Origin of the sequence: Mariniphaga anaerophila, from assembly GCF_900129025.1 — a bacterium.
Lineage (GTDB): Bacteria > Bacteroidota > Bacteroidia > Bacteroidales > Prolixibacteraceae > Mariniphaga > Mariniphaga anaerophila.
This window is the reverse complement of sequence record NZ_FQUM01000015.1, coordinates 1-57,671: the sequence shown is the minus strand read 5'-3', so window position 1 is coordinate 57,671 and position 57,671 is coordinate 1. Positions and strand designations below refer to the sequence as shown.

The 57,671-nt window shown below is 43.3% G+C and carries 46 protein-coding genes (1 of these 46 running past the window's edge); 13 read left to right on the top strand and 33 right to left on the bottom strand.

The features are described from left to right. The 6 genes from BUB08_RS18775 to BUB08_RS18750 form a co-directional block, all read right to left on the bottom strand. A protein-coding gene (locus tag BUB08_RS18775) for a Gfo/Idh/MocA family protein (RefSeq protein ID WP_073003456.1) crosses the window boundary here: on the bottom strand, window positions 1-899 show its 5' portion. It extends 475 nt beyond the left edge of the window; only the first 899 of its 1,374 coding nucleotides appear in the window; the start codon lies at window positions 897-899; its stop codon lies off the left edge, out of view. Between the two features lie 148 nt (window positions 900-1,047). Next, window positions 1,048-2,694 (bottom strand): M56 family metallopeptidase, encoded by a 1,647-nt coding sequence (locus tag BUB08_RS18770; protein ID WP_073003455.1) that lies wholly within the window; start codon window positions 2,692-2,694, stop codon window positions 1,048-1,050. A 3-nt stretch (window positions 2,695-2,697) separates the two neighbouring features. Beyond that, a complete protein-coding gene (locus BUB08_RS18765; protein ID WP_073003454.1) occupies window positions 2,698-3,078 on the bottom strand; it encodes a BlaI/MecI/CopY family transcriptional regulator in 381 nt (126 codons plus the stop codon). A gap of 225 nt (window positions 3,079-3,303) precedes the next feature. Further along, entirely contained in the window at window positions 3,304-4,311 is a 1,008-nt protein-coding gene (gene yiaK, locus BUB08_RS18760; protein ID WP_175550047.1) for a 3-dehydro-L-gulonate 2-dehydrogenase, read from the bottom strand. A gap of 1 nt (window position 4,312) precedes the next feature. After that, window positions 4,313-4,636 carry a MazG nucleotide pyrophosphohydrolase domain-containing protein gene (locus BUB08_RS18755; protein ID WP_073003480.1) on the bottom strand — a complete coding sequence of 108 codons (324 nt, stop codon included), beginning with the start codon at window positions 4,634-4,636 and terminating at the stop codon, window positions 4,313-4,315. Between the two features lie 7 nt (window positions 4,637-4,643). Continuing rightward, on the bottom strand, window positions 4,644-5,561 hold the full coding sequence (locus BUB08_RS18750; protein WP_073003453.1) for a sugar phosphate isomerase/epimerase family protein: 918 nt from the start codon (window positions 5,559-5,561) through the stop codon (window positions 4,644-4,646). A 149-nt stretch (window positions 5,562-5,710) separates the two neighbouring features. Here BUB08_RS18750 and BUB08_RS18745 point away from each other — a divergent pair, with 149 nt between their 5' ends. Further along, window positions 5,711-8,464 (top strand): cation-translocating P-type ATPase, encoded by a 2,754-nt coding sequence (locus BUB08_RS18745; RefSeq protein WP_073003479.1) that lies wholly within the window; start codon window positions 5,711-5,713, stop codon window positions 8,462-8,464. On the opposite strand, the gene BUB08_RS18740 is transcribed toward BUB08_RS18745, so the two are convergent. The 4 genes from BUB08_RS18740 to BUB08_RS18725 form a co-directional block, all read right to left on the bottom strand. Next, on the bottom strand, window positions 8,461-9,471 hold the full coding sequence (locus tag BUB08_RS18740; RefSeq protein WP_073003452.1) for a cytochrome d ubiquinol oxidase subunit II: 1,011 nt from the start codon (window positions 9,469-9,471) through the stop codon (window positions 8,461-8,463). The two genes, BUB08_RS18745 and BUB08_RS18740, sit on opposite strands and share 4 nt — an antisense overlap. Continuing rightward, window positions 9,468-10,775: a cytochrome ubiquinol oxidase subunit I gene (locus tag BUB08_RS18735; protein ID WP_073003451.1), complete on the bottom strand. Its 1,308-nt coding sequence runs from the start codon at window positions 10,773-10,775 to the stop codon at window positions 9,468-9,470. Before BUB08_RS18735 ends, BUB08_RS18740 begins: the two co-directional genes overlap by 4 nt. A 426-nt stretch (window positions 10,776-11,201) precedes the next feature. Next, window positions 11,202-12,686: a Gfo/Idh/MocA family protein gene (locus BUB08_RS18730; protein ID WP_073003450.1), complete on the bottom strand. Its 1,485-nt coding sequence runs from the start codon at window positions 12,684-12,686 to the stop codon at window positions 11,202-11,204. 180 nt (window positions 12,687-12,866) lie between these two features. After that, complete coding sequence (locus BUB08_RS18725) at window positions 12,867-14,378, bottom strand: Gfo/Idh/MocA family oxidoreductase (RefSeq protein ID WP_073003449.1); 1,512 nt, start codon at window positions 14,376-14,378, stop codon at window positions 12,867-12,869. A gap of 326 nt (window positions 14,379-14,704) precedes the next feature. On the opposite strand from BUB08_RS18725, the gene BUB08_RS18720 reads away from it, so the two are divergent. Further along, window positions 14,705-15,241: a peroxiredoxin gene (locus BUB08_RS18720; protein WP_073003448.1), complete on the top strand. Its 537-nt coding sequence runs from the start codon at window positions 14,705-14,707 to the stop codon at window positions 15,239-15,241. A 136-nt stretch (window positions 15,242-15,377) separates the two neighbouring features. Here the strand turns inward: BUB08_RS18720 and BUB08_RS18715 are convergent, their stop codons facing one another. The 6 genes from BUB08_RS18715 to BUB08_RS18690 form a co-directional block, all read right to left on the bottom strand. Continuing rightward, window positions 15,378-16,841: an aminoacyl-histidine dipeptidase gene (locus tag BUB08_RS18715; RefSeq protein WP_073003478.1), complete on the bottom strand. Its 1,464-nt coding sequence runs from the start codon at window positions 16,839-16,841 to the stop codon at window positions 15,378-15,380. Between the two features lie 69 nt (window positions 16,842-16,910). Continuing rightward, entirely contained in the window at window positions 16,911-18,596 is a 1,686-nt protein-coding gene (locus BUB08_RS18710) for an MFS transporter (protein ID WP_073003447.1), read from the bottom strand. Window positions 18,597-18,715: 119 nt separating this feature from the next. Next, entirely contained in the window at window positions 18,716-19,819 is a 1,104-nt protein-coding gene (locus BUB08_RS18705; protein WP_073003446.1) for a DUF4831 family protein, read from the bottom strand. Window positions 19,820-20,090: 271 nt separating this feature from the next. Continuing rightward, window positions 20,091-21,599 carry a bifunctional ADP-dependent NAD(P)H-hydrate dehydratase/NAD(P)H-hydrate epimerase gene (locus tag BUB08_RS18700; RefSeq protein WP_073003445.1) on the bottom strand — a complete coding sequence of 503 codons (1,509 nt, stop codon included), beginning with the start codon at window positions 21,597-21,599 and terminating at the stop codon, window positions 20,091-20,093. 223 nt (window positions 21,600-21,822) lie between these two features. Continuing rightward, window positions 21,823-23,598, bottom strand: a complete 1,776-nt coding sequence (locus BUB08_RS18695) for a hypothetical protein (RefSeq protein WP_073003444.1) — start codon at window positions 23,596-23,598, stop codon at window positions 21,823-21,825. 15 nt (window positions 23,599-23,613) lie between these two features. Next, window positions 23,614-25,155, bottom strand: coding sequence for a hypothetical protein (locus BUB08_RS18690; protein ID WP_073003443.1), 1,542 nt, complete (start codon window positions 25,153-25,155; stop codon window positions 23,614-23,616). Between the two features lie 207 nt (window positions 25,156-25,362). On the opposite strand from BUB08_RS18690, the gene BUB08_RS18685 reads away from it, so the two are divergent. Continuing rightward, window positions 25,363-27,147, top strand: coding sequence for a peptide MFS transporter (locus BUB08_RS18685; protein ID WP_073003442.1), 1,785 nt, complete (start codon window positions 25,363-25,365; stop codon window positions 27,145-27,147). A gap of 117 nt (window positions 27,148-27,264) precedes the next feature. Here BUB08_RS18685 and BUB08_RS18680 read toward each other — a convergent pair whose 3' ends face one another. After that, window positions 27,265-28,038 (bottom strand): glycerophosphodiester phosphodiesterase family protein, encoded by a 774-nt coding sequence (locus tag BUB08_RS18680; RefSeq protein WP_083570870.1) that lies wholly within the window; start codon window positions 28,036-28,038, stop codon window positions 27,265-27,267. Between the two features lie 96 nt (window positions 28,039-28,134). On the opposite strand from BUB08_RS18680, the gene BUB08_RS18675 reads away from it, so the two are divergent. The 4 genes from BUB08_RS18675 to ppk2 are packed head-to-tail and all read left to right on the top strand — an operon-like array spanning window position 28,135 to window position 32,099. Then, window positions 28,135-29,028, top strand: a complete 894-nt coding sequence (locus BUB08_RS18675) for a lysophospholipid acyltransferase family protein (RefSeq protein ID WP_073003441.1) — start codon at window positions 28,135-28,137, stop codon at window positions 29,026-29,028. A gap of 24 nt (window positions 29,029-29,052) precedes the next feature. Continuing rightward, window positions 29,053-29,997, top strand: a complete 945-nt coding sequence (locus BUB08_RS18670; protein ID WP_073003440.1) for a lysophospholipid acyltransferase family protein — start codon at window positions 29,053-29,055, stop codon at window positions 29,995-29,997. Between the two features lie 11 nt (window positions 29,998-30,008). Continuing rightward, window positions 30,009-31,241: an ATP-grasp domain-containing protein gene (locus tag BUB08_RS18665; RefSeq protein WP_139249797.1), complete on the top strand. Its 1,233-nt coding sequence runs from the start codon at window positions 30,009-30,011 to the stop codon at window positions 31,239-31,241. Window positions 31,242-31,286: 45 nt separating this feature from the next. Next, window positions 31,287-32,099, top strand: a complete 813-nt coding sequence (gene ppk2 / locus BUB08_RS18660; RefSeq protein WP_073003438.1) for a polyphosphate kinase 2 — start codon at window positions 31,287-31,289, stop codon at window positions 32,097-32,099. Between the two features lie 3 nt (window positions 32,100-32,102). Here the strand turns inward: ppk2 and BUB08_RS18655 are convergent, their stop codons facing one another. After that, complete coding sequence (locus tag BUB08_RS18655; RefSeq protein WP_073003437.1) at window positions 32,103-33,026, bottom strand: 2-oxoadipate dioxygenase/decarboxylase family protein; 924 nt, start codon at window positions 33,024-33,026, stop codon at window positions 32,103-32,105. 176 nt (window positions 33,027-33,202) lie between these two features. Then, window positions 33,203-34,108 carry a carbohydrate kinase family protein gene (locus tag BUB08_RS18650; protein ID WP_073003436.1) on the bottom strand — a complete coding sequence of 302 codons (906 nt, stop codon included), beginning with the start codon at window positions 34,106-34,108 and terminating at the stop codon, window positions 33,203-33,205. 273 nt (window positions 34,109-34,381) lie between these two features. On the opposite strand from BUB08_RS18650, the gene BUB08_RS18645 reads away from it, so the two are divergent. Then, window positions 34,382-34,990 (top strand): acyl carrier protein phosphodiesterase, encoded by a 609-nt coding sequence (locus BUB08_RS18645; protein ID WP_073003435.1) that lies wholly within the window; start codon window positions 34,382-34,384, stop codon window positions 34,988-34,990. Window positions 34,991-34,994: 4 nt separating this feature from the next. On the opposite strand, the gene BUB08_RS18640 is transcribed toward BUB08_RS18645, so the two are convergent. The 7 genes from BUB08_RS18640 to purH all read right to left on the bottom strand — a co-directional run bounded on the left by BUB08_RS18640 (window position 34,995) and on the right by purH (window position 43,710). After that, window positions 34,995-36,242, bottom strand: a complete 1,248-nt coding sequence (locus BUB08_RS18640; protein ID WP_245820225.1) for a KamA family radical SAM protein — start codon at window positions 36,240-36,242, stop codon at window positions 34,995-34,997. A gap of 228 nt (window positions 36,243-36,470) precedes the next feature. Continuing rightward, window positions 36,471-37,898 (bottom strand): rod shape-determining protein RodA, encoded by a 1,428-nt coding sequence (gene rodA, locus BUB08_RS18635; protein WP_073003433.1) that lies wholly within the window; start codon window positions 37,896-37,898, stop codon window positions 36,471-36,473. 1 nt (window position 37,899) lies between these two features. Next, window positions 37,900-39,717 (bottom strand): penicillin-binding protein 2, encoded by a 1,818-nt coding sequence (gene mrdA / locus BUB08_RS18630; RefSeq protein ID WP_073003432.1) that lies wholly within the window; start codon window positions 39,715-39,717, stop codon window positions 37,900-37,902. A gap of 6 nt (window positions 39,718-39,723) precedes the next feature. Continuing rightward, the gene (mreD, locus tag BUB08_RS18625) at window positions 39,724-40,227 is read right to left on the bottom strand and encodes a rod shape-determining protein MreD (protein WP_083570869.1); all 504 of its coding nucleotides are present in this window, start codon (window positions 40,225-40,227) and stop codon (window positions 39,724-39,726) included. Next, on the bottom strand, window positions 40,208-41,053 hold the full coding sequence (mreC, locus tag BUB08_RS18620) for a rod shape-determining protein MreC (protein ID WP_073003431.1): 846 nt from the start codon (window positions 41,051-41,053) through the stop codon (window positions 40,208-40,210). The genes mreD and mreC overlap by 20 nt, the downstream gene beginning before the upstream one ends. 21 nt (window positions 41,054-41,074) lie before the next feature. Then, on the bottom strand, window positions 41,075-42,097 hold the full coding sequence (locus tag BUB08_RS18615; RefSeq protein ID WP_073003430.1) for a rod shape-determining protein: 1,023 nt from the start codon (window positions 42,095-42,097) through the stop codon (window positions 41,075-41,077). Between the two features lie 17 nt (window positions 42,098-42,114). After that, complete coding sequence (gene purH, locus BUB08_RS18610) at window positions 42,115-43,710, bottom strand: bifunctional phosphoribosylaminoimidazolecarboxamide formyltransferase/IMP cyclohydrolase (protein WP_073003429.1); 1,596 nt, start codon at window positions 43,708-43,710, stop codon at window positions 42,115-42,117. 245 nt (window positions 43,711-43,955) lie between these two features. Here purH and BUB08_RS18605 point away from each other — a divergent pair, with 245 nt between their 5' ends. Then, window positions 43,956-45,209 (top strand): ABC transporter permease, encoded by a 1,254-nt coding sequence (locus tag BUB08_RS18605; protein WP_073003428.1) that lies wholly within the window; start codon window positions 43,956-43,958, stop codon window positions 45,207-45,209. Window positions 45,210-45,675: 466 nt separating this feature from the next. Then, complete coding sequence (locus tag BUB08_RS18600; protein ID WP_073003427.1) at window positions 45,676-46,467, top strand: endonuclease/exonuclease/phosphatase family protein; 792 nt, start codon at window positions 45,676-45,678, stop codon at window positions 46,465-46,467. A gap of 4 nt (window positions 46,468-46,471) precedes the next feature. Here the strand turns inward: BUB08_RS18600 and BUB08_RS18595 are convergent, their stop codons facing one another. The 5 genes from BUB08_RS18595 to rsmA are packed head-to-tail and all read right to left on the bottom strand — an operon-like array spanning window position 46,472 to window position 50,923. After that, entirely contained in the window at window positions 46,472-47,440 is a 969-nt protein-coding gene (locus BUB08_RS18595) for a succinylglutamate desuccinylase/aspartoacylase family protein (protein ID WP_139249796.1), read from the bottom strand. A 5-nt stretch (window positions 47,441-47,445) separates the two neighbouring features. Next, window positions 47,446-48,318, bottom strand: a complete 873-nt coding sequence (gene rimK / locus BUB08_RS18590; RefSeq protein WP_073003426.1) for a 30S ribosomal protein S6--L-glutamate ligase — start codon at window positions 48,316-48,318, stop codon at window positions 47,446-47,448. Continuing rightward, the gene (locus BUB08_RS18585; RefSeq protein ID WP_073003425.1) at window positions 48,315-48,785 is read right to left on the bottom strand and encodes an ATP-dependent zinc protease family protein; all 471 of its coding nucleotides are present in this window, start codon (window positions 48,783-48,785) and stop codon (window positions 48,315-48,317) included. The genes rimK and BUB08_RS18585 overlap by 4 nt, the downstream gene beginning before the upstream one ends. Window positions 48,786-48,795: 10 nt before the next feature. Continuing rightward, window positions 48,796-50,154: a magnesium transporter gene (mgtE, locus tag BUB08_RS18580; protein WP_073003474.1), complete on the bottom strand. Its 1,359-nt coding sequence runs from the start codon at window positions 50,152-50,154 to the stop codon at window positions 48,796-48,798. A gap of 13 nt (window positions 50,155-50,167) precedes the next feature. Then, window positions 50,168-50,923 carry a 16S rRNA (adenine(1518)-N(6)/adenine(1519)-N(6))-dimethyltransferase RsmA gene (gene rsmA, locus BUB08_RS18575; protein WP_073003424.1) on the bottom strand — a complete coding sequence of 252 codons (756 nt, stop codon included), beginning with the start codon at window positions 50,921-50,923 and terminating at the stop codon, window positions 50,168-50,170. 184 nt (window positions 50,924-51,107) lie between these two features. Here rsmA and BUB08_RS18570 point away from each other — a divergent pair, with 184 nt between their 5' ends. The 3 genes from BUB08_RS18570 to BUB08_RS18560 are packed head-to-tail and all read left to right on the top strand — an operon-like array spanning window position 51,108 to window position 54,038. Continuing rightward, on the top strand, window positions 51,108-52,130 hold the full coding sequence (locus BUB08_RS18570; protein WP_073003473.1) for a lysylphosphatidylglycerol synthase transmembrane domain-containing protein: 1,023 nt from the start codon (window positions 51,108-51,110) through the stop codon (window positions 52,128-52,130). Between the two features lie 19 nt (window positions 52,131-52,149). Continuing rightward, on the top strand, window positions 52,150-53,403 hold the full coding sequence (locus BUB08_RS18565) for an ABC transporter permease (RefSeq protein WP_073003423.1): 1,254 nt from the start codon (window positions 52,150-52,152) through the stop codon (window positions 53,401-53,403). 11 nt (window positions 53,404-53,414) lie between these two features. After that, window positions 53,415-54,038 carry an NUDIX hydrolase gene (locus tag BUB08_RS18560; protein ID WP_083570867.1) on the top strand — a complete coding sequence of 208 codons (624 nt, stop codon included), beginning with the start codon at window positions 53,415-53,417 and terminating at the stop codon, window positions 54,036-54,038. Here the strand turns inward: BUB08_RS18560 and BUB08_RS18555 are convergent. Together BUB08_RS18555 and BUB08_RS18550 are read right to left on the bottom strand one after the other, a co-directional pair. After that, window positions 54,025-55,359, bottom strand: coding sequence for an MltF family protein (locus BUB08_RS18555; RefSeq protein WP_245820224.1), 1,335 nt, complete (start codon window positions 55,357-55,359; stop codon window positions 54,025-54,027). The two genes, BUB08_RS18560 and BUB08_RS18555, sit on opposite strands and share 14 nt — an antisense overlap. 95 nt (window positions 55,360-55,454) lie before the next feature. Next, on the bottom strand, window positions 55,455-57,407 hold the full coding sequence (locus BUB08_RS18550) for a putative porin (RefSeq protein ID WP_175550046.1): 1,953 nt from the start codon (window positions 57,405-57,407) through the stop codon (window positions 55,455-55,457). Between the last annotated feature and the right edge of the window lie 264 nt (window positions 57,408-57,671).

Below are 57,671 nucleotides of genomic sequence, written 5' to 3'. Positions count from 1 at the left end.
AATAAAGAGGTCTGAGTATTTGGTGTTTCCTGGGAACACTCTTTTGGGCTAATTCCATAAATTCCTCCCGTTGAAAAAATCGAAACCGGATGTTCGTCTTTATTCAGTCCCCACCGGGCAATGTCGAATTGGTGTGGCCCCTGGTTTCCGGTATCTCCATTTCCGGTATTCCAATGCCAGTGCCAGTTGTAATGTCCTCTTTTTTCGTTGTACGGACGCCATTGCACAGGACCAAGCCACATGTCGTAATGCAAATTTTCAGGAGGCATACTGTCGGGCGCCATGCCGAATGAATCGCGTGGTTTATAGCAAAGCCCCTTGGCCATATACACATCTCCAATTCCGCCGTCATGCAAAAATTTCATGGCTTCCATCACATTGGCAATCGAACGATTTTGGAAACCCACCTGCACCCGAACATTGTATTTACGGGCAGCCTCAATCATTTTTCGTCCTTCGAAAACATTATGACTGGCAGGCTTTTCAACATACACATGTTTTCCGGCCTGGCATGCCCAGATGGTACCCAATGCGTGCCAGTGATTAGGCGTTGCAAACGAAACCGCGTCAATATCTTTATCATCAAAAACCCTACGCATATCCCACTCGGTAACCGGCCTGGTTCCAATGGCATCCTGCACTTTCTTTGCTCGTTCGCCGTAAAGATCTTCGTCCACATCGCAAATAGTTTTCAAAAAAACATTCCGGTTTTCTTTCAATGAACACCATTTTCCTATATGCCCGTTCCCCTGCCCGCGAATTCCAACAACAGCCATTGTAATTCTTTCGTTAGCTCCCATTATGGAGGCGTAAGATTTAGCACTAAACCCCAGTCCGCCTATGGCAATTCCTGCGGTTCCGGCAAGGCTCTTTTTAATAAAGTCCCTTCTCAGTGTCATATTCAATTAATTTAATTGGTTTATTAAGGGTTCAATTTAACAAATTGATTTTTAACAGAAAAGAGATTGCAGAATGAATCTCCGGGAAGTGATATAAAGAAATCACCCGGAAACGCCGGGTTCCGGGTGAGGGGTGTGTTCTATTTTGCTATTCAAATTTTAACGGGAGCAGGTACTTCACCGGAACCGGTTTCCCGCGTTGCTTTCCCGGAGTCCAGTCGGGCATTCCGGTAACAATTTCGATTGCCCCTTCTGCCGCTTTTTCGTTATCTTTTTCTGGTACTTTAACATCTGTTACTTTACCTTTTTCGTCTACCGTGAATGCCACTTTGGCTTTCCCTTTTATTCCTTTTGACTGTGCAATTTTGTGTTGCATTTCAATAAAATATTTCTGAAGGGCGGCATAACCTCCAGGAAACTGAGGCATATCTTCCACAACAAAGAATATTGTTTTTTCCTCGTTGGGTGAAGGCAATGGAGGAGGTGGTGGCGGAGTATTTTCTACTTCTTTTTTAGTAGCAGGAACTGGCGGTGGCGGTGGTGGTGGCGGCGACAATTGCTGTTTCCCGTCGTACGTGTTGTTCTGAATTTCAATAACCACGTCTTCCATTACGTACTCGCAATTGTAAGTATTTCCCTTTTTCGAACCGGATGTAATTTCCGCATAACCGGCCTCAACCTTTTTTTTCCCTACATACGATAATACAATTGTAGACTCTTCGGGAATGCTCAATTCAAATTTTCCCGCCCTGTCGGCAACAGTCCCAACGGATGTTCCTTTTATAATTACCGAAGTTCCGGGAAGTGGCTTGCCTGCCTCATCTTTTATCACGCCGGCCATCTTAACGGATTCCAGTGAAACAAGAGCAACCTCTGCCGGAGTGCTTCCGCTTTCATTTTCCTGCCCGCCAACCCGGTAATCGGGTTCGGCAAATGCAAAAAGCAGCAGCGCCACAGCGGGCAAAACCCACGCAAATTTCATCTGCCTAATGACAGATGCTTTCGTTTTCGTCATCATTTTTAATCGATTTGTGTTAAGGGCAAAATTCAGATTGTTGGTTACGCCAATTACCTGCACGCCCATTAACTGGTTAATTAATAAAGCTTGGTACCGGCCCAAATTGTGCCCCTGCGCAAGGACTCCTTTGTCGGCCAGGTACTCATGATTCTGTTTAATTGATCGTTCAAAGAACCAAATAAACGGATTGAACCAAAAGATGACTGTTAACAGTTCTATAATAAGCAGGTCGAACCAGTGATTCTCACGAATGTGCACTTGTTCGTGAGCCAGAATTTCCGGCAGGTCTTCCTGCTTGTGTAATTTCGGATTAATAAAAACCACATTAAAAAAAGAAAAAGGAACGTTGTATTTCTCGTTTTCAACGATGTAAATTCCGTTTGTTGATTTTGCCCGTTTTTTCACGATTAAATGAATAAGCGTGAACGATTGAACTAACAACCGCGATACAAAAATGATAATGCCGGCAAAATAAATGGTTATTACTGCCAGTTGCCAGCTGAATCCCGAGGCAGCCTGCTCCCGACCTGAAATCACCGGAATATGTTTAAAAGTATCGGGAATTGCCGTAAATACATTGGCGCTACTCACCTGCTCCGCTACTACCAGGTAATGAATCGGGAACAGCGGAAGCACAACCGACGAAATGAGGGCTATAAGCAGAAACCACCGGTTGGCATTATGAAAAGTTTCTTTCCGAAGAAACAGCAAATAAACCAGGTAGAAAAGAATAATCCCGGCAGATGCTTTTATCAGAAAAACAAATATCGATTCCATGGCCTATTCTTTTGGCGGGTTACTTTCCAATTCTTTCTCTGTAATTTTGAGCATCTCTTCCAGCTCGGTTATATCCAGGTTGTTTTCGCGGGCAAAAAAGGTAGCAAGTTTAGGAAATGAACCGTTAAAGTAGTCTTTCAGCAAGGATCCAAACTGAAAACGGGCGTATTCATTTTTTGTTACCGAAGGAAAAAACAGGTTGGTGTTCCCTATTTTCCGGCACGAAACAAAACCTTTGTTTTCCAACACTTTCAACACTGTGGCAACAGTTGTGTAAGCAGGTCGTGGCTCCTCAAATTCTTCTACCACATCTTTAACCACACCTTCTTTAAGGTCCCACAGGATGTGCATAATCTGTTCTTCCGCTTTTGTAAGTGTTTTCATCTTTAATTGAATTTCCAATTTGTCTACTACAAATATAGTACTAATAAATTAGAAATAAAACTATCTTTGTAATAAAATTACTATAAAAATAGTAGTATTCAACAAACCACTTGTTATAAATAGATTAGCACAAACAAAAAGGAGATTCTTCAGGCTAAATTTTGGGGTTCGGGATCTTCACGAGTAAAAAACTTCTGAAACTGAGAAGAAATTTTTCCAGACAGGTTACAAATTCCTAATTTCTTTCCACACCTTTTCATTTACCGGAATTCCATTTTTCAGGTTTTCTGCTTTGGTTTTCAAAACCCGTTCTCCCGGGAAACGAATCTCGCCTCCCGGTTTTTCCGGTTCTGATACTTTCAAATCTGAAATAATTCCAGTTATTGTTTTATTAATTGCAGCGAAATTGTTGATTTGGTCAAGACTAAAAGCAATAAAAACCTGAGAAACACTAAACTCAGCTTCCTGTTTACTCAGTTTACAGGTGGGCAAACCCGCAGACAAAACAGTTGCCAGAATGTCAAGAAGTAACGACAACCCGGCACCTTTCCAGTACCCGATTGGCAGCGCACGCCGCGATTCCAGAATTTCACCGGGCTGATTGGTCAAATTCCCGTTCATGTTGAATCCGCCCGGATAGGACAGACTATTTCCCTCGAGCTGAGTCGCTTCCATTTTTCCGTAAGAATACTGAGTCATGGCAAAATCGAGCACAATTGCCTCTTTTCCATAGGGCACAGCAAAAACAAGAGGGTTGTTGCCCAGCTTGCTTTCTTTAGCTCCCCACGCCGGCATGTTTGCTTCGGTGTTGGTCCAGCCGATAAAAGCAAATCCTTTTTTTGCAGCCAGCCAACCGTAAGTTCCACCGCGCATCCAGTGGTTGGTATTTGCGATGGCCACGCATCCCAAGCCGTTTTCACGGGCCAGCTCAATGGCGCGTTCGGCACAAAAAACTGCATTTAGCGGCCCCGGCCCCAACTGACCATCCCACTGCTCCAACGCTCCAACAGACTGAACCAACCGGGGCTCAGCGTCCACCTGAACAAACCCCCGTTTTATGTAATCCACAAATCGTGGAAATCGATACACACCGTGTGAATATATTCCATCCAGACTATTCTCTGCAAAAATACGGGCGCAGGCCTCCGCTTTTTCATCAGAAAAACCAGTCTTTAACAAAATTCTTTGGAACTCAGATTTCATCTCCGCAAACGGAACTTTGATATTTTGCATGCTAAATCGCTTTCCAGGTTCGTTTCTTATTCTTCTCCTCTTTTGCCCGAAATGCAGCCTCCAAATCAATATTTTTCCGATTGGCAATGGCGCAAACGTAAATAAAAATATCAGCCAGCTCATCGCCTATTTCAGAAAAATCAGACGCAGCATCCACCAAAAGCCCTTCCGATTTTCTTACAGCCTTAAACAATTCGCCCATTTCTTCTCCCATCAAAAGGCACTTATCAATTATTGTTTGCGGAGCAAATCCGCGTTCAATCTCCAACTCTTTTACATACTCCTGAAAATCTTTCAAATCAGGGTTTATTTTTAATTCGGGCATACTAAAATTAACTATTTTGAAGTGCATTTTTTACATTATCCAACAGGCGAGGAATCTTCTCAAAAGGGTCTCCGGCTCCCAGCGTTTCCAAAGGCAAATATCCCCGGTATCCGGCTCTCTTTATTGTTCGAAAAAGTTTTACAAAATCTGTTGGGATTTCTTTTCCGTCAATCCACACATTCTCCTTTATTTGCCAGGTTACTGCATACTGAATATTCTTTGCTATTTCCTGATAGGGATCGGTTTGCCGGTAACTGCCAATATCGAGATTCAATCCCAGCCATTCAGAATCTACCATCTCAAAAATACGCTCTACATCGGCAGAGGTTTTCAAAAAATCATTGTGGTTTTGCAAAGCCACAACCACGCCAAACTGTTTCCCGTAATCGCAACATTCCCTGATATCTTTTGCCATCCATTCGAAAACCTGCTCCCGCGAATATCCCTCGTGAGGGTTTGTACCAGAGAAAATGCGAAGATTGGGAGACCCCAGTCTGGCGGCAGCCTCAATCCACTTTTTTATCATCTCCACGTCGGCTTTTCTCGCAGCAGAATCCGGATTTGCAAAATCATTCCGCACTCCGGTTCCGCTAATATCCAACCCCAGCAAAAAGGCTTTCCGTTTAAACCTGTTTAGATAGTCGTCTGTGGGAACCTGTGGATATCCAGGGAAATAATAACCTGTAGGATCAATTGCATCGAAATTATGTTCGGCACAAAAATCCAACACATCAAACAGATCTATTTTTCCGGCTCGCAACAAGCTGTTAAATGAATATACATTCAAACTGAGTTTGAACTTGTGCGAAAACCCGACCTGCTTATTTTCAACCTCCGCAAAGGATTGAAAAAAGCCGGCTGCAGGCAAGACAGGCGCTACAAAAAGTGCTTTCAGAAGGTTTCTTCGGGATTCGGAATAGTTCATATTAAACAATTTAATCAGCCTAATTTAATGGTTCTTTTTCAAAAGCTGCGAAAAAATCTTTTCGAATCTGAAATGAATGTTTCGTTCATCCGGAAACGAAAAGACAATCGTTGAGATTTTTCTACCTTTGCACCATTAAAATGGCAGAAATGGGGAATAAAAATAGTGCTCTCTGGCACGCAGAACCTTACAATGAGGTTATCAAGTCGATTGAAAGTTCAGAGGAAGGTTTAACAACAAATGAAGCAAAAAAAAGGCTCCAAAAATTCGGTCCCAACCAAATCAAAAAGAAAAGCAACGACGGCCCGTTAATCGTACTGTGGAGACAAATTAACAACCCCCTCATCTGGGTTTTAATCGGGTCGAGCACACTTGCGGTTCTTCTTGGTAAAATAACCGACGGTGCTGTGGTTATGGCGGTTGTGGTTATCAACACCATCATCGGATTCATTCAGGAATTTAAGGCCGGAAAAGCCATTGATGCGTTAAGCGAAATGGTTCCGGAAAACGCAACCGTCCACCGCGACGGGCAAAAAGCATCGATTCCGGTAGCGGAAATTGTGCCGGGAGATATTGTAGAACTCGAAGCCGGAGAACGGATTCCGGCCGATATGCGACTGATTCAGCAAAAAAATCTGAGCGTGGAAGAAGCTGCTCTCACCGGAGAATCGGTTCCTTCACAAAAATCGATAAATGCTGTTGATGCGGACGTTATTCTGGGAGACAGAAAATGTATGGTTTACAGCGGCACACTCGTTGCCACCGGAACGGGAAAGGCCGTTGTTGTATCTACCGGCATGAATACCGAGTTGGGCAAAATATCGAATATGCTAAACGAAACCACCGACCTGGAAACGCCGCTCACGCAAAAACTGGGAGAAATAGGGAAATACCTCACCATTGGCATCGTGGCCATAACCGCAGTTATAATGGTTGTGGGAATTATTCGTGCTACCGGGCAGGGAATTGCGTTAAACATGGTTTTAAAAGACAGCCTTGTTTTTGCCATTGCACTTGCCGTGGGCGCTATTCCTGAAGGGCTGCCGGCAGTGGTTACAATTGCCCTCGCAATTGGAGTACAACGGATGGCCCGGAGAAAAGCGATTATTCGCAAGCTCCCGGCTGTAGAAACGCTGGGCAGTACTACCGTTATTTGCTCAGACAAAACCGGAACACTCACCCGCAACGAGATGACCGTAAATCAACTGTGGACAAAAAACCAAAGCATTCAGGTAACCGGAGCCGGATACAATACTGACGGAATTTTTCAACAAAACGGAAATGAAATAAAAGATTTACCTAAAGAAATAAAGGTGCTGCTTGAAGATGCCGCACTATGCAGCGACGCCAGTTTCAAAGCTGAAACCAATGGTGTTGGCGTAACCGGCGATCCCACCGAAATTGCATTGGTAGTGGCAGCAGCAAAAGCTCATTTGGATGTGGATTTGTTACGGAATAATCATCCCAGAAAAGATGTGATTCCGTTCGATTCTGAATCGAAATTTATGGCCACACTAAACGAGAACACAACCCAGCGAATACTAATAAAAGGCGCCCCTGAAGTTATTTTAAAACGTTGCGCCACACATTTAAGCGGAGAAACATTGGAACAAGATACTGTTTTGGCTGAGATGGAACGACTGGGATCCAAAGGGATGCGTGTTTTGGCTGTTGCTCAAAAAACACGAAACCACTCTGAAAACCGGGAACTTTCTCCGAATGAAACCGAAGGCGGTTTTCAGTTTGTGGGACTTTTGGGGATGATTGATCCTCCGCGCACAGAAGCAATTGAAGCGATAAAGGCATGTCACAATGCCGGGATTGTTGTAAAAATGATTACCGGCGACCACCAGACAACTGCCCGGTCAATCGGAATGGATTTAGGGCTTTCTGAAGGAAAAACAATAACCGGCATGGAACTGGTAAAAATGTCTAACGAAACGCTGGCCGAAGTTGTTAAACACACCAACATTTTCGCGCGCGTTGCACCGGAACACAAACTCAGGCTGGTAAAAGCGCTGCAGGCCAACAACCAGATTGTTGCAATGACCGGAGACGGAGTAAATGATGCACCGTCGCTTAAGCAATCGAACATCGGCGTAGCCATGGGAATTACCGGAACTTCTGTTTCCAAAGAATCGTCTGACATTGTGCTGGCCGACGATAATTTTGCCAGCATTAGTGCAGCCGTAGAAGAAGGCCGCCGGGTGTACGACAACCTGCTAAAATCGCTTGCATTTCTGCTGCCAACCAATTTAGGACTTGCATTTATTCTGATTTACGGAATCATGTTTTTCCCCTTCAACCTGGCAACCGGAGAACTTTTATTACCGATGCTCCCAACTCAGTTGCTGTGGATTAACCTTGTTGCAGCCGTGGCACTGGCGCTTCCGCTGGCGTTCGAAGTAAAAGAACCGAATGTAATGAAACGCCCGCCCCGAAAACCCGACGCGCCGCTGTTCAACAAATTTGTGACATTCCGAGTAGTTTTTGTTTCGCTGTTTATGACTGCAGGCACCATTATCGTATTTAATTTGCATTATGCCCACAGCCTGACAGACGGACTCGACCCGGCATTTGCCCAGGCAAAAGCACAAACCATGGCAGTAACATTCGTTATCCTGTTCCAGATTTTTTACATGCTTAACTGCCGTTCGTTACGCGATTCGCTGCTAAAAATCGGATTCTTCAGCAATCCGCTGGTTTTTCTGGGAATTGGAATCGTACTTGCGCTACAGGTTGTTTTCATTTACGCCCCGTTTATGCACAGCATTTTCAAAACAGTTCCGCTCAGTGCAAAAGAAGTACTGATTGCTACATTATTTGGATTTGCAATTTTCCCGGTAATCTGGTTCGAAAAATGGATCCATTTTCTGATAAACCGAAAGAAAAAAATCAGCTAGCTCCCGGTCGAAACTTCATCATTAAATTTGAATGTCCGGTACAGGTAACCCATTGCAGGAAAAACAATAATCACCCCAACAACAAGCGCTATCAGCAGGTAAAGCTGCGTTTCGTCGGGAGCACTTGAATTCTGAACGGTAAGATCAGCTCCGTCTTTGATTTTAACCACAACGGGAAATTGAATGGCAAACCAGCCGGTAATAATCATGGTAGTTTGAAAAGCACCAATAATACGCACACGGGTTTTGTTGTTCCGGTTCAGATTTATCCACAAAAACGGCAGCGCTATTGAGGCAAGCACAACGCTGGCAATACTTGCCGGAGAATGGTAGAATTCATAAAAAAGTGAATGCCCGTTTACTTCGGCCGCAGCAAAAACCAGTGCTCCGCTTAACACCAGCACAAATATTAACGTTTTTGCGAGCTTTGTAAACCGGGTAATGTGCGGTTCTTCTTTAATTTCTCCAACCGTATAGATATTAGCAAGAAAAGCAAACAGCACGACCATAAAAAATCCCAGGCTGAAAGAAAACAGGTTTAACCACGGATGAATATAAACCGCAAAAAAACCTTTGCTGTAATCCACTGATATTTCGCCCAAAATAATTCCTCCTAAAGTTACCCCCAGAAAGAAAGTGGTAAAGAGACTGGAGTACCTGAAAATGTTGGAATAAACAGCTTTTGGAGTGGCCTCATCAATATCGTAGTGGCGGAAAGTAAATGCCGAACCACGCAGAATAATTCCAATTAGCACCAGCAAAACCGGAATGTGCAACGCGGTAAGCACTGTGGTATAAACCGTAGGGAAACCAACAAACAAAATAACAACCACTAAAATAAGCCACATGTGATTCGCCTCCCACACCGGGGCAATTGCCCGGGTAACAATTCCGGATGCTTTTCCACGGGTAAGCAGTTCGAGAATTCCGCCGCCAAAATCGGCACCACCCAACAATACATATAACAGAAGACAAATGGCGAGTATCGCAAAAATCATTTCAGTCATTTGGACAAATATTTTGATTGTAACACTTTAATCTGTCGGCTCAGCAACCAGATAATAATAAAACTCAAAAGCAGGTAAACCGTTGTTATGGTGTAAAAAGTGTATTGAATTCCGGGCATCGGAGTAAGCGAATCTACGGTTTTCATAATACCGTAAATAATCCAGGGTTGCCTGCCCACTTCGGTAACAATCCAGCCGGCCTGCACCGCAATAAAACCAAGCGGTGTGGCAACCACAAGCATTCTTAGCCACCATTTTTTCTCCAGCCAGTGCTGCTTTTTCCAACGGCCAACAATAAAAATTACCCCCAGCAATGCCAGAAACATTCCAATGGCAACCATCAACTGAAACGAATAGTGCACAATCGGCACAGGAGGCCACTCTTCCCTGGGAAACTCTTCCAGCCCTTTCACCTCTGCATTAAAGTCGCCATGCGCCAGGAAGCTCAGAAAACCGGGTAGTTTAATCGCGTATCTTACGTCCTTATTTTCCACATCGGGAATGCCGCCAATAATGAGTGGAGCTTTGGTTGTTGTTTCAAAATGCGACTCAAAAGCAGCCAGTTTGGCCGGTTGCAATTCAGCTACACTTTTTGCTGAAAGGTCGCCGCTTACCGGCTGCAAAAGTGCGGCCACTGCTGCAAACGACAGTGCAATTGTAATGGCCTTTGCATGAATCTCCAGTCTGTTTTTGAGGTAAAGAATAGCGTGCACTCCGGCAACGGCAAACCCTGTAGCCGAAAATGCTGCAATGGTCATGTGGTGAGCCTGGGCAAACCATGCTTTGTTAAACATCGCTTTTACGGGGTCAATATTTTCAGCCTGACCATTTACCCAGTCGAATCCTGCGGGAGCATTCATCCAGGCGTTGGCAGCAACCACAAAAATTCCGGAAAGCACTCCGGCAATTCCCACAACCAGCCCCGTGTATAGATGCACCCATTTGTTTAGCCGTTTCCAACCGTAGAGGAAAAGGCCAAGAGCAATTGCTTCAAGGAAGAAGGCCGTTCCTTCCCAGGAAAACGGCATCCCAAAAATGGGTCCGGCGTGTTCCATGAAAGTAGGCCAGAGCATTCCCAACTCAAACGAAAGAACCGTTCCGGAAACTGCTCCTACCGCAAAGAAAATAGCAACTCCTTTAGACCAGGCCTTGGCCAAATCGAGATAAACAGGGTTTTTCGTGCGCAACCACTTCCATTCGGCAACAAACATAAACCACGGCATCACCATGCCGATGCAGGCAAAAATAATGTGAAATCCAAGCGACACGCCCATCTGCATGCGGGCAGCTAAAAACTCGTCCATATTCCTATTCTTTGAAGTAAAAACTTACCAAACTCAACGTTTAAAACCCGTTTCGGTTTGATAACTTCTGACGATTAGCTGCACTAAAAGCTGCTGTTTTACTGTAATAATCTGACAGGCGAATGGTTAGCAGCAGAAATTACTACTGTCAATTTTATACTTTCTTTGAACTTTGGAAATGACCATTGCGCTTTTTCTACACTTTCCCTTTGTTACCGAGTTTTTTTTGAAGAAAAAGTAACTACACGCAAGGCATAAGGAAACGAGCCTTCGCGTTAAATAAGACGGATGGCGGGTACAATAATTCACGAAATAGCCAACGAAGCAGACTATCGAAAAAGCAGATTGCCCAGTCGGGAAAAATTCTGTAAAAAGGGAATCAAACGAAAAAAAGACCTGCACCCAAATTCAGCGCGCCAATTTTATTTATATCTGCTCCCACCCTTGCCTGTAACTGTGTCGTATCCATTCTTCAACCGTCTGGATAGCCGAGAGAGTAGCATACTCACTGTTTGTTCTGGGCTTACCATGAGAAATTTCGAAATTGCTTTCGGAAAGAATTCGAATAACATCGGAAGAACCAATATTGGCAAATCGCATATTGGGGCCATCCCAAATCAACTTTCGGTTCAGGCCTTGCATCCGCACTGCCAGCACACCCAACATAATCAACTCATTTAACGGGCCGGCATATCCAAAATGCGACGAAGCCTTCAACCGGGTTTCTTTGGGTTCTTTACACGCCCGCACCCAATCCTGTTCATGGCCGCCCTCAAACGGATTAAATATCCGACGGATTGATTTTGCCGGCTCCTGAAAATGATCCATTTCACCGGTTGGGAGCAGTGTCGGATCTTTTGCAAAAGCACCACACATAATTTTTCCACGGGTTCCGTAAAAAATGCAACCGCCATGGTCATCGCCCATCATTTCTCCATCTGCCAACTCCTCGGGCCGGGGTGGCATCCAACCACCATCGTACCAATTCACCGAAACTTCGGGCATGGCAACTTTGGGCAGATTGTCGCGCCGCGGAAAATGGAAGCGTACAAATTCTGAATCAGGAAGCGATTCGGTATTAAATTGAGAAGAGCTTGCCTCAACCGATTCAGGATACTGAAGCAACAACGCTTTAAAAACAGGATCGAGAATATGAGCTCCCATGTCGCCGAGTGCACCTGAGCCAAAATTCCAGAAACTTCTCCACATAAACGGATGGTAAGCCGGGTTGTATTCTCTCCATGATGCCGGACCGACAAATAAATCCCAATCCAAATCACGCGGAACTCGTTTACCCCGGTTGGGCAGCGTATTGTTTTGCGGCCAGTTAGGCCGGGTGGTCCAGGCGTCAACATGCGTAATTTCGCCAATTGTACCCGCCCAAATCCATTCGCAAATTTTCCGTATTCCTTCTCCCGAATTCCCCTGGTTACCCATTTGCGTGGCAACTCCGTATCGTTCGGCTGTTTCAGCCAAAATTCGCGATTCATAAACAGAATGAGCAAGCGGCTGCTGGACAAAAACATGCTTCCCCTCACGAATAGCCGATACCGCAGCCAATGCATGAGTATGATCGGGAGTCGCAATAACTACAGCATCAATATCTTTTTGTTCTTCCAGCATTACCCTGAAATCTTTGTATTGCTTTGCCATAGGCCACCGTTTAAACGTGTTGCCTGCGTAACTCCAATCCACATCGCACAACGCCACAATGTTTTCAGTCTCCATATTACGAAGATTTACGTAGCCATAACCACCAACGCCAATCCCGGCAATATTCAATTTATCGCTGGGTGATTGGTGTCCCAGTCCTGCTACAACGTGAGACGGCAGAATGGTCATTCCGGCTGCAACGGAAACAGTGCTTCCAATAAATGCCCGTCGGGAAACTGTATTCTTTTTTTTGTCCATTTTTCTAAAACATTACTTTCGGAATCGGTCCGATGCAAAATAGATAAAAATTATTGTTCCTTTTTCCTCTTTTTGTTAACAATTACAAAATAACAGATTTTGAAAGGAGAACCGGTAAAATCCGGCAAAAAAAAATGGGCACTCCAAAAGAGCACCCATTCCTTTATATCTGTATTTTGATTATGCAGGCATATCAGGCAAACTCCATGGTTTGCGGTAAGTATGCTTAATCAATTCAGCGGCAAAATCTTTAGCAGGAACCGGGTCAGTCCAAGTCTTTTTGAAAGTTGGGTGACCATCGTGGATTTCAAAACCGTCTTTAATAACGGTGCGAATGCTTTCATCATCAGTTAAGTTGGTGAATGCCATTTTTTCGCCATCCCAATCCAGCGGTTTGTTCAGCGACTGCAAACGAACAGCCAAAACGCCCATAACAACCATTTCGTTGAATGGTCCGGCTTCCTGAAAATCAGAAGCGGTTGGAACACGGTTTTCTGCAGTTTCTTTACATGCGCGTACCCAGTCCATTTCGTGGCTGGTTTCGATTCTACGACGGAATTTCGGAGCTTCAGGAACACGACCAGAAAGCAACCATGGGTTTACACCGTAGCAACCGCAAACAAGGCTGTCTTTTGTTCCGTGGAAAATAACGCCACCGCCTCTGTCGTTCGGATTCTTTCCTTCCGGCCATCCTTCGGGCAGATTCCATTTAATACCACCGTCGTACCAGTGAACATCAACCTGAGGAAGCTGAGCTTTTCTCTTCATTCCTTTCCACGCACGTTTCGGAGTACGGGCAGGGAATGTAAGTTTCACTGATTCTGAAACAGGAGCACAGTCCTGAAGTAATAATGAAGAACTTCCCTGTGCCTGAATCGGATATTGCAATTCAAGACCAACAAAAACCGGATGAAGGATATGACAAGCCATATCGCCGAGCGCGCCAGTTCCGTAATCCCACCAGCCACGCCAGTTCCATGGGTGGTAAATATGATTAAACGGACGCATTTTAGCAGGCCCGATAAACAGATCCCAATCCAAAGTTTCAGGAACCCAGTCGCCTCTTTCCGGTGTATTTAAACCCTGGGGCCAAATTGGGCGGTCAGTAAATGCTTCTACTTTGGTTACTTCGCCAATTTCTCCGTTGGCAAGCCATTCTGTAGTCAAATTTACACCTTCGCCTGAAGAACCCTGATTACCCATTGAAGTTGCTACATTATATTTTGCAGCTAATTTGGTTAATAGACGAGATTCGTAAACCGAGTGTGTCAATGGTTTTTGTACGTAAACGTGTTTTCCCATTGTAATGGCGTGAGATGCAATTACGGCGTGGGTATGGTCAGCGGTTGCGACGACCACTGCATCAAAATCTTTACCCATTTCGTCGTACATTTTTCTCCAGTCTTTGTACCTTTTAGCTTTTGGGAAACGATCGAAAACGCCGTTTTTATCAACGTATTTCCAATCCACATCACAAAGACCGATGATATTTTCTGATTCGAGGTTTTTCAGGTTAGCATAACCCATACCTCCAACACCAACGCCTACAATGTTGAGTTTGTCACTTGGAGCTTTGTGCCCCAATCCAGCCACTACATGGCTCGGAACAATAGTCAAACCTGCTGCTGCGGCAGCTGTTGTACCAAGGAAAGCTCTCCTTGTTACAGCACTTTTGTTCGATTCTTTTTTCATAACAAATAAAAGTTTTAATTGGATAGGTAATATTTATTCCTATTTGCTTTTTATAAAAACCGTTAAATATAACCATATTCGAGGTTCTCTCAAACTCCGCTGATCAAATTCATTTAACAAACGAAAAAAAGATATTTGCAAGAAACCGGATAATACGACAATGTAAATACCACAATAACCTGTTTCTGACAAGATTATCGCACACCATCATAGGTTGAATCTATTTACATTAAAAAGAATCAATTTCTCCGAATGAATTATGCATTCTACTTTTAAGGCAAATTTTAATTCAGTCTAAATAAAATAATTTAAAAAACTCAAAAGTTATGTTGACAGTTGGAGATAAATTCCCGGATTTTGAAAAGAAAGCAGTAGTATCACTTGAACCGGGCAAAGAGTTTATTACATTGACTCAGGACAATCTGAAAAACGGAAAATGGTCTGTATTCTTCTGGTGGCCGATGGATTTTACATTTGTTTGCCCAACAGAGATTACTTCTTTTAACGAAAATTACGAAGAGTTCAAAAAACGCGATGCCAATTTGATTGGAGCTTCAATCGACTCAGAATTTGTGCACCTGGCCTGGAGAAACGACCATCCGGGACTGAGAAGCCTTAAATTTCCGATGGTTGCCGACACATCAAAATCGTTGTCTGAAGACCTTGGAATTCTCGAAAAAACAAATAAAGTTGCTTACCGCGCTACTTACATCATCGACCCTGAAGGAACAATTCAACATGTTTCTGTTAACGGGCTGGATGTTGGCCGCAACGTAAAAGAAATCCTGCGCCTTTTGGACGCTTTCCAGACTGGTGAATTGACACCTTGTAACTGGGAACCGGGGCAGGCAACCCTGAACTAAGAAGCAGCTTTATTAAAGCGACTTTTAGTCTGACGTAAGTGTTTGTTTAGAATAATTTAAAAAGCAGTCTCAGAGTTTATTTTGAGACTGCTTTTTTATTGATAATAATTATCGAGAAACAGGAATAACCTGTTTCCTATTTTTCCGGAATATTTTCCAGCGTTGCCACCAAAAAATCCCAGAACTTCTGAACGGTTTCAATGTTCACTTTCTCGTCGGGAGAATGCGGAAAACGAATGGTCGGACCAAAAGAAATCATATCCCAATGAGGATACTGCCCTCCCAGAATACCACATTCCAACCCGGCATGAATCGCTTTAATTTCGGGTATTTTACCAAATTTCTTATCGTAAATACCCTGCATGGTTTTCAATATGGGCGACGCCATATTGGGTTTCCACCCCGGATAAGAGCCGGCAAAAGCAACCTCAGCTCCGGCCAGCGTAAATACCGCTTTCATTCGAGAAGCAAGATATTCTTTGGCCGAATCAACCGAACTGCGCATTAACGCAGCACAGAAAATCGTTTTTTGCTCAGCGTCAGATTTTACAATAGCAAGGTTAGTAGATGTTTCCACCAGCCCTTTCATGCTGTCACTCATTCGAATTACTCCGTTGGGGCAAGCCAGCACAGCAGCAGTAACGTTCACCTGCGTTTTTTCATCGATCAAAGCAGCAGGAAGTTCTGCAGGTTCCACAACTACCTTCAAACCGGGCTCAGTTGCTGCCAGTTCTTTTTTAATGGTTTCAGCAATTTCATCGGCCAACGCAGCAAAATCGCCAACAGATGCTTCGCTTATGGCTAAAACTCCGAAAGCCTCGCGCGGAATAGCATTCCGCAAACTGCCTCCTTCAATAGAAGCGAGCCGAGCTCCCAGCTTTTCGTAGGCTGCATCCAGTATTCTGAAAAACACTTTATTGGCATTTCCCCGTCCCAAAATAATATCCATTCCCGAATGGCCGCCTTTCATTCCCGTAACATCCAAAGTTATTCCGGTAAATCCGGCAGGAACTTCTTCTTCTGAATAAGAGAACAATGCAGTTGCGTCTTCACCTCCGGCACACCCCACATACAATTCGCCTTCGTCTTCAGAATCCAAATTGATTAGAATGTCGCCATTTAAAACACCGGCTTTCAAACCGTTTGCTCCATCCATTCCGGTTTCTTCGGTTGCAGTAAGCAAAACCTCCACCGGACCGTGTTTCAACGTTTTAGATGCAACAACTGCCAATGCAGACGAAACGCCAATTCCGTTGTCAGCTCCAAGAGTAGTACCGTTTGCAGTAACCCAGTCTCCATCCACAAATGCTTCGATGGGGTCGGTTGTAAAATCGTGTACCTTGTCGCTGTTCTTTTGCGGAACCATGTCGAGGTGCCCCTGCAGAATAACTCCTTTCCGGTTTTCCATTCCCGGAGTAGCCGGTTTTTTGATAATCACATTTCCGGCTTCGTCTTTTATGGTTTCCAAACCAAGGTTCTTTCCAAAATTCACAGCCCAGTCCCGAATCTTTTCTTCGTGTTTTGAAGGCCTGGGAATTGCAAGCATCTGGTCAAAAACCTGCCACACTTCTGTGGGTTTAATATCTTTTATCTTTGTCATTTTGTTAGTTAACTTTGAATTTACTGAATACTTTAATGTACAATATTTTAAATAGCCTACTCCCATAATTTACTCGGGTTTCTGTCCTGAAGGCAATTCCAGTCCGTAACCTTGTTCCTTATCGGCCTGTTTCAATTTAAAAGCCAGGAAAATGGAAATTACCCCACAGGCAACCAGCATCAGGATTGGCCATGTATAATCGTAATAAGGAAGAGAACCTTCCAACTGCAGCAATTTAATTTTATCTGCTACTTCGCCACTGGTCAGACCCTGCGCCAAAAGAGATTCCCTCATCTCGGATATGGCCTGAACAACCTGTGGATTCACTTTATAAAGCAATGCACCGATACCCCAGAAGAAAGCACCCAGGCCCCAGTTCTGCACGGTAAACATTGAAGCGTAAGCTGTTCCCAAACGGTTTTCAGCAACAATTTTTGCCACTGAAGGCCACATGGCGGCAGGAACCAGAGAGAAAGCAATTCCGAGGCTCAGCAATCCCATATATGCGAGAAAAGGCGACTGGAAAACAGAAAGTGACAAGTGAGCAAAAATGAGCAGCAGCGCACCCAAAATCATTAACGAAGCAGCTTTACCTTTCTTGTCTACGTAGCTTCCGAAAATCGGGGTAAAAATGATGGTACCCAGAGGAATTAACGACGCTGTTTTAGGTCCGTTTACAAGCCAAACACCCAGGGTGTCGCGAACGAGATAAACAACTACTGCAAATACGCCAACAATAATTAAAACAGACAACCTTTTGGCACTTTTCCCTTTTAAGCTATTCGGAATTAATGTTACCGAAAGTGCAAAAATAAATATCACAACAAAAACCAGCGAACTTCCCAGCGCTTCACTTCCAAAAGCAACAACCGTTGCAGAGTCGGGCAAAACATAGCTAAAGCCAAATTTATTTACAAGCAGGTCGGGCGCATATTGAATAAACGGGAATACTGCCGAATAAAAAGCAACACAAAGCAACGCAATGTATATGAAAGATTTATTTGTAGCCAGCTTAATCAAATCAGAAAATTTAAAATCTTCGTCAGCTTCTTCTTCCTGTTCCACTCCGGCAATAATTGCTTCTTCTCCTTTAACCTGTCCTGCTGCTTTAATAGCTTTTATCTGTTTATCCATTTTAATATCGAAAAACAGGTAAACAACAAAGAATATGAGAGACAAACCAATGAGCGTTGCAGCAAACACTACGGCAGGCGAAACGGTAACCCCGGCAATATCAAGCGAAATTGCAATGGCAAGCGCCGATCCCAAACGGCCAAATCCCATATTGATAGCCATGGCAAGCGCCAACTCATACCCTTTAAACCATTTTACAATGGTACGGGTAACCACCACACAAACTACTTCGAGCCCGGAGCCGAATAAAATACGCCCCACAATTAACCCGGCCAGAACGGACGATTTATCATCGCCGAAATATCCCATTGACGCGAGCGCAGTGATAATTCCGCCTAAAGTAGCCAAACCGCCAAAAGCCAAACCGGCAAGACGAATTCCCCATTTATCCAGAATTATTCCGCCAATGATGATCATCCCAAACATGTTGGCAATGGTAGTAAGCCCGATTACCCTTCCAAATTCTTCACTGTTAATCCCGAGGTCTGTTTCCATCAACTCGCGAAGCGGTGAAAAGAAATCCTGGAAATAGTAAGTTGCAAACATCAGACTGCTCACCAACACAAGTACCAACCATCTGACGGCAGCAGAATCCTTTAAAATTTTATTTGATTTATTCATTCTGTGAAATATTAATTTGTTTTTGATTCTTTTTCAAGTGGATAAAAATAAAAAAATTTGAAAGCCATAAAAATGACAACAAAAAAAAGGGTGCTCACCCCGAGCCCCCTGCATGTTTTTTATTTTTTTCGAACCGATTTTACAGCCCCTGTTTCGGGGTAAAACTCGATGGCATAAGCCCCGAACAACAACTCTTCCGGAACAGGCGCCACCTGCCCGAACTGCGCCATTACCGTACGTGCTGTCGCAACTGTTTTTAGTTCGTAAACCAAACTTACTGTTGCCACGGCGGGCATGCGATAATAAACCCCGCTCTCTCCGGCAGCCGGATTTTCGGAACCGGCCAGCGATGCATATTTTGATACCAGTTCTTTTTCGAGCTCAACACGAACGGTTACCGGTTTCCCCGAAAGGTCGGACGCCGGCAACACGCCTGAATCTTCTGAGAAACGAAAAACCACCTCACCTCTGTCGGTTGCAGAAGTAGGTACAAAATCGAAACTAAACGTTTCACTATCGCGAGTGGTTTTTCCCACAAATAAACTCAGGTAATTTTTTTCTATTCTTTCCAGCTCTTTCAGACTTACTTTGTAGGCCTCTCCATCCGGGTGAAACTCGTCCATTAAACCCGCGACCATGTGATACCTGGTAAGCCGGCACTCCAGCACCCGTTCTGCTGCTTCTGCTGCTTTCACATCGGTACTTATCCGAATTGGGCGAAAACTATTGGAAGAATCGCCTGAGGCGTACATTGGTGTATGATTAATATTTGCAAAAGAGAAACCGGGATCCTTCTTGTCACCGGTCAAATCGTTTACATTTAATATAGCCAACTCTTTTGAAACAACTTCAGAATTAATTCCGGTCAAAATCCCATCTGCCGACAAATCAACCAAAAATGCAGCTTCTCCCATGGCTTTATGCACTTGTTCCGGGTCAGGTTCGGCAAACGTAGCCATCTCAACTTTGCTGATAGTCCATTTCACCGAAGCCCTGTTTTTTGCATCGGTAATTCCAAGCAATTGCTCGGCATAGGCTGCGTAAGGCCCGGGTTGAAACATTTCTTTTTCTGCTTCTACTTTAATCCTCAGCCCGGTACGGGGCAACGCATAAGTAATTCCCTCCTGAAAAGCAGGGACAACGCTTTCGTCTCCTTTGTTGCGACGCTGCCCAAGAACAGGCACTGACAGTAAAATTGCCAATACAATAGTAAGTATCCTCATCTCTCTGAATTTATTTTAAGACCTAAAAATAGAATTTTTATTGTGGAACGCCACATGCTTTTTAGCTTTACTTGAGTAACAACATATCAAAACCGAATCTTTCTGTGCTTTCTGCTTTCACCCGCACAGTTTTTTCAACGGTTTTACAAGAAATTTGTAGTTGTCGGGAACAACTGTTAAAAGCAATTTAAGAACTTGCTATTTCAAACAGCAACAAAAAGACAGCACTTCATTCATCACGAAGAAAAAGCAAAAAAACATGCCCGGTCAGCTATTTCAATTCAAGAAAAGCTTTTCCCAGACAATTGGTAATGTCGCCCGCAATTAATGCATTTTCCGAAATCCTGCCGGCAGCAATGTCGCCCGCAAGGCCATGCAAAAAAACGCCTGCAATGGCAGCATATTCAGGACAAACCCGCTGCGCCAGCAATCCCAGAATTATTCCCGTAAGTGAATCACCGCTTCCGGCAGTGGCCATCCCCGGATTTCCTGTAGCGTTAAAAAACAACCTCCCGTCAGGCAAAGCGACCGAAGTAAAAGCACCTTTTAAAACAACAATCACACGAAACTCTTTTGCCATCTGCCGTTGCACCTGAATCCGCTCCCACGAATCGGCAGTTTCTCCGGCCAGGCGTTCAAACTCTCCGGGATGGGGAGTAAGAATAGAATTTTCCGGCAATTCCCGGAGCAGCTCCTTATTTTCGGAAAGAATATTTAAAGCATCGGCATCCAGCACCATTGGCGACCGAAACTGTTTTATAAGATCGCACAGTGCTTTGCAGGTATTCTTTTTCCGGCCAATTCCAGGACCAACACCCACTGCATTAAACGGAGTGAGGTCAGGAATCCCCGTAAAAATCGAGTCATGCTCGTCAATGCTAACCATCGCTTCCGGCACTGCAGTTTGAATAATGGAATAGCCAAGTCGCGGAACATGCGAAGTAAGCAACCCCACGCCCGAGCGCAGACAAGCTTTTGATGCCAGCACCGAAGCGCCCATTTTTCCGTAGCTTCCGGCAACCAGCAGCGCATGCCCAAAAGTTCCTTTGTGGGAAAATTTTGTCCGTCGGGGAATCATTTCCTTTACATCTTCCTTCTCCACAAAAAAGAAATCAGAAGGAGTTTTTGCAATTCCTCCGGGATGCAGCCCGATTGGCAACACCTGCCAGTTACCTGTAAACAATTCGTTTTCGGCAAACAGAAAACTAATTTTCGGGAATTGAAAAGTAAGGGTAAAATCGGCCCGTACAATATTCTCCAAAATGTTTTCTGAATTGTTTTCTCCCATTAATCCGCTGGGAATATCAATGGCAACGGTTGTGTTTGGCAGGGCATTCATTTTATGCACAATTTCGGCAGGGAATCCTTCCAGCGGGCGGGACAACCCCGAGCCGAACAACCCGTCGAGCAAAACGTCGTTTGCCGCTACTTTCGGAAAGCCATCCACATCCTTTATTTTAGACAATGCCACCTTTCCCTGCTCTTGCAGCCGTTTCCAGTTAGTTGCGGGCGAACCTTTCAGTTCCTTCCGAAAATCGAGCAGGCAAACTTCACATTGGTAATCGAGCCCGGCAAGCTGCCTGGCAATAGCCAGCGCATCGCCCCCATTGTTTCCGGGGCCTGCAAAAAACACCATTTTCTGTTCTGTAGAAAAATGCTGAACCAACCAGTTTGTAATTTGCAGAGCCGCCCGTTCCATTAAATCAATATCGGAAACGGGTTCGTGTTCGATGGTAAAACTATCAATCCCTGCTATCTGTTTTGTTGAAAAAAGTTTCATGCCAATTTCATTTTAATCATTTACCAGAATGGTATTTCACGGGTAACAAATCTCTGTTTATCCCGAAATTTTGAACCCTTAAAATTACATCAATTTTGGCAATTCTTCCGGCAAATCAGGCATTCTTCACACAGAAGAAAGATTAGACAGATGCCGGGTTCCGCACCAAAACACAAAAAAAGGGAAGCTGCCGTTCCCCTTTTTTTGTGTTTTACGTGAGTTGCTAAAAATAATCTGCGTACGGAACCGGAGCCGGATATCCTGCAGGAATCCGCTTACAAACCACAGCAACCAACTGAAACTCGTTGCTGGCGGCTGCATTCAGCAATCCCTCCTGCGACTGTTTGGGCATTGTGTACGCAAACCTGCGGGCTCGCTTTGCTTTTTGCTCCTGAGGATTGAACACAATCTTAAGTTCGGCAGGCTCCAACCCCTTTGCTACCAGTTTTATGTTATACTCCTGATTTGCAGAAAGCACAATAGTCAGCGTTTTGTTATCATTCTTTTTTACCGAAACATTTTCTTTTTTGTTGTTTCTGAAAACCTCCAGTTCACCGGGTTCAACTTCTATCAACTGTCTGGTTTCTTTGTGCCTGAAATACAAGGTTAAACTAACAAGGTTCTGAAGCAGAATTGCCCTGGCAACAACAGGCTTTGCCACAAGAAAACTGGCGGTTTGCGGTTTGGCAACAACGGTTTTTGCCGGATTATTTCGCACCAGCACTTTTGGGTTTGCATTGAGCACCAGGCTTCGCGTTTTTCGTAAATTCACCGCATTCAAAACTCTTGCGTCAGTTTTTACCGCAGCAACTTTCGGTTTCGCTTTAATTATTGCATTTCGCTCCAATTGCATGGTTTTATTTACCGATTTCAACTGAATAGTGTTTGCCGTAAAAAGCTTCTTGTTCAACAAAAACGGACCGATGCTTTTCTTTACATCCATTTTCTGAAGAATCAGATTATTTTGTGCCGAATTTTCTCTCAACTTAATTTCGATGTTCCGCACAAAAACAAGCTGCGTAGCAAAAAAGGGAATTTCAATTTTCTCTTTATCCAGCAAATCGATGTCCCAAAACGGAGACAAAAGCAGTTGTTCATCAAACCACTCCCGCATTATGTTTATAAAAATCAGGTCGAAGCTTATTTTCTCCACTTCCAAATCCTGGAGTCCGCTCAGTTCAAAAATTTCATAAAACCCCTCCTCTTTTGAGTTCTCCACCAATTTCTGAATTTCATCTTTCCCGATTTCGATCTTTTTCCAGGCCAGTTTATCCGAATTATAAAGATTGTTGGGATAGCAGGTAGTCAGGCAAAACGAGCCATTTACATGCTCTCTGATGGCAGTAGTCAGTTTTCCTTTTACCTCATTCAGTTTTTTAATAAAACGATCGGCCTCAGTTTTCAAAAGCTGCTCTATTTTTTGTTCCACCTCATCTTTTCGTGCGCTATTTTTCCACTGCTCCAGAAGTTGAACCTTCATATTTTGCTTCATTTCAACTTCTAATGTAACCGAGGCGTCGCCTGTTTCCACCCCTTTTTTCAGCAGTTCCAGAATTTCTGAATTCAACTTTTTGTGCAATGCATAAAAAGTACGGTACTCTTCTGTTTCTTCCTTGGGCAATGCATTAAGAGCACGCTCAAAAATGGCCGTTCCAACAAGTTTTGGAACCGAGATAGTTTCTGCATCAATCAACTTCAGATTGGCAAGTATTTCCTCGTAAACCTTGTGCAGGAAATCACGATTTTCGCCACTCAATTGCCAAATAATATCCTGCCGCGGAATATTATTTGCCATCAGCGAAAAATCATAAAGTTCGTCGTAGTATTTACGGGCATCCTCACTTGCCATTTCGGTATTGAGGAACAAAAAATCTTCGTTTGTATAACCCAACGAAAAAAGGGGGAAGAAGAATTTGTAATCTTCCTCCCTTCCCTCGCTGATTATGTTTTGCTCAAAATACGATTTAATTCGCGCAAAAATTGTAGCGAGTTGAGACATTATTTCAGATTTAAATTACACCCACTCTTCTACTCCCGGATTAGGGTCGGGAGACTTTGGCAACATATGACATTTAAAACCGATAAGCTGCATTCCGTCAATTCGAATACCCTGAGAATCGGAGTTACGCTGAAAATCGCGCGAACCGCTAGTTGAACTGTAACTTCCTCCAAGATGGAACGGTCCCCAGCCAACAAAACCTCCGCCGCCTGCTTTTGTCATTTCTGATTGCATTTCAGAATGTCTTTCGCCAAAATACAGCACCAGGTCTTTTACAAAAATAGCAGTGGTTGTGTACGCCGGAATCATTCCGTTTGGCGGCAAATCGCCATCTGAAACCATCTGATCTTTGAACTCGGGATTCGCTTTGTCGAACCGCCAGTATTTACTGGTAAGAAAGTTTACGTTAAACCAGGGCCTGACAATGGGAACCTGCGCAATTTTGAACTTGAGATAAAATGAGCTGGCATCCATTTTACTGCTGGATTCATTTTTCTCATAACTGCCACGGCCTCCTACTCGGAATAACCCGAAGGACAGTCCGCCACCTCCCGATCCTTTCTTTTTAGAAAAGCTGTAGTTGGAACTGTAATCGCTGCTCGAAAACGTGAACTGTGTCCAACCGCTATCCGACTTTGCAAAATTGCCGGGAACAAGGCTCGAGTAAAAGAAATCGGCGCCGGAAGCAATTCCGGTGAGCTTTGTTTTTTCCAAATCATCGAGGTACCGTTCTTTTAACGCCAACATACTCCGCCCTTCTACCTGCGAAATAAAAGCAGAAATTTTCTCATACTCTTCTTTGTAGCCATTATTTACCCAGTCTCTTTTAGCTGCCAAAACTTTGTTCCGGAGAATGGGAGCGTTCAGTGCCCAAAAATGGATAGCTCCCGGATCTTTGGCTGTGAGCGCATTTACACGATGGGTGTTATATTCGAGGGCAGCAGTAAGAAAATCCTGCATTTTCTCGGTGTATTTAATAACCAGCTGGCTCTCTTCAATCACCTCGGTTTCCTCATCGGTAATAATATCCTTTTTAATTTTTTTCTCCTGCAAAAGGCCTCGCAGCTTTTCAATTTTCGCTTTCAGTTTTTCGTCCGGCTCCAGGTTGGCAACCTGACTGAATTTCAGAATGTGTTCGTAGGCCTGAGAAAGGGTATTCTCAGGATTCCAGACATTCATTGTTACATCGCCTTTTACCCCCGAAGTATCCGGAATCATATCAACAATACGGGCAAAATTTTCAGCCTGTTGATATTTCCTGGCGGTATCCTGCGCAAGCAGCTGGTTAATTTCCTCAATGCTTTTCTCTTCTTCGTCCTTTTCTTCATCTTTTTCCTCATTTTTTGTTCCGGAGTTTTCACTTTTCTTAATAACACCGGTCAACCCTTCGGAAAGGAAATCCAGCTCTTCGGCAGGATACGGGACGCCCACCGAAAGCCATGCTAAATAGTTGTCATCCGACGGCGGAACTACATCGCCGTCGCCATTGGCAAGTACGTCGTACAACTTGCCCAATACAGAATTCATTAACTCTTTGGGAAGCACTTCTTTTGACATGATAATTAATAATTTAATGGTTTATACATGTAAGTTATGAATAAATACCGACGTAGAAAACTTTTCAGTTTTAATAGTTAGATATCTTTTTATACCTATGATTTTTACATTTTAACTGACTTTTTCCCATTTTTCAATTGTGCTCAATGATTATATTTGTTCGTTCCGAAAAAAATGTAACCGAAAAATCAAATTAATAAGTATCTGATGTTCAAAAATCATCCTAAAGGCTTGATAGTCGCCTTTTTCGCTAACATGGGCGAACGTTTTGGGTTCTATACCATGATGGCTATCCTTGTGCTTTTTTTACAGGCAAAATACGGTGTTAATGCAGAAACCGCAGGAAGTATATACAGTTGGTTTTATTTTGCCATTTACGCTCTCGCACTGCTCGGTGGAATAATTGCAGATGCCACAAAAAAGTACAAGTCAGTAATTCTCAGCGGCATCATAATTATGTTTGCCGGATATGTTTTAATGGCAATCCCCGGAATGCCACTTTCCATGACAGTTGTTTTCCTTTTCACCATTGCTCTTGGTAACGGACTTTTTAAAGGAAATTTGCAGGCAGTTGTTGGTCAGATGTACGATAACCCGAAATATGAAAAACTTCGGGACAAAGCTTTCCTCATTTTTTACATGGGTATAAATGTCGGCGCATTTTTCGCACCGTTTGCTGCCACGGCAGTACGCAACTGGTGGTTAAAAACCAACGGTTTTGTGCACGACGGCAGTTTACCTGCATTGTGCCACCAAATAATTGACGGAAACATGGAGCATTCTGCCCAGATCACCGAACTGGCAAATAAAGTCAGTTTGAATGGTCCGGTAACCGACATAACAGAATTTGCACACGAATACATTGCCGTATTCTCTAAAGGATACAATTATGCATTTGCCGTTGCTGCCGGTGCCATGCTGATTTCGTTACTGGTTTACATTTTCTTTAGTAAACTACTGCCAACGAAAGAAGTAACCGCTTCTACCAACGAAGTGAAAGTAGAAAAGAGCTTTTCAAAAATCGGTATTTCGCTGGGTGTAATGGCGGTGGTTGCCCTTGTTATCTATTTTGTATTTGGCAACTCAGACATTGGTTTTGCGTTCGGACTTTTTGCAGGTTTTGTTGCCTGGATGCTGCAGTCATCCACAAAAGAAGAACGCCCGAGAGTTACCGCTCTTTTGCTGGTTTTCCTTGTGGTAATCTTTTTCTGGATGTCGTTCCATCAAAACGGGCTTACGCAAACAATGTTTGCCCGCGACTATACGACAAAAACCGTAGGCCCTTTCACCTTCCTTTTCTTCAGGCTTGATTATATTCTTGCATTTATCGGAACTGTTGTGGGTCTCGTGCTTTTACTTCGGAAAAAGCTGGAAAAGAATGTTCGCATATTGGGCGGCGCGTTATTCGTAGGACTGGGATTTCTCACCTACTACTTTTTCAGTCGTGGCGAAGCAGACAATGCAATTGCCCCTGAAATTTTCCAATCGTTTAACCCGCTGTTTATTGTTTCTCTCACCTTTTTGGTGATGGGGATTTTCACCTGGCTTGCCAACCGGGGGAAAGAGCCTTCCACTCCGAAAAAAATCGGTATCGGTATGATTATCGCTTCCTTCGGGTTTCTGATTATGCTGGTGGCTTCACTGGACGTGATTTCTCCGGTTCAACTGCAGGGAGAAGCAGTTCCCGACACTTCACGTGTATCGCCGTACTGGCTGATGAGCAGTTACATGGTACTTACCATTGCTGAACTATTCTTAAGCCCGATGGGACTTTCTTTTGTATCGAAAGTGTCGCCGGCACGCTTCCAGGGTCTGATGCAGGGAGGCTGGTTGCTCGCTACCGCAGTTGGAAATAAGCTGCTCGGAATTGGAAGTTATTTCTGGGACAGACTGGAACTCTGGCAACTGTGGGCCATTTTCGTGGTTTGTTGCCTTGCTTCTGCAGCTTTCATATTTTCTATTATGAAAAGACTGGAAAGACTAACCAAATAAGAAACACTCACATACACACAAAAAAAGAGGAGCGCGCGCTCCTCTTTTTTTATCTTCTGCCTTGCCAGTTGCATTGTTCCAACAGAGTGCGAACTCGCTGGAAAACAAACGCGGCAATTACATTCCCATTTCTTTTTTCAGCCATTGAGGACGATTTGTGGTGATGGCAGTCACTCCCAAACTGGTCAATCTTTTTGCCACTTCGGGGTCGTCCACTGTCCAGGTCAACACTTCAAGGTTAAACTCTTTGGCCATCTGCATTACTTCTTCGTCAATAATTCTGTAGCTCAAATTAACGCCTTCGAGACCTGCATGAGCAGCATCTTTCATTTTTTCACGCAATCCCTGTTTGGTAGAACTCAGCCAGTAACAGGCGTTGTTCGGAAACTCTTTTTTGGTATCCAAAATGGTTTCCCATCCAAAACAGATAAAAATCATCTGCTCCAGCTTTCCGCTCTTTTCAATTTCCTTTTTCAAAAAGGGCAGTACTTCGCTTCCGCATTTAATTTCCACAACCAGGTCTTTCCCTTTGGGAACTGTTTCAATAACTTCAGAAATAAAAGGAATTTTCTCTCCGGCATACTTTTCGCCTTTCCAGCTCCCTACCTCAGTTCCGCGTAAAACCGACGACGGGGTGTCTTTCATAACAAAATCCGTTTTACCTCCGCTTGTTCGTTTGGTACTTTTGTCGTGCATAACCATCACGCGGTTATCTTTGGTCAGATACACGTCAATTTCCACAGCATCGGCATTCAGCTCCCAGGCCAGATTTGCAGACGCAACCGTATTTTCAGGAGCCAGATAAGAAGCTCCCCTGTGGGCAATAAATGTTTGCTGGGCAAACAGCCCCGCGCTAAACGACAGACACAAAAAAGTCATCAAAATCCTCATGGTATTATAAATTTTGTGTCGAAGATAAAAAGGAAAATAGTTTTTGGTCCGGTTTTATACGAAAAAATGTAGCTTTACACATCTTTAAAAATCGTTATGAGCAAAGGGAATTCAACACACATAGGCATTTTTTCACTGAAGATGGTTGCACTGTTTCCCTTTTGGATCATATACATTTTATCGGACATTCTTTATGTTGTTGTTTTCCATATAATGGGTTACCGTAAAGATGTTGTTTACATGAATCTCCGCAACTCGTTCCCCGAAAAGAGTGAGTCCGAGCTAAGAAAAATAAGAAAGCGGTTTTACCGGCATCTCTGCGACCTGATTATGGAAGCGATTAAACTGGGGAGCATTAAAAAGAAGAACATAAAAAAAAGAATGGCTGTAAAAAACCCGGAGCTTATTAACAACTATTTTGAGCAGGGGAAAAGCGTTGTTGTTCTTACAATGCATCAAAACAACTGGGAATGGGGCGGTGCATTTCCGCTATTTATAAAACACAATGTACTTGGCGTTTACAAACCGCTTCACAATCTTCAGTTCAACAAGTACATCAATGATAACCGCGCGCGTTTCGGCGCTGAAATGACTTCCGACTCTTCAATATTACGGCGCATAATCAGAGCCGAAAAAAGCCATGAGCCGGTGTTTATCTGGCTGGCTGGTGACCAGACTCCCCCGGCGTTCTATAAATTCTGGACAATGTTTCTGAATCAGGAAACCGTATTTTATCCCGGCCCGGCTGCCATCTCGCGACGATTTAATTATCCCGTAATTTTTCAAAACACGGTTAAAGTGAAAAGAGGATTCTACGAAACAACATTCGAGGTGTTGTTTGAAAATCCGCAGGAACACAGCGAGTTTGAAATAATGAACGCATACATCCGCAAAATGGAAAAAATCATAAACGACAAACCTGAATACTACCTTTGGTCGCACAAACGCTGGAAAAACAAACGCCCGGCAGAAGTGCCACTACAAGTTTAACATGATTTTTAATTTTGGGTATAGATGAAGAAGAACAACCTTGAGAGAAGAGATAAAAGATTCCACGAAAGCCCCTTAAAAAAAACAGTTAACAACATTCTGGCCGGCATTCTACGGCTCATTTCGCTGCTCCCTTTCCGGGTGCTGTTTGTAATTTCGGATATAACCTGCTTTTTAACAAAACATGTTTTTCATTACCGCGAAAAAGTAGTTATGGAAAATCTGAAATATGCCTTCCCTGAAAAAACAGCCAAAGAACGGAAACAAATTGCCGCCCGTTTTTACCGACATTTTACCGATTTAATGGTAGAATCCGTTAAGTTAAACAGTATTTCTCCGGAAAAGCTGAACAAGCACATTACATTTGAAGGGCTGGACATTATGGAGGAATATTACCGCCAGGGAAAAAGTTTTATTGTTTTGGCCATGCACCACAACAACTGGGAATGGTGCAGTTTCATTCAGGCTCACATCAAACACCTCGTACTAATGATATACAACCCCGTGCGCGGCAACCATGCGATGGAAAAGTTTCTGCTCCATGCGCGGCAACGGTGGGGCGGCCAATGCATCCCGGTGTACCAGTCAGCACGTAAAGCACTTGAATTTCACCATGCAAAAATACCAACCATTCTTTGGCTGGGAGCTGACCAGACACCTGCTGCATCCTCAAAATTCTGGGCACTCTTTTTAAACCGCGAAGCGCCCTTTTTCTCCGGGCCCGAAAAAATTGCAGCAAAAACAAATCAGGCTGTCTTTTTTCAGCACGTAGTAAAAACAGGCCGGGGAAAATACGTGGCAAAATATTTCCCGCTTATAGAAAACCCACAAGAGGTGGAATCCCATGAAATTTTGTTGGCTTACATCCGAAAAATGGAAGAAATAATACGTCAGGAACCGGAGTATTACCTTTGGTCGCACCGCCGCTGGAAACACCAGCGCCCCGAAGGAATTCCGCTAATGGGATAAAAATGCTGCACATGAAAAATCTTCCCGACATCTACCTGTACAATCCAACCTGTGAGTATGCCATAGCAAATGGTTTCCCATCGTGGCAACCCAACCGGCTGCTGCAAAAAATGGAAGAAGACATGGGAACGCTTCCGCTTTTTTTCGCGAAGAAAAGCGACAAAGTTCTGACAAAGAAAATCCCCCCTGCAACATTTTTGAAATCCCTTCAGAAAATTAATATTGACCCGCCACAATTTCTGCAATTACAGACGATAGCTGATAATCGCGATTTTTCAGTGCAACCAAAAAACTGGCTGCTTCCTTGGGGCTGGAGCCCTGCCGCGCACCGAATTTTGGATCCCCTGAAAGCATCCTGTTCCGAACGTTTTCAAAATTCGCCGGTCGCCTGCTGGAAACCCGAATACAAACCGATTTACTCCAAAAAATTTGCACTGGAAACATTAACAAATCTTTTGCCCCTGTTACCAGTGAACAAAGTTTTACAATCGCATCTGATTCCCCGGGTTTGCACAACAAAATCAGAAGTAGAAACACTGATTCGCCGGTGGGGAAAAATTATGATAAAAGCGCCGTGGAGCAGTTCAGGAAGAGGTTTGCAAAAAGTAACCAAAACACCGGTTATCGAAAAAGTCTGGGAAAAAATACTAGGTATTGTCAAAGATCAGGGATACGTTATTGTTGAGCCGCTGTTAGAAAAAGTGCTGGATATGGCACTCCAGTTCAGGCTGGAAAAAGGAAAAATATCCTACCTCGGCGTCAGCCGGTTTCTAACTGACAGCAAAGGGCAGTACCACGGGAATTTCCTCAATGGGTGGCCAAATGAATTAGCACCTGAGATTACAACATTTGCAGAATCGCTTCCGGAAATGCTGGTTGCGCCGCTCACAAAAGTTATTGAGAACAGCAAACTTGCACAGTACTACGAAGGGAACTTCGGAATCGACACCCTCATTTTTAAAGACGACGACGGGAATATTCGTGTAAATCCCTGCCTCGAAATCAATGTAAGGCAGAACATGGGACTGCTTTCGCTCTTCCTCGAGAAACTAATTATCCCAAACAGAAAAGCCGTTTTTAAAACCTTTTTTGAACCGGGAAATACCTTCGCCAATTTTAAAGTAAAAATGGAAAATTCTCATCCGCTGAGTCTCGAAAATTCTAAAATCGAATCCGGGTTCTTCCCAATAACCCCGGCTTTCCCCGACACATTATTTGGAGGCTACATTCTTGTTTCTGAATAATTTTTGTAATTTTAAATATTCCAATATTAAGATAATCAGCAGACAATGGGAAAAGAAGAAATGCCGGACGACAAATCTCAAAAAAAAATTTCAACCAGTTTTTACGAAAAAGAGCTGAACAAACTGCAAATTGAACTGGTGAAACTGCAGGAGTGGATAAAACGAAAAGGGCTGAAAGTTGTTGTGATTTTTGAAGGGCGTGACGCTGCCGGCAAAGGAGGAACCATTAAGCGAATTACGCAGGTGTTGAATCCGCGGATTTGCCGGGTTGTGGCTTTGGGCACTCCCACCGAACGCGAAAAAAACCAGTGGTATTTTCAACGGTATGTTCCTCATCTCCCCGCTGCCGGAGAGATGGTTCTTTTCGACCGCAGCTGGTACAACCGCGCAGGAGTAGAAAAAGTAATGGGCTTCTGCACCACCGACGAATATTGGGAGTTTCTGCGCTCCTGCCCCAATTTTGAACGAATGCTCATCCGCTCAGGCATTATTCTCATCAAGTATTGGTTTTCAGTAAGCGAAGAAGAACAGGAAAAACGATTCAGGGCACGCATGGCAGATCCGACCAAACGCTGGAAACTCAGCCCGATGGATTTAAAATCGCGCGAATTATATGTGGAATATTCGAGGGCAAAAGATGAAATGTTTTCTTACACAGATACAAAAATAAGCCCTTGGTTTATGGTAGATGCAGACAACAAAAAACGCGCCCGGCTAAACTGCGTTGCGCATTTATTATCCATGATTCCATACGAAGATTTAACTCCGGAGCCGATAGATTTACCGCCGCGAAAAGACAACAAAGGATATGTCAGACCTCCACTTGAGGAGATTACCTATGTTCCCGAAGTGTATTGAAAATTAGTTTTCGAGGGTTCGGGTTAAATGGTAAAGATGCCTTTCCTGGATATCCACAAAACCGCCAAACAATTTTTTTTGTCCGTCCTCATTCACAAATCCGCGCTGAATAAGCTCCAGATAAGCGTATGCCCACTTCATTTCCTCGTTTTCTTCACCCACCTTCACAATTACATCTTCTTTAGCGGCAAAAGTAGCAGCCTGCTGCAACACACTTCCTTTTTCCCCTTCAATCCCATCCTTCATTAAAATACCATTTGCTTTTAACGCCCGGCAGGTCGACTCTATATCCGGCCATTCGGCAATGCCCTGATTGTTTACCGATGCTGCAAAATGGCTGGGCGAATTGCCAAACAAAAGCACCCACGCTGCATAATGCGAAACATCGTTAACATGAAGTACCGTTTGCCTGGAAGGCGGCCCCCACGCCCGGGAAAAATAGTTTACCAATTCCTCTTCCAGAATTTCAGCAGCTTCCTCATTTAAAACCCCGTCTGCTTTCAACTTTCCGAGAAGTTCAATCCCCGAATCGGAAAGCAAATAAGGAGTATCTGCAACAACGTCAGGCAATAAATTCTGCACCCACTCCGGCAACTGGGCAACATCGAGCTGGCTCACAAAAAACTTGGGAACACCGGCCGACTCCGTTTCAAAATAGGCGGCTTTCAATCCTTTTTTCGGAAGCACATGCTTTTCTACAAGCCGGTACCCCAGGCATTCAACAATATGCCTGATTCCTAAAATACCGGCCGGTTGTTCGCCAATGTGCGTATTCAGTGTGCGAAAGCCCAGATGATCCAAAACAACCTGGCCTCCGTTTTTGGTTACCAAATCGTTATAAGCTTTTGCATAAGGAACACGAATTAAAAAAGCCTCCCACAGTTTTGCAACCAGGCTTTCTGCTATTTGAAGTGCATCCCTTTTCATTGTTCCACGTTTTTAATTCTCACCTAAATTATTATGAAATCGTTTCGGCCTGAAAGAACATCATGCCACAACACGCTTCATATTCCTTTAAACTGAAAATCAAGGAACAGGGTTACTCCTAAATATGTGTTTAATAATAGCTTTGTGGAAAAACGAAAGGAATCAGAAATTCACAATTAGCGTTTTTTTGCCTTCTTCATAAACTTCTTTACGTCTTTCTTACTGAAATAAGAAGTTGCCCCCACCAGGGTTGTGCTAAAAGCGCCGGCAGCATTTCCAAAATTCAGCGCGTCCTGAATCTTGCTTCCTTTGAGGTACAAATGCAGAAAGCCAGCAGAAAAAGCCATTCCTGAACCGATGTTGTCCTTTTTTTCCACCAAGTACCCCGCATCGTAAAAAGCCCCCTGCTCTTTATGAAATGCAAAAACACCGTTGGGACCCCGGGTAATTAGCACCACATCAATATTGTATTTCTCTACCAGTTGAGCGCCAAACTTCTCAAAACTTCCAGGGTTCAAATTAAGCTTATCGGTCAGAAAACCAATCTCTTTTTCTTTAATGCGTACAATGTTGGCAGAGTGCAGCAAGTACTCTACTACCGCTACATTAAAGAAATGCTGAAACAGTTTTAAATCGAGAAATTTCACCGATGACGGCGACTCTTTAATCAGCTCGCGAATTGTGTTTTTTGAAATGCCGAACCGCTGCGGCAACAACCCGTAAAAGAGACAGTCGGCACTACGGGCAAGTGTCAGCGCCTCGGGAGAAAATTCAATATGATCGAAAGCAACATCGGGAGTTACATTAAATACAGGTTCCTGGCTTTCGTCGAAAGTAACATTTACAGTGCCGGTTGGGAATTCTGAATCGATCTGAACATTGCGAACCGAAATCCCCAACTCCTCAAGTCGATTTATGGCTTGGTGTCCGAGTTCATCGTCGCCCACGCGCGAAAGCAAATGTCCTTCTTCACCAAAAGAATTACACCTAAAAACCATGTTAGACGGAGTTCCGCCAAGGATTTTTTCATGGGGCAAAATATCCCAAACAACTTCTCCAAATGCTACAACTTTCTTTCTCATCTATCTAAATTTGCCAGCGACAAAAATAGCGATAAATAGACAAGGATTCAAATTTTGATAATAGAGGAATTCGATAAGAAACGTTAAGAAGTAGGGGACACGAACAAATACAGTTACCTTTATTCTCTGTTACACAGGCAAAACGCCACAACAAGCTGAGATACAAATGCAACACCAGACAAACCTCCATTTCAAAAAGAAAGTTTCGCTCCGGGAGAGACGAGCAGACAAAACAAAACCTGGGATAGAACGTTCTCTTCAAAAGCAAACGAAGTGAATTTTCTGGCCCATTTATATCTGTCCGGCGAGGATGAAAAACTTATTACCGGAAACTTTATCGGCGATCATGTCAAAGGAAACAATTACCTGAAATACCCTGAAAAAATCAGGGAAGGGATTGTGCTGCACCGAAGGATTGACTCATTTACAGATCAGCATACATTATTCAGAGAAACAAAAAAACTGTTCAGAGAAGAGTTCGGACTTTACTCCGGAGTAATTACCGATTTGGTTTTCGATCATTTTCTGGCAAGCGGCTGGGAACAATATCACCAGTTAACTCTTCGCAAATTTGCCGGAAAAATGCACGCTGCTCTGCTCTCCAACGTTTTTCACCTTCCTTCACGCGTGAAGCTGTTTCTGCCTGCAATGATCAAAAGCCGGCGACTGGAATCTTACGCTCAAAAAGAAGGAATCCAACAGTCGCTTGAAATTATGAGCAGGCACACTTCGTTGCCAAAAAAGTCGGTGCAGGCCATTAAAATTATGGTAAATAACGACGAACTAATCAGACAGTATTTCACCGGGTTCATGAACGAAATGATTGCTTTCTCCGAATCAGAAACCGACATTAAAATAAAACGTCCGGATAATTATCACTAGCGAATCAGGCTAGCATTTCGCAATAGGAATCTTCAAAAAAGAATTTCGGTTCATCAAATGCAGGTTCCAAATCATCAATCCAAATGGCATCAGGATTGTACCTGGCAAAAAACGGTTTTCCTACCCAGGAAGGATCTCTGCCCTGCAGGAAAGTAAGCACAAAAACCTTCTCCCCTTTTACTTCTGAAACGCCAACTATCTGAATTTTACCGGGGCTGCACGACATGCTTGGGCCTTTTACAGTCCGACAAATACCACTAACCTGATTGTATGCATTCCGGAAAATCTGCCAGGTCTGATTTAGGGGTACGGCAAAATAATCCTGCGCCCCCGTGTCTCGTGCAATAAACATGTAATAAGGGATAATTCCCAGTTTTACCTGTGCTTTCCAGTTTTCTGCCCAAATATCGGCGTTGTTATTAATGTGCCTCAGAACCGGCGATTGCGAACGAATTTGTACTCCTGCAGAAATCAAACGCTTTACAGCTTCTTTTACAGCAGCGGTTTTCAATTCTCCCGGATGATTGAAATGCGCCATCAGGGCAACGCTGATCCCTTTACTTTTTACCTTTCTGAAAAGGTCAATCAAGTCGTCTGCATCATCATCGGTAGTATATCTGTAGGGCCAGTATGCCAACGACTTGGTTCCAATCCGAATATTTTTAAGATTGGGAATATCTGCATCAAGCAGGGCGTTAAAATAGGTTTCAAAAAAGCGGGTTTTCATCACAGCCGGATCACCTCCGGTGAAAAGCACATCGGTAATCTGAGGATTTGCCTTCAAATACTGAATCAGCGTATCTGATTCTTTCATGGCAAATTTGAATTCGTTGAGCGCAAACTGCGGCCATCTGAAACAAAATGTACAATATGCGTGGCACGTTTGTCCCTGAGTTGGGAAAAACAGCATGGTTTCGCGATATTTATGTTGAATGCCGTTAAGCCTTTCGTCCTGAAAAACAGGAACATTGCTTTCTTGTCCGGCCGGATTGGGATTGAGTTTCAGCCTTATTTTTCGTACTGCTTCCTGAACTTCCTTTTTTGATGCGCTGCTTTTCAGTAACAACGCCACAGTGTTAAAACTGTCCTCATCAAGCATCTCTTTCTGCGGAAAATTCAAAATAAAAAACGGGTCATCTTCAAAATTGCGCCAGTCAATAAGTTCGTCTACTACGTAGTTATTGGTTTTAAAAGGTAAAACCGTCCCAACTACTTCTATATTAAACCGCTGTTCTTCAGTTAGATATTCCATTTGAGGAATTTCCCTGAAGTTGTGCAAAGAAAATGATTTGTACTCCGTCATAAGCAATAAATGTTATAAAGAACTGATGTTTCATTCTTTTTTGTGAAAATGCCCCCGACAGGGCATCGCCTACTACAAAAAAATGAGGATTTTTATCAACGTGCGCAAAAATATAAAAATCAAAAAAAAATCAAAATTTTTGCCACATGACCTTTGTCATGTTTTCTTCCGCCGCTTTCAATTTGAAAGATGGTCGAGCCTGCTGGCATCCAGCCTGAGGAAAATAAACAGAAGAATGGTAAAAGCCCACAGCGAAGAACCGCCGTAACTGAAAAATGGAAGCGGTATGCCAATAACCGGCATCATGCCAATGGTCATTCCAATATTCACCATAAAATGAAAAAAGAGGATTACCGCCACTGAATAACCGTAGATACGCGAAAACCCCGACCGTTGCCTTTCTGCCAGAAAAATAAGCCGCACGAATAAAGTCAGGAACAACAAAACAACCACCAGAGTTCCTGCAAACCCCCACTCCTCGCCAACGGTACAAAAAATAAAGTCGGTACTTTGTTCGGGCACAAAATTGAATTTGGTCTGGGTGCCATTCAAAAAGCCTTTCCCCCAGAAACCGCCCGAACCGATGGCAATTTTACTCTGGTTCACATTGTAACCAACTCCCAACGGATCAGACTCAATTCCCAAAAGCTCGTTAATACGTGCCTGCTGATAAGGCTCAAGCAAATTATCGAAAGCATAATCAACGGTCAGAGAAAACAGAACCGACCCCATAAAAACCAATGCAATAAGGGTATAACTTTTAAGTTTATTATGCATGCTGTATGCAATAATTCCAACGCCTCCGAGCAAAATCATACCGGCAAGCACATGCTCAACCTGGTATCCTAAACGCGCCAGATAATTCACGGCAGCAAGAAGAATAAATGCACCGGCAAAGAATAACAGCACTTTAAAAAAATGTTTTGTTCCCGCCCTTACCACAAAAAACGTAAGCAAAGCAAGCCCCGACAGCAAAGCAAACAAAACCAGCTCGGACAACACCAGCGAAAGAATAAACATTAACCCGATGAGCGTGGCAAAAAACAACACAACTCCCGAAAGCCCTTCGCGGTAAAGCACTAAAACAAATACAAAATAAACCAGGGCAGACCCGGTGTCGTTCTGCAACAAAATAAGCGCAGCCGGGAAAAAAATGATAAATCCAATTATTACCAGCGACCAAAAACGCTGAAGCTTAAACCCAAAAGTACTCATGTATTTTGCAAGCGCCAAGGCAGTTGCAAATTTACCAAACTCCGCAGGCTGAATAGCAAACCCTCCAATTGCAATCCACGATTTTGAATTGTTCACTTCATTCCCTGCAAAGAGCACAAAAACAAGCAGCAAGATAACAGCACCATAAATTGCGTACGAAAAAAAGACGTAAAAATTGGTTTCGATAAGCAGAATAGCAAAAGCAATGAGCAGGGCTGCTCCAATCCAAAGCAACTGCTTGCCATACCGTTGAGAGATATCAAAAATACTCTGATGCTCGGCATCGTAAACAGCGGCGTAAATATTTATCCACCCCAGAAAAACAAGAACCAGGTAAATGAAAACTGTTAACCAGTCGATATTTGTCCACAATTGATTTCTTCTTGGCATATCAACGCGATTGATTTCTGTTTAACAAATCCATTTCCAGCATCCGGGTTTCTACCCACGTTCTGCTTTCAGCAATCTCCCTATTCAGGTACTTTTCTACCAGCAAACTGGCAATTGGCGCCGCGAAAGTCGAACCATAACCACTATTCTCTACATAAACAGAGATGGCAATTTGGGGATTTTCCCTTGGGGCAAAAGCCATAAATGCAGCATGATCTTTCCCGTGCGGATTCTGAACAGTTCCTGTTTTTCCGCACATGGTTAATCCCGGAATCCTCATAAAAACCGAAGCATTGGTGTTTTCTACCACCATTTGCATTCCGTCGATAATCGGCTCAAAATGCTCGGGCGAAATGGCTGTTTCCACTTTCGTCCGGTATCTGTTTGAAATAACCTCTCCTTCAATATTTTTTACGGCATGCGGCACATAATAATACCCCCGGTTTGCAATTGCCGCCGAATAATTGGCCAGCTGCAACGGAGTGATTCCCAACTCGCCCTGCCCAATCGACAACGAACGGACAGTAAGCGCATTCCACCTGCCGGCGCCATAATACCTGTTATAATAATCTTCAGAAGGAACATTCCCATTATTTTCATTCACCAGGTCAGTTCCCAGTCGCGACCCCAAACCGAAACTCTCGACATACTCTTTCCAATGGTTAAACCCGTCGGCTGCTGTTTCGCCATGATTGATGATGGAACGAAACGTATTCCACAAAAACGGATTGCACGATTCTCTGATGGCGTCGACCACTCCCAACGGAGAAACATGATAGTGGGTGCACCTAATTGGACGCGACTCAGGCCCGTCGCACGAAAACCGGGTGTGCAGATTAATTGTGCCTTCCTGCAGGGCAATTAATGTGTTCAACATTTTAAATGTAGAGCCGGGAGGATATTCTGCCTGAAGTGCCCGGTTAAAAAGAGGTTTCAGCGTATCGGCAAGCAGCCGGGAATAATTTGCACCCCTGACCCTTCCCACAAGCATTCCGGGATGGTAGGATGGCGCACTGACTAGCGCAAGAATTTCTCCGGTTGACGGCTCAATGGCTACAACACTGCCAATTTTGTTTTCCATCAGTTTCTCGGCGTACAACTGCAGTTCAATATCAATAGAGGTAGTCAGGTTATTTCCTACTGTTGCATGAGTATCTTCTTCTCCGTTAAGGAAACTCCCCTGAATACGGTTATGCACATCCACCAAAAATTTCTTAATTCCCTTTTCACCGCGCAACCATTTTTCGTATGTTTTTTCGATACCGCTCACTCCAATATAGTCGCCCTGACTGTAGTAACTATCTTCTTTCAGGTCGGACTGGTTTACTTCGCCAACATACCCCAACACATGCGCTGCGGCCGGGTATTTGTATTCGCGCAGCGTTCTGGACTGAGTATGAAATCCGCGGAAACGGTACAAACGCTCCTGCAAAACCGCGTAGGTTTCCGGAGATATTTGCTTTACAATTATGGAAGGCTTGTAGCGGGAATACTCCCGGGCTGCATCCAGTCTTCCTTTAAAATCATCCAATGTGATTTCAAGTAAGTTGCACAGATATGTAGTATCAAATTCGGCAACTTCGCGCGGGGTAACCAGCAAATCGTAAGCAGGTTTGTTATGAACAAGCAGATTTCCGTTGCGGTCGTATATCAACCCCCGGGCAGGGTACTGTACAATTTCACGCAGTACATTATTTGTGGCGAATACCTTATACGTAGGATCCAGCACCTGCAGTCTGAACAGCCCGGCAATGAAAATTATTCCGGTAAGCACAAAAATGCCAATAATTAAATAACCGCGTTTTGAAAAAGTATCCACTCGTTTTTACTCCCTAAAAATTATAAACTGACTCAAAACTATAATAAATATGGAAAAAACAGAACTGAGCAACACCCTCAAAAAAGTGAGAAAAAAGTGAGAGAAAGTAAAATATTCGAGATAAAACAGCACAAAATGGTGCAACAACACCATGATTGCTGTGTATGATAAAAACCAGGAAAACTTATTTTGGCGCAATCCGGGATATTCATTTCGATCCTCTTCCCGGGTAGAAATTGAACTGATTACGAAAGGCCTGACAAATGCAATAAAAACTGTTGCCGCTGCATGAATACCCAGACTATTTGAAAAAATATCCACAACAAAACCGATTAAAAATCCGAGAATCAGCAGCAGATACCTGGGGGTACTTACCGGAAGCAACATAATAAACAACACGTAAATAAACGGATTAATGTAGCCACTCAGCTGAACCTGGTTAAGCACAAGCACCTGCATCAAAACAAGCACGACAAACATTACCCCGTATTTAATTAGCCTGCCTATCATTTTTCAGCGTTTTATCCAATTCATCAATCTCCTGTCTGTCTGTATTTTCAACCACTTCAACATGAGAAATCGATTTAAAATCGACAAACAGTTTCACCTTAATCGCATAATAATTTTCGCCGTCGGGTCGTGTAAAATCACTTATTGTTCCCACTAAAATTCCTTCCGGAAAAATCGAAGAATATCCACTGGTAACAACGGTATCGCCAATTGCAACATCAACGTGCAACGGAATTTCTGCCAGAGTTGCATAACGATAATCTGTCCCGTTCCACATTAAAGATCCGTAGTAACCGTTCTTCTTTACTTTTGCGGAAACACTCCATCGCTGATTTAACACCGATAATCCCATGGCGTAAGATTCGGAAACCTGTCCGACCACACCAACAATTCCCCGGTTCGAAATAATTCCCATATCAGGTTTTATTCCCTGTTTCCGGCCTTTATTCAGGGTGAGGTAATTCAGAGGCCTGTTCACCGAATTGTTAATGACCTCAGCGGTAATAAACCGAAAAACAGAATCGTTCTGCAACTGGGTGGAAGAGGTACTGTCTGGAGACAAAAAATAACCAGGCTGATTTTCCAGGAGGCTTCTCAACCTTGCATTTTCCCCGGCAAGTTCTCTGTTAATTTTTGCCAGGCCAAAATAACCGGTAACCGAATGAAACATATTATATACTGTCCCGGTAAGCCGGCTTGCCGAGTTCAGGTAAGTTGCTTTCTGAAAACTGTTGTAATTAAATACCATTGTAAGGGCAAAACCTTCCAACAGAACAAAAAGCACAAAAGCATGGTTTTTCAGCAAATACCTGATTAGGCTTCTCATACTTAAATAAAATCCTGACTATTATCTAATCAGGAATGAAAATTTATCTACATTCTTTAAAGCAATTCCTGTTCCCCGAACAACAGCTCTCAACGGGTCTTCTGCCACCCGGAAAGGAATACCGATTTTATCCGTCAGCCTTTTGTCGAACCCTTTAAGCAAGGCACCGCCGCCGGCAAGCCAAATTCCTTTGGTAACAATATCGGCATAAAGTTCGGGCGGAGTTTGTTCAAGGGCAGCCAAAACAGCAGTTTCTATTTTAGAGATCGATTTTTCAAGACAGTGGGCAATTTCCTGGTAAGAAACGGGCACTTCAATGGGAAGCGCAGTCATCTGGTTCGGCCCCTGGACAATAAAATCCGGTGGCGGATCCTTGAGTTGCGAGAGCGCAGACCCCACGTGAATTTTGATTTCTTCGGCAGTGCGTTCACCAATTTTAATGTTGTGCTGGTGACGCATGTATTCCATAATGTCCGAAGTTAAATCATCGCCGGCAATACGAATGGAACGGTTGGTAACAATTCCTCCCAGAGAAATTACGGCAATTTCGGTTGTTCCACCACCTATATCAACTACCATGTTCCCTTCCGGTGCTTCCACATCCAGGCCAATTCCAATGGCTGCGGCCAACGGTTCGTAAAGCATGTACACTTCGCGCCCGCCTGCGTGTTCAGCAGAGTCGCGCACCGCACGCACTTCAACCTCTGTGCTTCCAGAAGGGATACAAACAACCATTTTCAACGCCGGAGAAAACATTCGCGGTTTGGAATTGATCATTTTAATCATCCCGCGTATCATCTGTTCTGCAGCATTAAAATCTGCAATCACCCCGTCGCGCAACGGTCTGATTGTTTTCAGATTGGCATGTGTTTTCCCCTGCATCTGCCGGGCTTTTTCTCCAATGGCCACCATTTTTTCGGTCTTCAAATCGATGGCTACAATAGAGGGCTCATCCACCACGATTTTATCGTTATGAATGATTATTGTGTTTGCTGTACCCAGGTCAATAGCAATCTCCTGGGTTAAAAAAGAAAAAAGTCCCATCTTCTGATTATATTATATCAATGTTTAAAATGCCGTCTCCCGGTAAACACCATGGCAATACCAAATTCATTGCAGGCATCAATCACTTCCTCATCGCGTATGCTGCCTCCCGGTTCTACAATGTATTTTACACCGTACTCGTTGGCTGCTTCAATGCTGTCGCGAAACGGGAAAAACGCATCGGAAATCAATACCGATTCGGCCAGGTTAACGCCTTCTTTCATATTGAAACGCGGCATTGTAAGGTTCCGCAAGCTATCGAGCCGGTTGGGCTGCCCCATTCCTGCGCCGGTAAGCCAGAACGATCCGTTTTCTTTTTGGGTTACAATGGCAATGGCATTACTTTTTAAATGCTTGCAAGCCACCACACCAAATTTCGACAGATTTATTTTTTCAGAGCCAAACTCTTTTTGGGTTACTTCCTTAAATTCTGTATCCATTCCTTCGTCTTCGTCCTGCACCAGCATCCCGCCACTAATTGAACGGTACAACTTTTCGTGAGTTTTTTCCGATTTTACAGGAGTAACAAGCAGTCGCAAATTTTTCTTCTTTGCAAATACTTCCAAAGCATCTTCGGCAAATTCTGGAGCGATAATTATTTCAACAAATTTCCCTTTAAACCATTCAGCAACCTCTTTTGTAACCGTATCGGTAAAACAAATAATACTTCCGTAGGCGCTGATAGGATCGCCGGCCCAGGCCAGCTCGAGCGATTCGAGTATATTGTTGGTAACTGCAAGTCCGCAAGGGTTAAGGTGCTTAATTACCGAAACAGCCACCTTATTTTCCAGATGAGTTACTGCGTGAAAGGCATCGCTGGATGCTTTCCATGCGGCATCTGCATCGAGCATATTATTGTACGACAATGCTTTTCCCTGAAGTACCTGTGCATTAGCCAGTGTTACTTCTGACGGAACATTATTGAATTTATAGAAAGTTGCTTTTTGGTGTGGATTTTCGCCGTAACGCAATACATGTCCGTTATTCAGGCTAATCCGTTCCGACGGGCTTTCTGTTTCTTCTGTGTTGAAATAGCCAAAAATTGCTGCATCGTAATGCGAAGAAACAGCAAAAGCTTTTCCGGCAAACCATTTACGATCTTCCATCGAACATTCGCCGTTTTTCTCATTCAGCAAACTAAGCAGTGGTTTGTATTCTTTTTGAGAAGGAACAATCACTACATCTTTGAAATTTTTGGCTGCTGCCCTGATAAGAGAAATACCGCCAATATCTATTTTTTCGATAATTTCCTGTTCTGAAGCACCCGAAGCAACAGTGCTTTCAAACGGATACAAGTCAACAATAACCAAATCAATTTCAGGAATATCATATTCGGTCAATTGACTCACATCACCCTGATTATCACGGCGCGACAAAATACCTCCAAAAATTTTCGGATGAAGCGTTTTTACGCGTCCGCCCAAAATAGAAGGATATCCGGTAAGACTTTCAACCGAAGTGACCGGAACGCCCAGCGATTCGATAAAACTTTTGGTTCCGCCGGTGCTTATTAATTTTACGCCCAGGTTATTTAACTTATGAATAATTTCATCCAGGTTTTCTTTATGATAAACCGAGACAAGAGCAGTCTTAATTTTTTTATTATCAGCCATTTATTTCTCGTTTCAAATTCGTTTGCAAAGATAAAAAAATCGAAGCACATCCTGTTATAAAACAGTTTTTTATCTTATGCTAGAAAAATAAAAAGTTTATTTACCGTTTCAAAATACAGGTTGTAATCCTTAAGAAAAATTAACACTAATATGTTAGCTTCTGCATAATTCTGAACTGAAATGGTTCGGTTTTATTGCGAAAGCAGTGCAAGAATATGGTATTTTTACATTAAATATTTTGGCAAATGTTGTTGGTTCGGTTAATTTTTGAAAGCTTCTCGTTTGCGTTTAATTCGCTGCGGGCAAACAAGCTGAGAACGTTTCTTTCTCTTTTGGGAATTACCATTGGTATATTTGCCATCATCTCGGTTTTTACGGTAATCGACTCCCTGGAGCGATACATTCGAGAAAGTCTGAATTCACTGGGGACCAACATGGTTTACATCCAGAAATGGCCGTGGGCACCTCCCGAAGGAGAAACGGAGTACCCGTGGTGGAAATACATGAACCGGCCAGCTCCGGAAATAGCCGAGGCTGCCGAAATTATGCGTCGGGGGTCTTCTTTTCAGAATGCAGCCTTTTTCCACGGATTCTCACGAACAGTACAACACGAAAGCAACCAGATTGACAACACCACTATACTGGCCACTTCATACGACTTATTTGACATCTGGAACCTAAAACTTTCTGACGGGCGATACTTTACCGAAAGCGAAATGCAGTCGGGCGCGCCGGTAGCACTCATTGGCGCTGAGATTGCGGCCAAGCTTTTTCCCGGACAGAATCCGGTGGGCGAGTTCATAAAAATACAGGGATTCCGTTTTCAGATAATTGGACTTTACGAACGAACCGGGCAAGACATGTTCGGCACCAGCATGGATAATAACATTCAGATTAGTGTTGTCAAATCGTTTTATATGGTAGATATCCGCAACCGGGACTCGGGACAGTCAATTTGCGTAAAAGCAAAACCGGGCGCCGATCAGCAACGGTTTATTGCAGAACTGGAAGGCGTTATGCGAAGCATCAGACGACTGAAGCCAATGGAAGAAAATAATTTTGCGCTTAATGAGGTAAGCCTTATTTCGAACCAGTTTGACCAGTTTTTTATTGTATTTAATATGGCCGGCTGGATTATCGGAGGATTTTCCATTATTGTAGGCGGATTCGGAATTGCCAACATAATGTTTGTTTCGGTAAAAGAACGCACAAAACTAATCGGGATTCAAAAATCGCTTGGCGCAAAAAAATATTTCATATTGCTACAGTTTATTTTTGAAGCGGTTGTGCTTTCGGTAATTGGAGGAACAGTAGGGCTGATTCTTATCTTTTTTGGAACCTTAATTGTAAATTCTGCCACTGAGTTTACCATATTTCTTACCGCTTCAAACATTATTAAAGGGCTCATGATTTCGTGCATCATCGGATTTATTGCCGGGTTAATGCCGGCCCGGGCAGCTTCGCGGTTGAATCCGGTGGAAGCGATGAACGCGGTTTAAGTTCCGGGGCACCACCCGCCCAGCTATTCTTTTTTGAAAACTGAAATAAAAACGCCGCATAGAAAAAATTCTACGCGCACAATTCAATAAAACGAACGACTAGATATTTAATCTCCATTCTCATTTTTATACTTATATGTAACGATGCAGTATTCATCACGGGATTGAACTGTTGAATGCAAAAGCAGTTGCCAAAATTTTTTCCTTTGTTACCGAATTAAACTACATTGATAGAACATGAACAGTCGCAATGGACACATTTATTTAATTGCATCTAACAAGATTTTCGACGTGTAACCGCACAAACGAAAGTGCTTAATCAAACATAAAACCAATTCCGAGGCACAAAACCGTGCAACTGTATTGATCTTTTTCCGTTCTTTGATGGGAAATAACAAAACCATCGAATCATTCACCTGTTGACGCTATAGTTGAATTTATTCAAAAATCAGTAAATTTTCATGTTATGTTGAGCACTAAAAAGATATGCCTGTACGGCACAATGCTGCTAATGGTTTTATTTGCAGCTTCGTGCAAACCTACCAGCACTCATAAACTAAAAGTGATGTCGTACAATATTCACACGGGGAAAGATGCAAATAACGAAGACCAGTTGATGAAGATTGCAGCGTTCATCAAAGAAACCGGGGCAGATATTGTCGGGTTGCAGGAAGTGGACAGCGTTTGTTATCGGTCGGGTCAGGTCGACCAGGCTAAAGTACTGGCAAAATACACCGGGATGAATTACGCTTTTGTTCGTCATTTTGCTTTTCAGGGCGGTTCGTACGGGCAAGCGTTACTTTCGAAATACCCAATTACTGAAGTAAAAAATCATCGGCTACCCATTTTCCCTGATTCGATTAATGAAACCAGAGCATTTCTGACGGCTCAAATTACCCTTCCGACAAAAAACAAATGGATGGTTGGAGTAGCACATCTGGATTATCGCAATTCAGACTCCAGAATACGGCAGGCTGAATTGATCAACGAAATCTATAAAAGCTCAGACATGCCATGCATTTTAACGGGAGACATGAATGCTGAGCCCGGCACAAAAGAAATCTCAATACTGCTGGAAAACTTCCAGAACACTCAGCCAGATGATTCTCACACATTTCCGACTGTAAATCCCATCAAAAAAATCGATTACATACTGGTAGGAAAATCAGAACGGATTGACGTGATTGACAAGAAAGTGTACCACGTAAATTATTCAGATCATTTGCCAATCATCTCTGTAATTAACATTCAGGAATAACTGTTTAAACCACGCCCAGATGCAACAGTGCATCGCCTTTGTAAACCACAGGTTCGTGGTTCAGCCCGATAATATAACCTGATTCAGGAATTTTTACTTTGAATTCAAATCTTCCGTAAGGATCGGAAATGGTACCCACCACCTGTCCTTTTTCTACCTTGGAGCCGTCTTTCACAAAAAAGCGAAAAAGGCCGCCCTGTTTTGCACGTACCCAGCTCGATTCTTTAATAACAACCGGTGGCGGAAAATCATAGTTTGCAATTTCCTCTGAAAAATCGCGCATGCCCAAATGATGCATAACCTTTAATGTGCCAAGCATGCCCCGCGTGGTAATCCGCTGATTAAAATCGTGCGATTTTCCGCCTTCAAAAAGAAGTACTTTTTTCCCACTTTTTGTGGCTGCCTCGCGAAACGACTTGTCGCGCTGGGCTGTGTAAACAATAAACCGCGGGCTAAAAACTTCGGCTAATTTAAACAACTCTTCGTTGCCTTTCGAAATGCGAATTTGTGAAGAATTAAACCTGCGCGCTCCTCCGGTATGAAAATCGATGCAGTAATCTACCTGCGGCAGAATCTCATTCATGAGGTGATGTGCAAAAATACTCGCCAACGAGCCCTTTCGCGTCCCCGGAAATACGCGATTTAAATCCTTCCCGTCGGGAAATTCGCGGGTTTGATTTATGAAGCCAAAAACATTGACCGTTGGTATGGAAATTACCATTCCGGCATCGGGGCGCGTATATTTTTTTGCCAGCAATCCGCGAACAATCTCAATTCCGTTCAGTTCGTTTCCGTGAATTCCTGCTGTGAGCAATAATACCGGCCCATCTTTTTTGGCACGTTCAACAACCACCGGCACTTCTATTTTTGTGTATGTGTGCAGACGAGCGGCGTCGAGCGTCAAAAACTTTTTTTTGCCGGGAACAATTTCTTCTCCGAGGATGGTAATATTTTTACAAGTTTTTTTGGCCATTTTGACTAAACATGACGTTCGACGTACCGGATAATATTTTTTGCAATATTTTTCCCGGTGGCTTTTTCGATTCCTTCCAGTCCGGGCGACGAATTCACCTCCAATATCAACGGACCGTAATTTGATTTAAGCATGTCTACCCCGCAAATCCCAAGCCCCATCACCCGCGCTGCTTTCAGCGCTGCATTCTCTTCTTCCTCGGTCAGTTCAATCACTTCTGCAGTTCCTCCCCGATGCAAATTAGAGCGGAACTCGCCCTGCTTGGCCTGCCTTTTCATGGCACCCACAACAACGCCATCGACCACAAATGCGCGAATATCAGCACCTTTTGCTTCTTCAATAAACTCCTGAACAATTACACGCACTTTCAATCCGTTGAATGCATCAATTACAGATTCGGCAGCATTGTCGGTTTCGGCCAACACAACTCCCAACCCCTGCGTACCTTCAAGCAGCTTAACCACAACCGGAGCTCCGCCTGCAGCCTGCACAATTTCCTTTGCATTTCGGGAATAATTGGTAAACACCGTTTTGGGAAGCCCCAATCCGGCCCGCGATAAAATCTGCAAACTGCGCAGTTTCTCCCGCGAGCGCAAAAGCGCCTGGGATTCAATCGCCGTAAAAACCTTCATCATTTCGAACTGGCGGACAACTGCGGTTCCGTAAAAAGTTACCGAAGCTCCGATTCTCGGAATTACGGCATCAACGCGGTCCAGCATTTTACCTTTGTATATGATGACAGGTTTTCTTTTTTCTATAATCAGATCGCATTTGGTGTGGTCAACCACCATCATTTCGTGCTTTCGCTGATTTCCCGCTTCTACCAGTCTTCTGGTTGAATATAAATTGGGGTTCCGGGACAATATCGCAATCTTCATTCTTTTCTGGATTCTTGTTTTATTTTAGCTGTTAAAAAAAAGCCCGTAAAGGAAAGATTTTTTTGCGAAGTGTCAACAACAAATTTTCTCGAAAGAAACTTTCTTCCAATCAGCACCGGCGACCTCATGTCACTTCGCTCAGTAAGAGTTAATTCGATGGGGTATTTCTTTTGAAATAATATAATCTCCGTTTTAATGGAAATACGTTCTTCCACCTGTCCGTTGGAGCTTTTCACCCGACGTACTTTAAACACGTTAAAAACTAACTCTTTTTCGTGATACATCTGATGTTCAGGATCGAGAAAGGAACATTTCACCTTTCGTTTTCCCTCGGTTTCGAACAGTTCGATATGGTGGCAATGGAAACTGGAAGTATAGGCGCCCGAATCAATTTTAACATCAACTCCGGTCAGTTCAAGCCCGGGAAAATCGGCCTTGTCTTTTCTGCCAATAACAATTCGTTCCATCTTTTAGCGATTACAAAAAATCGAAAAACATTTTTCCTACGCCGAAATAGATAAACAGTCCCAAAATATCATTCATTGTTGTAATAAACGGGCCGGTAGCCAATGCCGGATCAACCTTAAACTTGTTTAAAACCAACGGGATAAGAGTACCAAAAAACGAAGCATAAAGCATCACAATAAATAACGAAATGGAAACAGACAGCGTTAAATTAATATCTCCCTGCACAAAATAGTTGTACAGAAAAATGAGAACGGCAAAAATTGCCGCGGTAACAAATGACACCAACAGCTCTTTGAGTAACCGCTTGCCGGTTGTGCTTACATCTCTTACACCGCTGGCAATACTTTGCACAACAATTGAAGAGGATTGCACCCCCACATTTCCGGCCATTGCCGCAATGAGAGGAATAAAAAAAGCAAGCTCGGTGACGCGACTAATTTCTGATTCGTAATTTCCCAATACCAATGCGCCCATTATTCCGCCTATTAATCCTATCAGCAACCACGGAAACCTTGCCCTGATTAACTCCCAGGGTTTATCGTCCGGCTCCACGTCACCGGTAATACCGGAAACCATCTGGTAGTCACGTTCAGCTTCTTCACGAACAAAATCAATAACGTCGTCAAAAGTAATACGCCCTTTCAGCCTGCCAATATCATCAACTACCGGAATAGCCACCAGGTCGTATTTGTCCATTATTTCCGCCACTTCTTCCTGACGTGCACTTGTTCGCACGCTCTTTACGTCGGCATCGTACAAATTTGGAATTCTGGTATTTGTCGGATTCAGAATCAGCTTTTTAAGAGACAGTACTCCTTTCAGCCGCTGTTGGTCATCAGTAACATAGATGTAATAAATCTCGTCCACCTCTTCAGCCTGCTTGCTGATCTCCTTCAGGCAGGTTGCCACAGTCCAGTTTTCGTTCACCGAAACCAGCTCCTTTGCCATTATTCCACCGGCAGAGTCTTCTTCGTATTCCAGCAGATCCACAATGTCGCCGGCCTGTTCGGTGTCCTCAATTTCTTTCAGTACCTCTTGTTTCAAATCTTCGTCGAGGTCGGCCACAATATCAGCAGCATCGTCAGAGTCCATGTACTCAATAAACTTGCTGGCAATTAATTCGGGTGGCAGTACTTTCAGGAAGCGTTTCCGATCGTGTTCCGGAATTTCAATTAATACGTCAGAAGCTTTTTCCCCATCCAGCAACAGGTAGAGGTATTTGGCTTCGTCCATATTCAGGTCGTCCATCACTTCGGCAATATCTGCCGGGTGAAGCGGCTCCATGGTGGCTTTCAGTTCTTCTGAATTGTTTTCTTCAATAAGTTCTTTCAGCCTGTCTATATATTCTCTGGTAATTTCAAATTCCATTTTCTGAGTTTTTTCAGGTTTCAACCATCTTGGTCAGCCGGATAAAATCGGCAACAGAAAGTTGCTCTGGCCGTTTTGTGGCAAATTGCTCCGGTAATTCCAATCCCTGCTCACTTAGGGAATTCCGGAGCATCTTTCGTCGTTTATTGAAAGCTGCTTTCACAATTTTGAAGAACAATTCCTCGTTGCAAGGCAGCTCTTCTGTTGAGTTCCGACGAAGCCTGATAACGGCTGATTTCACCTTAGGAGGAGGGATGAAAACCTGCTCAGAAACAGTAAATAAATATTCGGTATCGTAAAATGCGCCAAGTAACACACTTAAAATTCCGTAAGTTTTATTTCCGGGAGGGGAACTGAGGCGCTCTGCTACTTCTTTCTGCACCATGCAAACAACTTCGGGCACCCGGTTACGCCATTCAATAATCCGGAAAAATATTTGTGAAGAAATATTGTAAGGGAAATTTCCGATAACGCTGAAATGTTGTGGCAACTGCGCGGCATCCCACTTTAAAAAATCGAGTGAATAAATTCGGGGTTCTAACCCGGGGAAGTGAGTTTTGAGGTATTCTACCGATTCGGGGTCAATTTCAACTACGTGAACACTAAGTTCGGGGCGCTGCAACAAATAACGGGTAAGCACGCCCATTCCGGGCCCCACTTCCAACACGTTGGCAGCAGCGACTCCCAGGCTATCAACAATTTTGAAGGCAATATTCTGATCCTTCAAAAAATGCTGACCTAACTTTTTTTTGGGCCTGACAACACTCATTACACTCCGATTCGCTCATTTCAGGTTTCCTTCTTAAATCTTCTTTTAACTTAAAAAACCAAACAAATTTATATTTTTGTCAGCTACTAAACAGCTGAAATTGCCGCTTATTTTTAGCATCCCGAAATTAATAAAATTCAGGAAATATAAAACCCAGAGGGCAATTCCACATAAAGGTTTAATTTTGAAAAAGATAGCAATAAAGACCATCAAATTTCTCACATTTTTTGCCATTGGCGTATCCATTTTCTGGCTTATATATAAAGATCAGGACATCGAACACATCAAATCGGTACTAAAAAATGATGTGAATTATTTTTGGATAATCATTTCTCTTTTCATCGGGTTACTGAGCCATATCAGCCGGACAATTCGCTGGAGATTGATGGTTGAGCCAATCGGCCACAAACCAAATTTCATCAACACTTTTCTGGCAGTTATGGTTGGTTATCTCATGAACATGGTTTTTCCCCGGATGGGCGAACTGTCGAGATGTGGAGTGCTTGCCCGTTACGAAAAAGTTTCGTTTACAAAATTAATTGGAACCGTGGTTGCCGAGCGTGCCGTAGACATGTTGTCGTTGCTCGTGCTGCTGACTATTGTGATATTTTCGCAGGCAGGACAGATGATTCGTTTTATAAACGATAATCCCGAGATAGAAACAAAAATTATGGGATTGATCACCTCTCCAATTTTAATCGGAGGATTAGTAGCTCTGGTAGTTCTTGCCTTTATTTTCAGAAAAACATTGCAACACACTATTTTCTACAAAAAAATATTTACCATTTTTAATAACCTGAAAGAAGGTTTTATATCTGTACGAGGCATAAAGAAAAAAGGATGGTTCTTTTTTCATTCGGTTGCCATTTGGGTGTTATACTACCTGATGCTGTACGTTGTGTTCTTCTCCTTTGGGTTTACCAGTCATTTAGGACCAATTGCAGGGCTGACCACTTTTGTGCTGGCCAGTTTTGGAATGGTTGCTCCTGTGCAGGGAGGAATGGGAGCCTGGCATTTTATGGCAACCGAGGCACTTGCACTTTATGGAGTTGCCAAAACAAACGGAGTAATTTTTGCGTTTGTGGCGCACACATCAATGACTGTAATGATTATTGTTATCGGAATAATTTCGGTGCTTATTTTGCCGTTTATTAACCGAAGAAATTATCCGGCGCCGGAACAACCAGTACCGGAAACAACAGATTAATTAAAGAACTTTCCGGAATATGAACACGGAACTTTTCATTTCACGGAGGTTATTTTTTGAGAAAAGCGATAAACGATTTCTATCACAAAAAATAATCCGGATTGCACTGGTGGGAATTGCACTGGGGCTTGCCGTAATGATTATTTCCGTAGCTGTTGTTACCGGTTTCAAAAACGAAATCAGGAACAAAGTAATCGGGTTTGGCTCGCACATTCAGGTCATAAATTTCGATTCGAACAACTCCTACGAAACCCAGCCGGTATCCAGGCAACAACCGTTTCTGGAACAACTTGCAGCGCTACCCGGAGTGAAACAACTACAGGTTTTTTCCACCAAACCGGGCATGATTAAAACCGATGAGTACATTCAGGGGATTGTTTTTAAAGGAGTAGATTCCGGCTACGACTGGGATTTTTTCCGGAACAACATTGTAAGCGGCCATCTGCCGGCAATCAACGATTCGGTCAGGTCTGACGAAATTCTCATTTCGCAACAGGTTTCGAAACTGCTTGAAGTTGCTGTTGGCGACCGGGTTGTGCTTTATTTTGTAAACGAAGACGAAAGCAACCCACGAATGCTGCAGCTCACCATTTGCGGCTTGTACAATACCGGCATGGAAGAGTTGGACAACCTCTTTGTACTGGGCGATTTACAACAGGTACAACGGCTCAATAACTGGAAAAGCGACCAGGTTAGTGGTTTTGAGATAGTAATTTCAGACTTTAACCGCATTAACGAAATTGAGCAGGATGTCAGAAATATTGTGATTAATTACAGCAACGAAAACGATACCATTTTACGCACCACCAACATTGCCCGTGAATACCCGCAAATTTTCGACTGGCTCTCGGTACTGGATATGAACGTTTGGATTATCCTTCTTCTGATAGCGATTGTTGCCGGATTTAATATGATTTCGGGATTGCTGGTACTCATTCTCGAACGCAGTAAAATGATTGGTATACTAAAAGCCCTCGGAAGTCCCAACTGGAGCATCCGAAAAGTTTTCCTGTACCTTTCGGTTTTTCTCACTTCGCGTGGAATGATTTGGGGCAACTCCATCGGGATTGCGTTTATTCTGATACAAAACTATTTCAATGTATTCAAGCTCAACCCTGCCACCTATTATGTTGATGTGGTTCCTGTTAACTTTTCAATAATGCACATTGTATTGCTCAACGTCGGCACCATTTTGGCCACAACACTAATGCTTATTCTCCCCAGCTATCTGGTAAGCAAAATTTCGCCCGAAAAAACCATTCGGTTCGATTAAACAAAACAGTTATGGCAATTACAGCAGCAGATATAAAAAGTGCTTTGGCAGGGAATTTACGCGGGATAATGTCGCATCAGAAAATGATGCCGCCCAACCGAAAGCTACGGGCTGCAGAAAGCGATCAAAAACGGCTAAAACCCAGCAGTGTGCTGCTTTTGCTTTATGCCGAAAAAGAAGAATTATTTGCCTGCCTGATAAAACGTCCTTCTACCATGAAATACCACGCCGGTCAGGTTGCATTTCCGGGAGGAAGAATTGAGCAAAACGAAACCGCCATTGAAACAGCTTTACGTGAAACCTATGAAGAGATTGGAATTGAGCCTGCCGCAATCGAAATTCTGGGTGCGCTGTCAGAGCTTTTTGTTGATGTAAGCGGATTTCTTATTCGACCTTTTGTAGGATGGCTCAGGGAAACTCCCACATTCAATATAAATAAAGCCGAAGTGGAAAGAACCATTCTTTTCCCGCTTATGAAATTTAGAGGCAACCTGGAAGAGACCGAACTGGAAACTGTTTCGGGAAAACTGAAAGTTCCCTGTTTCCATTTTGACGGAGAAATTGTTTGGGGTGCAACTGCCATGATTCTCTCGGAATTTTACGATGCCATAGAAGACGGACTCACTCGGGAATAAGATTCCGATAATGCTCGTAATTACCAATCACCCGATCCACAAAGTTATATGCTTCTTCTCCCCGTGCGTATCCCCATTTAACCACCGGGTCTCTAAAATATATTTCTGACGATTTGTTTCTCAGGTAAAAATCCACATTGTTCTCCCAAACCTGACTGTTTTTCCCATTCTTTTTTGCCAGTCGTTGAGCATCTTTTACATGCCCCAGGCCAATGTTGTAGGCCGCCAAAACAAATTTAATACGCTCAGTTGAGTCGGGTACAGATGTGCTCAATTGTTCGTTCAGCCAATTTAGCAGTAAAATACCGCCTTCAATATTCTGAGCCGGATCGTAAATATCTTTTACTCCCAGCGCTTCTGCGGTGTTAGGCATCAATTGCATCAGCCCGAATGCACCGCCCCAGGACTCTGCCTCCGGATTAAAGCGCGATTCGTGGTACATAATGGAAGAAATCAGGCGCCAATCCCAGCCATACTTTTGGGCCAGTGGCTTAACAACCGAATCGAACTGCGAAATTTTACCTCCCGAAATGCTATGAAATTCACTATTGTAGCGCCCTGCAGTTCTGGGGCTTTCAAAATACCGGTGGTAAATCTGGCGGTACTTCTCTGTTTTTTTAAATTTCACAATCCAGCGGTCGAGGTATTCTTTCAACTCTGGAGATTCTTTACTCACCGCCCAGGCAATATTCTGCGGGAAACTAATTTTCAACGACACATCAAGATTGGGGTAGTACGACTGGTTGAGCGTAGCCACATTCTCGTCGCAAACGGTGTAATCTATTTCGCCACGGGCAACCATGGAAACCAGTTTTTCTACTCCGTTTATCGAGTCTTCTACAATTTCAATGGGATAACCGATTTCCTCTGATAGATGAATCAAACGCCGATAATAGGTTGTATTTTTCTGAACGTATATTTTCTTTCCGGCCATATCCAGAGTAGTTTTCAGAAACAGCGAATCGGGCGCGTCAGCAGATTTTTTTCGTTGTACAATAACCTGGCGTGTCTGCTTCAGCGGTTTTGTAAAAGCGATTTCCTTTCGTCGGGCACGGGTTACGGTAAGGTTTTTTGCAACCAAATCAAACCTTCCTTCTTTTAGCCCCCTAAAAGTTTCCGACATGTTGTTGCTTACAAAAATCTCGGGTTTCACATCCATATCCTCGCACAACGCAAGTACAAGCTCGTATTGATACCCCATTGGCTTTCCGCGGTAAACAAAATAGTTCGTGGAATTGTAATCGATAACAACTTTCAACACTCCTGTTTCCTGAATTCGAAAAAGATTAGAGGGTTCATTTTCTACACCATCATTATTCACGGTTTTATTCTCCCCACCACAAGAAAATAAAAGCAACAAAAAAAAAGGATACAGAAAAAAACAGGAAAGAAACTTATATAATTTCACGTGCATCATTAATCGTAAAACGCCCATGCAACCCCCATTCTGAAGGTCATGCGGTTCATTGGATAGCCCGGAATTGTGTAATACTCTTTGTTAATGAACGATGTTCCAATGTTCATCATCTTAAAAAAGAACCGGGTACGTTTCAACCGCAAATTGGCATGTGCATCAATATAAGGAAAATCCCCTATTTTCGTTTCGTTTTGAAGATGAAAAAAACCAGTGGCCGGATGATAGGCGTCAGCATAATAAGCTGTGTTGTACCTCACATCGAGACCAATTTGCGTAAAAAGAACTTTAGAAATTACAAATTTATAGTAGGCTGACACAAAGCCGGAAAAATCCGGCAGGTGCAAAATATCTCCATTAGAAGGTTTTTGCCAAAGCAACCTAGTACGAAAATGCAGATTTCGGTAGTTGAAATCTTTATCGGCATAAGCGGATAAAACCAGCAACTGCCCTCCAAATTGCGTTGGAACCCCTTCGGTATTGTTATAAATAAAGTTGTTGACGATAGCGTAATTGGCATTCAGTTCCAGCTTTCTCTTTGGAATTTCCAGCGTCCCGTTAACGGTCATGCGTTGTTCCATTTTCAAATCCACATCCCATTGAATTCGGTTTGAGTAGAACTCCTCCTGAAAATAATCGGGCACCCTGTTTTCAATACTTCCCTTAACACGAAATGATGCTAAAGAATCTCCAAAAAAAGACAAGGGTTTTGAAATGGTTCCATTCAACTCGGTTTGCCCGGCATTTCTTCCAATCAAGAATATCCGGCCATCAAAATTCCAGGTCCAGAATTTTCCTGCTTCTCTGAAAATCCCTCCTCCTGCATATACATTCGAGTACCTTTTGGTTCGATAACTGTAGTCGCCAAATATTGGAATAAAATTGCCCGAAATTTCTCCGGGAGAACCTACTTTAACAAATTCCTGTCCTAAAAACACCCTTTTTCCAAAGCTTGTTTTCCGCTCCAGGTTTTCGTATTGCTTCAGTTGAATAACATTTCGAAGTTGGAAAAAGCGGATGGAATCTTTTGTATAATCTTCGCCATAATAAGCATCCGGGAAAAAAGTATTGGTTGGATCCTCTTCATCAATGTAATCCTTTTTGTGCTTTTGCAGTTCGAATGAATAACTTATACCCGCAAAAGGCTTGAATTCCCTAATGGTTTGGGGTTCTTCCTCTTCATCATCAGACTCTTCCTCCGTTTCAACAACAATTTCATTAAATCGTCCCAAACGGTATTCGCCTGTTGTAAAAAAGTAAGTACTTCCAAATTCAGACCGAACAGAAGTAAGGTTCACATCAAGAAAATCAGTATCCGGCTCTCCCAAAAGATCTGCGTCTTTATCAAGCCCGCCATTTTCATTGTTCAAAATACTATTACTGATAAACCCCCCATGAATACTTAAGCGGTCTTTATCGTAACTTGAATATAGCGTTACAAAATTGTTTTTTGTTTCCTGATTTTTATATTGTCCGGCAGACCGTGCCTGGTCGTACCTAAATGTAAAGTTCCACCATGGTTTTACATTCTGCGTGTGCAGTACATTAAACCGGGTTTCGTTTTTTCTGGTTCGGTGCTCGCTCTGCGAAAAGTCTAAAAGCGTATAAGGAGTACGGGTATTATAGTATTGAACTGTTTGTGGTGTTAACAGATATGCTTCCCTGCTTCTCAAAAAATAAAAATCAACATTCGATTTTCTGCTAAAAAAATCATTGTTTTGATATGGAGTAGCATAGTTGCCAACGTCCGACACGGTTACAGCATCTTTAAATGCGGGATTGTAAATATGGTAGTAATCCAAAAGGGTATCTAGTTTGATTGAATCGTTAAAAGCGCCATACCCATTTATACGCCAAAGTTTGATACCAGGTTCTACTTCCTTTTTAGAAGAAGCAGTACCGTCTTTATTTGGCGTCTCGGAAAAACTTCGGGAAGCATCTGCCCCTCTCCCCACAGGACGTTGTTGAGCAAAAATTATTCCCGGCAAAAAAATGCAGGTGATTAAGAAAAATTTTATCAAACTTATTTTATGCATATTCTTGTGCAAAAGCTGAACAAAACTAAAAAAAGAAGGGGAACGACAAATACAACTTAACCACTTTTCAGGAAAATTAACAGCAAACAACAATAAAAAAGCCCATGCTCAAAGAACATGGGCTTTGGATAAATCCGGCAGCGGCCTACTCTCCCACTTTTACGCAGTACCATCGGCGCTGGC

Coding starts and splice junctions, on each gene's coding strand:
- BUB08_RS18770 (WP_073003455.1), bottom strand. CDS start 2,694: ATGGAATCGATATTTGTTTTTCTGATAAAAGCATCTGCCGGGATTATT.
- BUB08_RS18765 (WP_073003454.1), bottom strand. CDS start 3,078: ATGAAAACACTTACAAAAGCGGAAGAACAGATTATGCACATCCTGTGG.
- yiaK (WP_175550047.1), bottom strand. CDS start 4,311: ATGCAAAATATCAAAGTTCCGTTTGCGGAGATGAAATCTGAGTTCCAA.
- BUB08_RS18755 (WP_073003480.1), bottom strand. CDS start 4,636: ATGCCCGAATTAAAAATAAACCCTGATTTGAAAGATTTTCAGGAGTAT.
- BUB08_RS18750 (WP_073003453.1), bottom strand. CDS start 5,561: ATGAACTATTCCGAATCCCGAAGAAACCTTCTGAAAGCACTTTTTGTA.
- BUB08_RS18745 (WP_073003479.1), top strand. CDS start 5,711: ATGGGGAATAAAAATAGTGCTCTCTGGCACGCAGAACCTTACAATGAG.
- BUB08_RS18740 (WP_073003452.1), bottom strand. CDS start 9,471: ATGACTGAAATGATTTTTGCGATACTCGCCATTTGTCTTCTGTTATAT.
- BUB08_RS18735 (WP_073003451.1), bottom strand. CDS start 10,775: ATGGACGAGTTTTTAGCTGCCCGCATGCAGATGGGCGTGTCGCTTGGA.
- BUB08_RS18730 (WP_073003450.1), bottom strand. CDS start 12,686: ATGGACAAAAAAAAGAATACAGTTTCCCGACGGGCATTTATTGGAAGC.
- BUB08_RS18725 (WP_073003449.1), bottom strand. CDS start 14,378: ATGAAAAAAGAATCGAACAAAAGTGCTGTAACAAGGAGAGCTTTCCTT.
- BUB08_RS18720 (WP_073003448.1), top strand. CDS start 14,705: ATGTTGACAGTTGGAGATAAATTCCCGGATTTTGAAAAGAAAGCAGTA.
- BUB08_RS18715 (WP_073003478.1), bottom strand. CDS start 16,841: ATGACAAAGATAAAAGATATTAAACCCACAGAAGTGTGGCAGGTTTTT.
- BUB08_RS18710 (WP_073003447.1), bottom strand. CDS start 18,596: ATGAATAAATCAAATAAAATTTTAAAGGATTCTGCTGCCGTCAGATGG.
- BUB08_RS18705 (WP_073003446.1), bottom strand. CDS start 19,819: ATGAGGATACTTACTATTGTATTGGCAATTTTACTGTCAGTGCCTGTT.
- BUB08_RS18700 (WP_073003445.1), bottom strand. CDS start 21,599: ATGAAACTTTTTTCAACAAAACAGATAGCAGGGATTGATAGTTTTACC.
- BUB08_RS18695 (WP_073003444.1), bottom strand. CDS start 23,598: ATGTCTCAACTCGCTACAATTTTTGCGCGAATTAAATCGTATTTTGAG.
- BUB08_RS18690 (WP_073003443.1), bottom strand. CDS start 25,155: ATGTCAAAAGAAGTGCTTCCCAAAGAGTTAATGAATTCTGTATTGGGC.
- BUB08_RS18685 (WP_073003442.1), top strand. CDS start 25,363: ATGTTCAAAAATCATCCTAAAGGCTTGATAGTCGCCTTTTTCGCTAAC.
- BUB08_RS18680 (WP_083570870.1), bottom strand. CDS start 28,038: ATGAGGATTTTGATGACTTTTTTGTGTCTGTCGTTTAGCGCGGGGCTG.
- BUB08_RS18675 (WP_073003441.1), top strand. CDS start 28,135: ATGAGCAAAGGGAATTCAACACACATAGGCATTTTTTCACTGAAGATG.
- BUB08_RS18670 (WP_073003440.1), top strand. CDS start 29,053: ATGAAGAAGAACAACCTTGAGAGAAGAGATAAAAGATTCCACGAAAGC.
- BUB08_RS18665 (WP_139249797.1), top strand. CDS start 30,009: ATGAAAAATCTTCCCGACATCTACCTGTACAATCCAACCTGTGAGTAT.
- ppk2 (WP_073003438.1), top strand. CDS start 31,287: ATGGGAAAAGAAGAAATGCCGGACGACAAATCTCAAAAAAAAATTTCA.
- BUB08_RS18655 (WP_073003437.1), bottom strand. CDS start 33,026: ATGAAAAGGGATGCACTTCAAATAGCAGAAAGCCTGGTTGCAAAACTG.
- BUB08_RS18650 (WP_073003436.1), bottom strand. CDS start 34,108: ATGAGAAAGAAAGTTGTAGCATTTGGAGAAGTTGTTTGGGATATTTTG.
- BUB08_RS18640 (WP_245820225.1), bottom strand. CDS start 36,242: ATGGAATATCTAACTGAAGAACAGCGGTTTAATATAGAAGTAGTTGGG.
- rodA (WP_073003433.1), bottom strand. CDS start 37,898: ATGCCAAGAAGAAATCAATTGTGGACAAATATCGACTGGTTAACAGTT.
- mreD (WP_083570869.1), bottom strand. CDS start 40,227: ATGATAGGCAGGCTAATTAAATACGGGGTAATGTTTGTCGTGCTTGTT.
- mreC (WP_073003431.1), bottom strand. CDS start 41,053: ATGAGAAGCCTAATCAGGTATTTGCTGAAAAACCATGCTTTTGTGCTT.
- BUB08_RS18615 (WP_073003430.1), bottom strand. CDS start 42,097: ATGGGACTTTTTTCTTTTTTAACCCAGGAGATTGCTATTGACCTGGGT.
- purH (WP_073003429.1), bottom strand. CDS start 43,710: ATGGCTGATAATAAAAAAATTAAGACTGCTCTTGTCTCGGTTTATCAT.
- BUB08_RS18605 (WP_073003428.1), top strand. CDS start 43,956: ATGTTGTTGGTTCGGTTAATTTTTGAAAGCTTCTCGTTTGCGTTTAAT.
- BUB08_RS18600 (WP_073003427.1), top strand. CDS start 45,676: ATGTTGAGCACTAAAAAGATATGCCTGTACGGCACAATGCTGCTAATG.
- BUB08_RS18595 (WP_139249796.1), bottom strand. CDS start 47,440: ATGGCCAAAAAAACTTGTAAAAATATTACCATCCTCGGAGAAGAAATT.
- rimK (WP_073003426.1), bottom strand. CDS start 48,318: ATGAAGATTGCGATATTGTCCCGGAACCCCAATTTATATTCAACCAGA.
- BUB08_RS18585 (WP_073003425.1), bottom strand. CDS start 48,785: ATGGAACGAATTGTTATTGGCAGAAAAGACAAGGCCGATTTTCCCGGG.
- mgtE (WP_073003474.1), bottom strand. CDS start 50,154: ATGGAATTTGAAATTACCAGAGAATATATAGACAGGCTGAAAGAACTT.
- rsmA (WP_073003424.1), bottom strand. CDS start 50,923: ATGAGTGTTGTCAGGCCCAAAAAAAAGTTAGGTCAGCATTTTTTGAAG.
- BUB08_RS18565 (WP_073003423.1), top strand. CDS start 52,150: ATGAACACGGAACTTTTCATTTCACGGAGGTTATTTTTTGAGAAAAGC.
- BUB08_RS18560 (WP_083570867.1), top strand. CDS start 53,415: ATGGCAATTACAGCAGCAGATATAAAAAGTGCTTTGGCAGGGAATTTA.